45 protein-coding genes, 1 other RNA gene and 1 pseudogene (1 of these 47 cut by a window edge) are annotated in these 57,034 nt (G+C 72.0%); 16 read left to right on the top strand and 31 right to left on the bottom strand.

The features are described from left to right. The 9 genes from murD to MKL01_RS32250 form a co-directional block, all read right to left on the bottom strand. Positions 1–990, bottom strand: partial view of a UDP-N-acetylmuramoyl-L-alanine--D-glutamate ligase gene (gene murD, locus MKL01_RS32290; protein ID WP_243909253.1) — the 5' portion only. Its footprint begins 375 nt before the window's first position; the window shows 990 of its 1,365 coding nt (coding positions 1–990); its start codon is at positions 988–990; its stop codon lies beyond the left edge, outside the window. A 205-nt stretch (positions 991–1,195) separates the two neighbouring features. Continuing rightward, positions 1,196–2,281, bottom strand: coding sequence for a phospho-N-acetylmuramoyl-pentapeptide-transferase (gene mraY, locus MKL01_RS32285; protein WP_243909252.1), 1,086 nt, complete (start codon positions 2,279–2,281; stop codon positions 1,196–1,198). A gap of 88 nt (positions 2,282–2,369) precedes the next feature. Further along, the gene (locus MKL01_RS32280; protein ID WP_243909251.1) at positions 2,370–3,821 is read right to left on the bottom strand and encodes a UDP-N-acetylmuramoylalanyl-D-glutamyl-2,6-diaminopimelate--D-alanyl-D-alanine ligase; all 1,452 of its coding nucleotides are present in this window, start codon (positions 3,819–3,821) and stop codon (positions 2,370–2,372) included. Between the two features lie 18 nt (positions 3,822–3,839). Then, the gene (locus MKL01_RS32275; protein ID WP_243909250.1) at positions 3,840–5,300 is read right to left on the bottom strand and encodes a UDP-N-acetylmuramoyl-L-alanyl-D-glutamate--2,6-diaminopimelate ligase; all 1,461 of its coding nucleotides are present in this window, start codon (positions 5,298–5,300) and stop codon (positions 3,840–3,842) included. Positions 5,301–5,310: 10 nt separating this feature from the next. Next, positions 5,311–7,152, bottom strand: coding sequence for a peptidoglycan D,D-transpeptidase FtsI family protein (locus tag MKL01_RS32270; RefSeq protein ID WP_409566397.1), 1,842 nt, complete (start codon positions 7,150–7,152; stop codon positions 5,311–5,313). 69 nt (positions 7,153–7,221) lie between these two features. Continuing rightward, positions 7,222–7,635 (bottom strand): hypothetical protein, encoded by a 414-nt coding sequence (locus tag MKL01_RS32265; RefSeq protein WP_243909249.1) that lies wholly within the window; start codon positions 7,633–7,635, stop codon positions 7,222–7,224. After that, entirely contained in the window at positions 7,632–8,708 is a 1,077-nt protein-coding gene (gene rsmH, locus MKL01_RS32260) for a 16S rRNA (cytosine(1402)-N(4))-methyltransferase RsmH (RefSeq protein WP_243909248.1), read from the bottom strand. Before rsmH ends, MKL01_RS32265 begins: the two co-directional genes overlap by 4 nt. Before the next feature lie 415 nt (positions 8,709–9,123). Beyond that, positions 9,124–9,520, bottom strand: an RNA gene (gene rnpB / locus MKL01_RS32255) — RNase P RNA component class A. A 57-nt stretch (positions 9,521–9,577) separates the two neighbouring features. Continuing rightward, entirely contained in the window at positions 9,578–10,018 is a 441-nt protein-coding gene (locus MKL01_RS32250; RefSeq protein ID WP_243909247.1) for a VOC family protein, read from the bottom strand. Between the two features lie 483 nt (positions 10,019–10,501). Between MKL01_RS32250 and MKL01_RS32245 the strand changes: the two genes are divergently transcribed. Next, complete coding sequence (locus tag MKL01_RS32245; protein ID WP_243909246.1) at positions 10,502–11,683, top strand: hypothetical protein; 1,182 nt, start codon at positions 10,502–10,504, stop codon at positions 11,681–11,683. A 1,332-nt stretch (positions 11,684–13,015) separates the two neighbouring features. Beyond that, positions 13,016–13,254: pseudogene (locus MKL01_RS32235) on the top strand (IS5/IS1182 family transposase); the annotation flags it as partial. 112 nt (positions 13,255–13,366) lie between these two features. Here MKL01_RS32235 and MKL01_RS32230 read toward each other — a convergent pair. The 3 genes from MKL01_RS32230 to MKL01_RS32220 form a co-directional block, all read right to left on the bottom strand. Beyond that, complete coding sequence (locus tag MKL01_RS32230; RefSeq protein WP_243909245.1) at positions 13,367–14,125, bottom strand: SDR family oxidoreductase; 759 nt, start codon at positions 14,123–14,125, stop codon at positions 13,367–13,369. Positions 14,126–14,141: 16 nt separating this feature from the next. After that, entirely contained in the window at positions 14,142–15,356 is a 1,215-nt protein-coding gene (locus MKL01_RS32225) for an ABC transporter substrate-binding protein (RefSeq protein ID WP_243909244.1), read from the bottom strand. A gap of 166 nt (positions 15,357–15,522) precedes the next feature. Then, positions 15,523–16,701 (bottom strand): patatin-like phospholipase family protein, encoded by a 1,179-nt coding sequence (locus MKL01_RS32220; protein WP_243909243.1) that lies wholly within the window; start codon positions 16,699–16,701, stop codon positions 15,523–15,525. A 249-nt stretch (positions 16,702–16,950) separates the two neighbouring features. Here MKL01_RS32220 and MKL01_RS32215 point away from each other — a divergent pair, with 249 nt between their 5' ends. After that, complete coding sequence (locus MKL01_RS32215) at positions 16,951–17,196, top strand: hypothetical protein (RefSeq protein ID WP_243909242.1); 246 nt, start codon at positions 16,951–16,953, stop codon at positions 17,194–17,196. Between the two features lie 65 nt (positions 17,197–17,261). Here MKL01_RS32215 and MKL01_RS32210 read toward each other — a convergent pair whose 3' ends face one another. Next, positions 17,262–17,513, bottom strand: a complete 252-nt coding sequence (locus MKL01_RS32210) for a hypothetical protein (protein ID WP_243909241.1) — start codon at positions 17,511–17,513, stop codon at positions 17,262–17,264. A gap of 263 nt (positions 17,514–17,776) precedes the next feature. On the opposite strand from MKL01_RS32210, the gene MKL01_RS32205 reads away from it, so the two are divergent. After that, positions 17,777–18,364, top strand: coding sequence for a hypothetical protein (locus MKL01_RS32205; protein ID WP_243909240.1), 588 nt, complete (start codon positions 17,777–17,779; stop codon positions 18,362–18,364). Between the two features lie 57 nt (positions 18,365–18,421). On the opposite strand, the gene arsH is transcribed toward MKL01_RS32205, so the two are convergent. Next, the gene (arsH, locus tag MKL01_RS32200; RefSeq protein WP_313901503.1) at positions 18,422–19,180 is read right to left on the bottom strand and encodes an arsenical resistance protein ArsH; all 759 of its coding nucleotides are present in this window, start codon (positions 19,178–19,180) and stop codon (positions 18,422–18,424) included. A gap of 50 nt (positions 19,181–19,230) precedes the next feature. Between arsH and MKL01_RS32195 the strand changes: the two genes are divergently transcribed. The 5 genes from MKL01_RS32195 (at position 19,231) to MKL01_RS32175 (ending at position 26,602) form a co-directional block, all read left to right on the top strand. Continuing rightward, entirely contained in the window at positions 19,231–19,590 is a 360-nt protein-coding gene (locus MKL01_RS32195; protein ID WP_243909239.1) for an ArsR/SmtB family transcription factor, read from the top strand. Beyond that, complete coding sequence (gene arsC / locus MKL01_RS32190) at positions 19,583–20,023, top strand: arsenate reductase (glutaredoxin) (protein WP_243909238.1); 441 nt, start codon at positions 19,583–19,585, stop codon at positions 20,021–20,023. Before MKL01_RS32195 ends, arsC begins: the two co-directional genes overlap by 8 nt. Before the next feature lie 154 nt (positions 20,024–20,177). Continuing rightward, complete coding sequence (locus MKL01_RS32185) at positions 20,178–21,383, top strand: MFS transporter (protein ID WP_243909464.1); 1,206 nt, start codon at positions 20,178–20,180, stop codon at positions 21,381–21,383. A 75-nt stretch (positions 21,384–21,458) separates the two neighbouring features. Further along, positions 21,459–24,080: an aminopeptidase N gene (gene pepN, locus MKL01_RS32180; protein ID WP_243909237.1), complete on the top strand. Its 2,622-nt coding sequence runs from the start codon at positions 21,459–21,461 to the stop codon at positions 24,078–24,080. Positions 24,081–24,256: 176 nt separating this feature from the next. After that, positions 24,257–26,602 (top strand): PAS domain-containing sensor histidine kinase, encoded by a 2,346-nt coding sequence (locus tag MKL01_RS32175; RefSeq protein ID WP_243909236.1) that lies wholly within the window; start codon positions 24,257–24,259, stop codon positions 26,600–26,602. A gap of 70 nt (positions 26,603–26,672) precedes the next feature. Here the strand turns inward: MKL01_RS32175 and MKL01_RS32170 are convergent, their stop codons facing one another. Beyond that, complete coding sequence (locus MKL01_RS32170; RefSeq protein WP_243909235.1) at positions 26,673–26,927, bottom strand: hypothetical protein; 255 nt, start codon at positions 26,925–26,927, stop codon at positions 26,673–26,675. 158 nt (positions 26,928–27,085) lie between these two features. On the opposite strand from MKL01_RS32170, the gene MKL01_RS32165 reads away from it, so the two are divergent. After that, on the top strand, positions 27,086–27,370 hold the full coding sequence (locus tag MKL01_RS32165; protein ID WP_243909234.1) for a hypothetical protein: 285 nt from the start codon (positions 27,086–27,088) through the stop codon (positions 27,368–27,370). 19 nt (positions 27,371–27,389) lie between these two features. Here the strand turns inward: MKL01_RS32165 and MKL01_RS32160 are convergent, their stop codons facing one another. The 4 genes from MKL01_RS32160 to MKL01_RS32145 are packed head-to-tail and all read right to left on the bottom strand — an operon-like array spanning position 27,390 to position 31,898. Continuing rightward, positions 27,390–28,532, bottom strand: a complete 1,143-nt coding sequence (locus MKL01_RS32160) for a GNAT family N-acetyltransferase (RefSeq protein ID WP_243909233.1) — start codon at positions 28,530–28,532, stop codon at positions 27,390–27,392. Further along, the gene (locus MKL01_RS32155; RefSeq protein WP_243909232.1) at positions 28,529–29,869 is read right to left on the bottom strand and encodes a lipopolysaccharide biosynthesis protein; all 1,341 of its coding nucleotides are present in this window, start codon (positions 29,867–29,869) and stop codon (positions 28,529–28,531) included. The genes MKL01_RS32160 and MKL01_RS32155 overlap by 4 nt, the downstream gene beginning before the upstream one ends. Positions 29,870–29,925: 56 nt before the next feature. Further along, positions 29,926–30,804, bottom strand: a complete 879-nt coding sequence (locus MKL01_RS32150; protein ID WP_409566394.1) for an SGNH/GDSL hydrolase family protein — start codon at positions 30,802–30,804, stop codon at positions 29,926–29,928. Beyond that, complete coding sequence (locus MKL01_RS32145) at positions 30,801–31,898, bottom strand: OpgC family protein (protein ID WP_243909231.1); 1,098 nt, start codon at positions 31,896–31,898, stop codon at positions 30,801–30,803. The genes MKL01_RS32150 and MKL01_RS32145 overlap by 4 nt, the downstream gene beginning before the upstream one ends. 310 nt (positions 31,899–32,208) lie before the next feature. Here MKL01_RS32145 and MKL01_RS32140 point away from each other — a divergent pair, with 310 nt between their 5' ends. Beyond that, positions 32,209–32,475, top strand: a complete 267-nt coding sequence (locus tag MKL01_RS32140; RefSeq protein ID WP_243909230.1) for a hypothetical protein — start codon at positions 32,209–32,211, stop codon at positions 32,473–32,475. Positions 32,476–32,592: 117 nt separating this feature from the next. Here the strand turns inward: MKL01_RS32140 and rfbA are convergent, their stop codons facing one another. The 4 genes from rfbA to rfbC all read right to left on the bottom strand — a co-directional run bounded on the left by rfbA (position 32,593) and on the right by rfbC (position 36,200). After that, positions 32,593–33,492, bottom strand: a complete 900-nt coding sequence (rfbA, locus tag MKL01_RS32135; RefSeq protein ID WP_243909229.1) for a glucose-1-phosphate thymidylyltransferase RfbA — start codon at positions 33,490–33,492, stop codon at positions 32,593–32,595. Then, positions 33,489–34,394, bottom strand: coding sequence for a dTDP-4-dehydrorhamnose reductase (rfbD, locus tag MKL01_RS32130; RefSeq protein WP_243909228.1), 906 nt, complete (start codon positions 34,392–34,394; stop codon positions 33,489–33,491). The genes rfbA and rfbD overlap by 4 nt, the downstream gene beginning before the upstream one ends. Beyond that, positions 34,394–35,443 (bottom strand): dTDP-glucose 4,6-dehydratase, encoded by a 1,050-nt coding sequence (gene rfbB / locus MKL01_RS32125; protein WP_243909227.1) that lies wholly within the window; start codon positions 35,441–35,443, stop codon positions 34,394–34,396. The genes rfbD and rfbB overlap by 1 nt, the downstream gene beginning before the upstream one ends. Before the next feature lie 205 nt (positions 35,444–35,648). After that, positions 35,649–36,200, bottom strand: coding sequence for a dTDP-4-dehydrorhamnose 3,5-epimerase (gene rfbC / locus MKL01_RS32120; RefSeq protein ID WP_243909226.1), 552 nt, complete (start codon positions 36,198–36,200; stop codon positions 35,649–35,651). A 175-nt stretch (positions 36,201–36,375) separates the two neighbouring features. On the opposite strand from rfbC, the gene MKL01_RS32115 reads away from it, so the two are divergent. Beyond that, positions 36,376–37,287 (top strand): DUF6925 family protein, encoded by a 912-nt coding sequence (locus MKL01_RS32115; RefSeq protein WP_243909225.1) that lies wholly within the window; start codon positions 36,376–36,378, stop codon positions 37,285–37,287. An 8-nt stretch (positions 37,288–37,295) separates the two neighbouring features. On the opposite strand, the gene MKL01_RS32110 is transcribed toward MKL01_RS32115, so the two are convergent. The 5 genes from MKL01_RS32110 to queE form a co-directional block, all read right to left on the bottom strand. Then, complete coding sequence (locus tag MKL01_RS32110) at positions 37,296–40,832, bottom strand: tubulin-like doman-containing protein (RefSeq protein WP_243909224.1); 3,537 nt, start codon at positions 40,830–40,832, stop codon at positions 37,296–37,298. Positions 40,833–40,835: 3 nt separating this feature from the next. Then, complete coding sequence (locus MKL01_RS32105; RefSeq protein WP_243909223.1) at positions 40,836–41,318, bottom strand: hypothetical protein; 483 nt, start codon at positions 41,316–41,318, stop codon at positions 40,836–40,838. Further along, positions 41,315–42,844 carry a hypothetical protein gene (locus MKL01_RS32100; protein ID WP_243909222.1) on the bottom strand — a complete coding sequence of 510 codons (1,530 nt, stop codon included), beginning with the start codon at positions 42,842–42,844 and terminating at the stop codon, positions 41,315–41,317. Before MKL01_RS32100 ends, MKL01_RS32105 begins: the two co-directional genes overlap by 4 nt. Then, positions 42,841–44,208, bottom strand: a complete 1,368-nt coding sequence (locus MKL01_RS32095) for a hypothetical protein (RefSeq protein ID WP_243909221.1) — start codon at positions 44,206–44,208, stop codon at positions 42,841–42,843. The genes MKL01_RS32100 and MKL01_RS32095 overlap by 4 nt, the downstream gene beginning before the upstream one ends. Positions 44,209–44,317: 109 nt before the next feature. Next, positions 44,318–44,950, bottom strand: coding sequence for a 7-carboxy-7-deazaguanine synthase (queE, locus tag MKL01_RS32090; RefSeq protein ID WP_243909462.1), 633 nt, complete (start codon positions 44,948–44,950; stop codon positions 44,318–44,320). A 357-nt stretch (positions 44,951–45,307) separates the two neighbouring features. Here queE and MKL01_RS32085 point away from each other — a divergent pair, with 357 nt between their 5' ends. The 4 genes from MKL01_RS32085 to nth all read left to right on the top strand — a co-directional run bounded on the left by MKL01_RS32085 (position 45,308) and on the right by nth (position 49,705). Next, positions 45,308–46,777, top strand: coding sequence for a D-alanyl-D-alanine carboxypeptidase family protein (locus MKL01_RS32085; protein ID WP_243909220.1), 1,470 nt, complete (start codon positions 45,308–45,310; stop codon positions 46,775–46,777). A 62-nt stretch (positions 46,778–46,839) separates the two neighbouring features. Further along, complete coding sequence (locus tag MKL01_RS32080) at positions 46,840–47,949, top strand: CobW family GTP-binding protein (protein ID WP_243909219.1); 1,110 nt, start codon at positions 46,840–46,842, stop codon at positions 47,947–47,949. 143 nt (positions 47,950–48,092) lie between these two features. Beyond that, on the top strand, positions 48,093–48,929 hold the full coding sequence (locus tag MKL01_RS32075) for a GNAT family N-acetyltransferase (RefSeq protein ID WP_243909218.1): 837 nt from the start codon (positions 48,093–48,095) through the stop codon (positions 48,927–48,929). A 62-nt stretch (positions 48,930–48,991) separates the two neighbouring features. Continuing rightward, the gene (nth, locus tag MKL01_RS32070) at positions 48,992–49,705 is read left to right on the top strand and encodes an endonuclease III domain-containing protein (protein WP_243909217.1); all 714 of its coding nucleotides are present in this window, start codon (positions 48,992–48,994) and stop codon (positions 49,703–49,705) included. A 6-nt stretch (positions 49,706–49,711) separates the two neighbouring features. Here nth and MKL01_RS32065 read toward each other — a convergent pair whose 3' ends face one another. From MKL01_RS32065 to MKL01_RS32055, 3 genes are all read right to left on the bottom strand, one after another. After that, positions 49,712–50,029, bottom strand: a complete 318-nt coding sequence (locus MKL01_RS32065) for an HPr family phosphocarrier protein (protein ID WP_243909216.1) — start codon at positions 50,027–50,029, stop codon at positions 49,712–49,714. A gap of 144 nt (positions 50,030–50,173) precedes the next feature. Beyond that, positions 50,174–54,472: a translocation/assembly module TamB domain-containing protein gene (locus MKL01_RS32060; RefSeq protein WP_409566393.1), complete on the bottom strand. Its 4,299-nt coding sequence runs from the start codon at positions 54,470–54,472 to the stop codon at positions 50,174–50,176. 54 nt (positions 54,473–54,526) lie between these two features. Continuing rightward, on the bottom strand, positions 54,527–56,467 hold the full coding sequence (locus MKL01_RS32055) for an autotransporter assembly complex protein TamA (RefSeq protein ID WP_243909460.1): 1,941 nt from the start codon (positions 56,465–56,467) through the stop codon (positions 54,527–54,529). Positions 56,468–57,034: the final 567 nt, after the last annotated feature.

Here is a 57,034-nt window from a genome sequence, read left to right as displayed (position 1 = left end):
GACGAACAGCACGTTGCCGCGCCGCCCGACCTCCTCCATCCGGTGCGGCAGGCCGGGGAACGCGGTCAGTCCGGCCTGGATCTGCTCGCTCGAGAGCCCCAGCGCCCGGGCCACCGCCACGGCAACGGCCGCGTTCTGCCAGTTGTGGGCGCCCCGCAGCGAACCGATGCCGTTGACGTCGGCGAGCGCCGACCCGTCCGTGTCGCGGACGATCCCGTCGCGCACCGTCAGCGCTTCGGTGCAGAGCACGTCGCCGTGGGGCACGTGCACGCGCACGAGGTCGGTGCCGCGCCGGTCGGCGATGGCCCGGCTCGGCGCATCGTCGACGCCGACCACCGCGAGGGCCGCTCCGCTGATCAGGCGCTCCTTGATGGACGCGTACTGCTCCATGGTGCCGTGACGGTCGAGATGGTCCGGCGTGATGTTCATCAGCACGCCGACGCTCGGATCGAGGCCGGGCGTCAGGTCGATCTGGAACGACGACATCTCGATCACGTGGACGCGCTCGGCGGAGGGCGGCTGCAGGGACAGGATCGCGGTTCCGATATTGCCGCCCATCTCGACGTCGCGGCCCGCCTGGGCGAGGACGTGGGCGATCAGCGCCGTGGTGGTCGACTTGCCGTTGGTGCCGGTGATGGCCACGAACGGCGCCTCCGGTGCCAGCGCCCGGCGCTCCCGGCAGAACAGCTCGATGTCGCCGATGATGGCGACGCCCGCGTCCCGGGCGAGCCGGACGCTCCAGTGCGGCTCGGGATGGGTCAGGGGCACGCCCGGACTGAGGACGAGGGCGGCGAACCCGGACCAGTCGGCAGCGCGCAGGTCCTGCGTCTCGATTCCCGCTTCCTGCGCCCGGGCGCGGCTGTCGGCGTTGTCGTCCCAGGCGCGAACGCCGGCCCCGCCGGCCCGCAGCGCCAGCGCCGTGGCGAGGCCGGAGCCGCCGAGACCGAACAGCGCGACGGACTTGTCCTTGAAGACGGTGACGGGTGTCATGCAGAGCTCTGGATGCGAAAGGAACGGTCGCTCCTCCCATCCACACCCTCATCCTGAGGTGACCGCGATGCGGGCCTCGAAGGAGCCCTCCAGCCGGCCGCGCGATCCCTGGAGGGCTCCTTCGAGGCCTCCGCTACGCTCCGGCACCTCAGGATGAGGGCCTGGGTGGGATCGGCCTTCGTACGCGGACACGTAGCACAGATTTTCAGCGGAGTTTCAGTGTCGCGAGCCCCGCGAGCGCCAGGATCACCGCGATGATCCAGAAGCGGATGACCACCTGCGGTTCCTTCCAGCCCTTCTGCTCGAAATGGTGGTGGATCGGCGCCATGCGGAAGACGCGCTTGCCGGTGAGCTTGAACGAGGCGACCTGGATGATCACCGACATCATCTCCAGGACGAACAGGCCGCCGACGATCGCCAGGACGATCTCGTGCTTCGTCGCCACCGCGATCGAGCCGAGCAGGCCGCCGAGCGCCAGCGAACCGGTATCGCCCATGAAGATCTGGGCCGGCGGCGCGTTGAACCAGAGGAAGCCGAGCCCGGCCCCGATCACCGCGCCGCAGACGACCGCGAGCTCGCCGGTGTCGCGGACGTAGTTCACCTGCAGATAGCTCGCGGTGAAGGAGTTGCCGACCAGATAGGCGATGAACCCGAAGGTTCCGCAGGCGATCATCACCGGGACGATGGCCAGCCCGTCGAGCCCGTCGGTCATGTTCACCGCGTTGCCCGCGCCGACGATCACGAAGGCCCCGAACAGGGGATAGAACCAGCCGAGGTTCAGCAGCGCGTCCTTGAACACCGGGAAGGCGAGCTGGTTCTGGAGCGTGGTCGGCGAATAGACCGCGATGGTCACGCAGGCCGCCATCGCGATCACCGCCTCCAGGGTGAGGCGGAACTTGCCCGAGAAGCCCTTGTGCGACTGCTTGGTGACCTTGAGGTAGTCGTCGTAGAAGCCGATCGCCCCGAAGCCGAGGGTGACGGTCAGCGTCACCCAGACGTAGTGGTTGCGCGGGTTGGCCCACAGCAGGATCGCCACCACGGCGCCCGCCAGGATCATCAGGCCGCCCATGGTGGGCGTGCCGCGCTTGGTCAGCAGGTGGGTCTGCGGCCCGTCCTCGCGGATCGGCTGGCCCTTGCCCTGCCGCAGCCGCAGCAGCGAGATGATCCAGGGACCGAACCAGAACACGAACAGGCCCGCCGTGAACAGCGCGCCGCCGGTGCGGAAGGTGATGTAGCGGAACACGTTGAGCGGCGTGAAGGTGCCGCTCAGTTCCGAGAGAAGATACAGCATCCGGGCGTTCGGCCCCTCTGTTCAGGCACAGGTTTCAGGGCCGGCATCGACCGTCGGAGAACGCGCGGGCGTGCCGGTCACGGGGCGGTCAGGGGGCGGTCGCGAGGGCGCGCCGCGTCGGGTCGATCGCGTAGCGGGCTTTCAGCGCCTCGACAATCCGGCCCATGCGGCTGCCGTTCGAGCCCTTGACCATCACGGCGTCGCCGGATCGCAGGGTCCGGGCGAGCGGCTCGATCAGGTCGGCGGCAGTGTCGGCCACGCCGCCGCGGCGGCTCACCGGCAGGGCCTCGAACAGGTGGCGCGTCAGGGGGCCGGCCGCGAAGACCAGGTCGATCCGCGCGGCCTCGATGGCCTCGGCGAGGCCGCGATGCATCTCGGCCGCGGCGGCGCCGAGTTCGAGCATGTCGCCCAAAACCGCGATGCGCCGCCCCCGCGGACCGGTCTCGATGCCGGCGAGCGTCGCCAGGGCCGCGCGCACCGAGGCGGGGTTGGCGTTGTAGCTCTCGTCGATCAGGTAGGCGATGCCGCCGCCGATCTCCAGGGCGGTGCGCTCGCCGCGCCCGACCGGCGGCGTCAGGCCGCCGAGCGAGAGGGCGGCCTGGGCGAGGTCGGCGCCGAGCGCGTGGATCACCGCCAGGACGCCCAGGGAGTTCAGGGCGGCATGCCGGCCCGCCGTGCCGAGCTTGTAGGTCACGGGCTGACCCATCACGAGGGCGTCGACCACCGACAGGTCGGGGCGCAGCACGATCCTCTGGGCGCGCACGTCCGCCTGCGGATGCTCGCCGAAGCTGACCACCCGACCCGCCCGGGACGCCTGCGCGTGGGCGACCAGACGGTCGAAATGCTGGGCGTCGCGGTTGATGATCGCCACGCCGCCGGCCCGGATCCCGGAGAAGATCTCGCCCTTGGCGTCCGCGATGGCGGCGAGCGAGGCGAAATGCTCGATGTGGACCGGCTCGACCGTGGTGATCAGCGCGACGTCGGGCCGGACCTGGGCGGCGAGCGGTACGATCTCGGCCGCGTGGTTCATGCCGATCTCGAACACGCCGTAGCGGGTGGATCCGGGCATCCGCGCCAGGGTCAGCGGCACGCCCCACTGGTTGTTGTAGGAGGCGGCCGAGGCGTGGGCCTCGCCCTGTCCGGACAGGACGTGGCGCAGGGCCTCCTTGGTTCCCGTCTTGCCGACCGAGCCGGTCACCGCCACGACCTGGGCGCTCGTCCGGGCGCGGGCGGCCGCGCCGAGGCGGACCATCGCCGTCAGCACGGGGTCGGGACCCGATGCCGGCGCGGCCAGGACGGGGCCGTGCTCCGCCAGACCTGCGGCGCGGTCCTCCGCCACCACCGCGGCCCCGGCCCCGCGGCCGAGAGCGTCGGCGACGAAGTCATGGCCGTCGCGGGCCTCGCCGCGGATCGCGAAGAACAGGTCGCCCGGTTGAAGCGTGCGGGTGTCGATCGAGGCGCCGCCGATCGGGCGCTCCGCGCCGATCAGGCGCCCGCCCGTGGCGGCCTCGATCTCCCCGCGGGTCCAGAGTGCGGTCATGGTTGGCCCCTGTCTCCGTCAGACCGCTGTCTCGGTGATCGCGGCGCGCAGGACCGCGTGGTCCGAGAACGGCAGCGTGCGATCCCCCACGATCTGGCCGGTTTCATGACCCTTGCCGGCGACGACCAGCACGTCGCCGGGTCCGAGGCGCCGCACGGCCGCGCGGATCGCCTCGGCGCGGTCGCCGATCTCCTCCGCATCCGGGGCCGCGTCCAGGATCGCCTGGCGGATGGCGGCGGGCTCCTCGGTCCGGGGGTTGTCGTCCGTGACGACGACGGCGTCGGCCAGCCGCTGCGCGATCGCCCCCATCAGCGGCCGCTTGCCGCGGTCGCGGTCGCCGCCGCAGCCGAAGACGACGGTCAGCCGGCCCGTCGCGAACGGCCGCAGCGCGGTCAGCACGCTCTCCAGCGCCTCGGGCTTGTGGGCGTAGTCGACGAGGCAGAGGCCGCCCCGCACCTCGCCGATCCGCTCCATGCGGCCGGGCACGCCGGTGAGATGGTCGAGGGCGGCGAAGACGCCGTCGGGATCCGCGGCACCGGGAGGGGTCGCGAGGGCGAGGCCCGCGGCGACGAGGGCATTCTCGACCTGGAACTCGCCCACGAGCGGCAGCCGCAGCTCCCGGGTGCGGTCCTCGAAGACGAGCCGCACGGCCTGCGCGAAACCCTCCGTCCGGACGGAGTCGACCCGCAGATCCCGGCCGGCGCGTCCCACGGTGCGGACCGGCCGCCCGGCCCCTTCGGCCGCGGCGATCACCCGGTCCGCATAGGCGCCGTCGGCGTTGACGACCGCCGGGCAGCCGGGCGGCAGCAGATCGGTGAAAAGCCTAAGCTTGGCCGCGAGATACTCCTCGATGCTCGCGTGATAGTCGAGGTGGTCGCGGCCGAGGTTGGTGAAGCCCGCCGCGGAGATCCGCACGCCGTCGAGGCGGCGCTGCTCGATCCCGTGGGAGGACGCCTCCATGGCGAGCTCCGTGACGCCCTCGGCGGCGAGCCGCGCCAGGGTCTCGTGCAGCGTCACCGGATCGGGGGTGGTCAGAGAGCCGTACTGCGCGCCGCGGTTGCTGACGATGCCGACGGTGCCGAGGCTCGCGGCGTCCCGGCCGAGACGCGCCAGGATCTGGCGCACGAAGTCGGCCACCGAACTCTTGCCGGCGGTGCCGGTGACCGCCACCACGGTCTCGGGCTGGCGGCCGGCGAGGCGCGCGGCGGCGAGTGCCAGGGCCCGGCGCGCATCCGCGACCGCGATCCAGGCCACCGCGTCCGGCAGGTCGGCCGGCCGCGTCCCCTCCCCGGCCACCGCCACGGCGCCCCGCTGCGCCGCCTGCGCGGCGAACCGGCGCCCGTCGGCCTTCGTGCCCGGCACGGCGACGAACACGGTGCCGGTGGCGACCTGGCGGCTGTCGGCCGTGAGGTCCGAGACCAGCCGGTCCGCGGCCGGGCCGGCGGCTTCGGGGAAGAGATCGGCGAGCCGGGCGCTCATCGATCCGCCCTCACGGGCCGCCGAGCTGGTTGACGTGGTAGGCGTTGAGCTTGACCATCTGGGGGAACGGCCTCTCCGGCGGCTCGAATTGCGGCGGCAGCCCGAGGATCGGCGCGACGCGCTCGATCACCTTGCCGGTGACCACGCCGGCATTCCAGGCCGCGGTGGCGTAGCCGCCGGATTCCGGCAGGCCCTGCGGCTCGTCCATGATCGTGACGAACAGGTATTTCGGGTCGTTCATCGGCGCCGCCGCCATGAAGGTCGTGAACAGGCGGTTGTGGATGTACCGGCCGCCGATCACCTTCTCGGCCGTGCCGGTCTTTCCGCCCACGAAGTAATACGGGATCGCGGCCTTCTTGGCCGAGCCCTCGGACGCGTTGAGGCGCATGATGTAGCGCATCGCCTCGGAGGTCTGGGCCGACAGGACGTGCGTGGACCGCGCCTTGTCGTCGGGGTTCGCCTTCAGGAAGGTCGGCGTGATCAGGTCGCCGCCGTTGGCGATCGCCGCCACCGCGGACGCGGCCTGGATCGGCGCCACCGCGATGCCGTGGCCGAACGCGATGGTGATCGTGTTGATCTCCGTCCAGCGCGACGGGACGATCGGGGCCGCGCTCTCGGGCAGTTCGGTGCGCAGGCGGTCGAGCAGGCCCATCCGCTTCAGGAACGCCTTGTGGCCGGGCACGCCGACTCCGAGCGCCATCTTGGCCGAGCCGATGTTCGAGGAATGCGTGAACACCTCCGGCATGGTGATGACCCGGTTGGTGCCGTGATACTCGTGGATCTTCTGGCGGCCCCAGTTCAGCACGCCGCCCCGGGTGTCGAAGGTCGAGTTGACGTTGTACTTGCCGGAATCCAGCGCCATGGCGAGGGTCATCGCCTTGAAGGTCGAGCCCATCTCGTAGACGCCGACATTCATCCGGTTGATCCGGTCGGGCGAGAGCGCGTCCTTCGGGTCGTTCGGGTCGAAGTCCGGCATCGAGACCAGGGCGATGACCTCGCCGGTCTTCACGTCGAGGATCATCGAGGCGCCGGCCTTGGCCTTGAAGTGGTCGATGCCCCAGGCCAGCTCGTCGCGCACCGCGAACTGGGCGCGCAGGTCGATGGACAGCTGCACCGGCTTGAGGTCGGCCTGCTTGCTCACGAGGCCGAAGCTGTTGAGCGCCTGAAGGCCGGTGGAATCGATGTACTTCTCGATCCCGGCGATGCCGACGCCGTCGAGGTTGGTGGCACCCAGGATGTGGGCGGCGGCGGTGCCGTTCGGGTAGACCCGCTTGTGGTCGGGCAGGAAGCCGATGCCGGGGATGCCGAGGCGATGGACCTCGGCCTGCTGCTTCGGGGTCAGCTCGCGCTTCACCCAGACGAAGCCCGCACCGCTCCGGCCCTTGCGCGAGGACAGCTTGGCGCGCAGCTCCGAGGCGTTGAGTTCCGGCAGGACGGCGGTGAGCAGCTCGACCGCCTCGTCCTTGTCGTAGATGTTGCCGGGCTCGGCGAAGACCGAGACCGTGCGGATGTCGGTGGCCAGGATCTCGCCGTTGCGGTCGACGATGTCGGGCCGGAACGCCGTGGAGGAGGCCGCCGCGACCCGGTGCTCCTGGCTGGGCGGATCGCCGAAGATCGCCATCATCAGGAGCTTGGCCGAGATCGTCCCGAACACCGCGACGAAGACCAGCCCGACCAGGGCGACGCGCATGTGCGAGCGCTCGATGGCGAGGCGGAACATGCTGCGCAGGAACGCCTTGGCGCGATCGGCGCGGGGAAGCGGCGCCGGCTCCTCATCGGCCACGATGCGCGGCGCGCCGGCGATGTGGGCGCGCGCGGCCGCTTCGAGGATCGCGGCCTCGTGTTCGGACACGTCGGTTTCAGCCGCCTGCGCGTCGGCTGCCGCGTCTCGGATGTGGTCGGCGTCTTCGGACACGGGAGACTACCTCGAAGCGCTCGTCGGGGTGCGGGTCGTGGTGACGGTGCGGGTGACGGAGCCGGTGGTGCGCGGCTCGATCGTCCCCTTGTCCTTGGGCGTCGCGGTCGCGGCGAGCAGGCGGCCGATCTCGTCGCCGCGCTCGGGCCGCGCCGGCAGGTCCGAGAGGCGGGCCAGGTGGCCGGTGCCGATCGGCTCCAGGGCGAGGTGTTTGTCGACGGCCGCCTGGAGGCGGTCCGGGCGGGTGAGGAGCTGCCATTCGGCGCGGAGCACGGCGATCGCCTGCCGCTCCGTGTGCAAAGCCGTCTGCAGCTTGGAGACCTGCGCGCCCTGGTAGAGCGTGTCGTACTTGATCGAGTATGCGTAGATCGCCGAGGCGACGAGCCCGACCACTGCCAGCAGGTTCAGGAGACGGATCATCGGCGATGGCCTCCGCGGGCGGCGTCCGGCAGGCTCGCCAGGGCGGTCAGCGCCGTAAGCGGCTCCGGCACGTCGGACTCGGTGCGCTGCGCGGCCCGGAGCTTGGCCGAGCGGGCGCGCGGGTTGCGTGCGATCTCGGCCTCGCCGGGCAGGAGCGGGCCCTTGGTCAGGAGATCGAAGCTGCTGACGGTCCGCGCCGGCGCGCCCGGCAGGTGCCGCGAGCTCTGCGCGGCGCGTCCGCTGCGGGCGGCGAAGAATTGCTTGACGATCCGGTCCTCGAGGGAGTGGAACGTCACCACCGCGAGCCGTCCGCCGGGCCTGAGCACGCGCTCGGCCGCGTGAAGTGCCCGGACCAGCTCGCCCAGCTCGTCGTTGACCGCGATCCGCAATCCCTGGAACGTCCGCGTCGCCGGATGGATGTGGCTCCCGGGCTCGACGCGCACGACCCCGGCGACGAGCTCGGCGAGCTGCGCGGTGGTCTCGATCCGGCCCCGGCGGCGGGCTTCGTGGATCGCCCGCGCCACGGCGCGCGAGCGCCGCTCCTCGCCGTAATGGTAGAGGATGTCGGCGAGCGCGGCCTCGTCCGCCTCGTTCACCAGATCCGCCGCGCTGGGCCCGTCCGCACCCATGCGCATGTCGAGGGGACCGTCGTTGCGGAACGAGAAGCCCCGCTCCGGAACGTCGAGCTGCATCGACGAGACGCCGATATCCAGGACCACCCGGTCCACCTGCGGCGCGTCGGCCTCGGCCAGAAGGGTATCGAGCGCGCCGAAGCGCCCCGGCAGGAGGCGCAGGCGCCCCTGGAATTCCGCGACCAGTGGCCGCCCCGCCGCGATGGCGCCGGGATCGCGGTCGATCGCCACCACCTGTAGGGCCGGGTCCCGCGTCAGCAGCGCCCGCGTGTAGCCGCCCGCCCCGAACGTCCCGTCGACCGCGAGGCCGCCTTCGGTCGCGAGCGTGTTGAGCACCTCGTCCAGCAGGACGGGCACGTGCGGCTGGGCCGACGCCCCGGCCTCGGCGCAGGCGCCCCGTGCGGGCGTGGGGACCTCGGACGATGCGCTGCGCCGGATCATCGGCGCCTCGCCGCGTAGGCGGGATCGGTGGCGGATTGTCGGCGCGCGCCGGAAGCCCGGTCGCGGATGCGGCTGGTGCGTCTCATGATGCCCTGGGCCGGGCCGCGCGAGCGCGGCGCGCGTGACGGGAACGGCACCGGATGCGCAGCGCGCCGAACGCCGCGCACGGACGGGACCTGCGCTGACGCAGGTTGCGCCCGGCGATCCGATACACGCCGTTGACGGGAGGATGCCGGGTATCATGGGCCTCGGAGGATCGTCAACGCACGCGCCGGGCGCTGCGGTGCGGACCGATCTGAACCCGCCAAGGTTAACCGGAGGTTTTTACGGCGCGCGAAATCCGGCGCGCCCGGGCCCTCGGGCGCGACCGGCACCGGGCATAAGGCGCTGCCGGCACGCGCGTTTTCGGAGGTGGTGGATCAGCCGGCCTGTAAGCCGGGTTCTGTAGGGCCGGCGCGCGAGCGCGCCGACGTGGCGGCCATTCCTCTGGGACGGTCGTTGCCGACCGCCTCGAGCAACCAACCCGGGCGACTGGCCTGGAGAGCGGGCCTGCCCTTCTCGCGAAGGGCGCGCCGCCCCTATTCGGTCTTGCTCCCGGTGGGGTTTGCCGTGCCGTCCGCGTTGCCGCGTCCGCGGTGCGCTCTTACCGCACCCTTTCACCCTGACCCCGGACGCATCCGGGGCGGTCTGCTCTCTGTGGCACTGTCCCTGGGGTCGCCCCCGCCGGAGGTTATCCGGCACCGTCTCTCCATGGAGCCCGGACTTTCCTCCCCGGGCGCCGAAGCGACCGGAGCGGCCGCCCGGCCGGCTGATCCGCGGGCAGATGCGCCCGCGCCGCCGTCCGGGTCAAGCGCCCGATCCCCGGCCGGTCACCAGGTGCCGGTGTTCTCCATGGAGGTCCAGGGCTCCTGCGGCTCCTTCGCGCCGCCCTTCTGCAGGATCTCGATGGAGATCCCGTCCGGGGACTTCACGAACGCCATGTAGCCGTCGCGCGGCGGACGGTTGATGGTCACGCCCTTCTCCTGAAGGCGCGTGCAGAAGGCGTAGATGTCGTCGACCTGATAGGCGAGATGCCCGAAGTTGCGACCGCCCGAGTAGGTTTCCGGATCCCAGTTGTAGGTGAGTTCGATCAGCGGCGAACGCGTCTCCCGGGCGCGCTCCGCATCCCCGGGGGCGGCCAGGAAGACGAGGGTGAAGCGGCCCTTCTCATTCTCGACGCGGCGGACCTCGATGAGGCCGAACGTATCGACGTAGAAGGCGAGCGCGCGGTCGAGGTCGGCCACGCGGACCATGGTGTGGAGAAATTCCATGATGGCGCTATCCCATTGACATCATCAGGGTTTTGCGAGCCCTGGCAAGAAACAGAGACGGATTCGGTTGCAGGGCGTCCGCCTGCAACAGCCGATTGATCGCCGCGTTAGCTAGCGCCGAACGGCCTGGCGTGTAGGCCGCTTGTGAACTCCTATCGGCCCGATGCCCTTGTTGAGGCTCCGGCATCTTCTCAGGCTCCCGCATTCGACGGTTAGGTGGGCGGATTGGCGATGGTTCTGGGGGGCTGACCGTGTAAGTCTTTGATGTAGAACGGCTCTGCGCAAAGGTGGATGATTGGGTTCGACGAAAAAAGCTGAGCAGTATCGCTGTTATGCCCTTATCCCGCACATGACCTGACCGTCCGCCCGGGTGATCCCGGCCCGTCGCGCGGTGACTGACGCCCGTCAGGGCGCAACCGACAAAAGCCCGCTCAGGTGGGTGAGCCCTGACCCGCACGGGCTCGACCCGCCACGGTTAATGCGATGATGCGCGCGGACATCCCCGGATTGCAGGAGTTCAAGGCGCTCGCGACGGCGCGGGGCGGCGTATTCGTGTCGCTCTATCTGCCGACTTCGCCCCTGCACCCCGACGCCAACCGCATCGCCTTCAAGGATCTCGCCAAGGACGCCATCGCGCAGATGCGCGATGGTGCCGTCTCGGAACGCGTGATCGACTCCTTCGAACGACAGTTCGGAGCCCTGTCGGGCCGTATTCAGGAGAGCCTGGACGACAACAAGCACCGGCTCAACAGCGCGGATCCGCTCGAACAGGTCGAAGAGTTCTGGAAATCGCAGGCGCATGGCCTCGGAGTGCTCGCTCGGTCGGAGACGAATTCCTTGCAGACCTACCGCCTGCCGATCCGGCCGCTCCCCCTCGCCGAGGTCGCCGACCGGTTCCACCTCGCCCCGCTGATCCGCACGATCACGTCGCCCCTGGAAATCTTCGTTCTCGCAATCTCGGCAGGGGGAGCCCGACTTCTCCACGTGGTCGTCAACATGCCGCCCGCGCGAGTCCCCGTTGCCCACCTCTCTGACGATCCCGCGGAGACCCTCGACCGGCCTTCGATCCACGTGAAGGCCCCGCGCCGCCGTCTTCAGAATCGCGAGGGCCAGAAGATCTTGGAAGCGGAATATGCGCGAACGGTGCACGACGCGGTCCGCGAAGCCCTCGCCGGTCGCTCGACGCCGATGGTGCTGGCCGCGGCCGAGCCCATGCTCAGCATCTACCGCGCGGTGAACACCTATCCGCATCTCATCGCGGAGGCCATCGAAGGCGCCCCGGACCACCGCAGCGACGCGCAGCTCGGCGACGCCGCGCTGCCCATACTCGACCGGCTGTACCGAAACGAGGTGACAGGCGTCCTCGCGCTCTATGATGCGCTGAAGCCCTATCGGGCCACCAGCGATGTCTCCCGGACGGCCCATGCGGCCACGGCGGCCGCCGTCGACCGGCTCGTCGTCGACCTCGATCGCGTGATCCCCGGCCTGGTCAGCGATGTTGACGGCAGCGTGACGTACTCCGTGTCCGACGACGCCGAAACGTATTCTGTTCTCGATGAAGTGGCCCGGCGTGCCCTCTGCACGGACGCCCGGGTCCTGTGCGCGAGGCGCGCGGAGCTGCCCGCGGGGTGCGCCTTGGCGGCGATCCTGCGGTACGCGTTCTGAGGAGCCACGGCGCGCAGTTCAACTGCCGTCAATAGCCGCTGCGACCAATCAATCTCTGAACGCCAATACGCCTGCCGGTCCGGTCGTGCCTGGGAAAACAGCTGACAGCGCTTCAAATCCCAGTTTGAGAGCGGACACCAGTTCGGGAGGCGTCAATGATCCATCCGCGGCACCCACCGCAAGCGTCCGCCTGAACACAGCCACGGTTGGCCAGCCAGATGCCGTAGGTACGGCTATGATCCGCAAGAAGATCATCAAGTTTCGCCCCTACACCGCGCCGGATGAACTCCTTGAACACCGGATCCTGAGACGTGCGGTCTATTTCGCGATAAAAAACGCGATTACTGTCAGATAGTTTTTGTGAATGAATGCAGGGCGTCAAGCAGGATCACAGCAAGCCCGCCTCCTGAGAATGGCGGCTGTGATCCGACGGGGTGAATGGCAGCAGTGAACAGGCGTCGGCTGAGGGCGTTGGTCACCATCGTCACTCGCGAGAAGTGATCGAGGAACGCCGGAGAAAGTCCTCATGCCGAAAACCGCTTTGATTGCGGCAGCAGGCTTGCTGTCGATGGGAACCGCCACATGGGCCGCCGAAACCTCTGAGGCCGCCGGCCCATCTGGAAACACACCCCGTATGCAGGGATCCCCAAATGCTGCGGGGTTCGGGAAGGCCGAAACCACAGGCACCGCCGGTTCTCAAACACCAGACAACACGGCAAGCCAGGACGGAAAGATGAAGGGCCCTCCGAACGCGGCTGGGTTCAAGAAGGATACCTCTGGCCCCGCCTCGGGACGTTAGACTTCTCCGGCAGGGCGGTAGGTTGCTGACCGCCCTGCCTCTCTCATTCCTATTTTTAATTATTAAAATATCGACCGCGGAGTGGTGCCCTCGGCGAGAGATCCGTTATATTCGAATGCTGTATTAGCATTGTCCTTATTCGACACTCATTGTCTCTGATATTTCAAGTTTCGGATGGCATTGCATAGTGAGTGCCGATTCGCGCTATCGTTGCTTCAAGATCACGCCGCTTTTAGGCGTAAATTCATGGATGGAAGCGTAGGACCACAACGCAATGGTGAGGCGGCTAACGGCCATCATGGTGGCTGACGTCGTGGTTGCAGCCGGATGATGGGCGCTGATGAAACGGGAACAGTCCGGCCCTCAAGGCCCTTCGACGAGACGTGATCGACCCTGCGATCAAGGCAGCTCAAGGCCGGATCGTGACGACCATGGGCGATGGCCTGCTAGGGTGTGAACCGAACCAAGCTGTTGCGATGTTTGCCAGTTTGTGATTCCCGGCGGCCGTTTGCAGCCCGGAGATGGCGATGGCGGACCTGTCCTGGCTCTCGGATGAGCAGTGGGCGGTGACCGAGCCGTTCATCTCGGGCAAGCGCGGTCGCAAGCGACGCATCCGCCACGACAAGCGGCGCTTTCGTGAACGCTCGCGCATCGAGGCGACAACCAACCGCCGCAAAGACTTTTGCCGCGTCGCCACCCGATACGACAAGCTCGCCCGCAACTATATGCCTCAGCCGTCGCCCTCGCCGCCGTCATCGCTTTCTGGTGCTGATCGAGTCCCGATGCTAGTGCCGGACGGTTCGGCGAGTAGGCCGAACGCGCTTTTGCGGCTGCCGATCGGCGGGACCCGAACGCCCGATAGGCCCCGCGCTTCCCGCGACCCGTCAGAGCTTCACGCCCTCGAGATAGCCGCGGTTCCAAGTGGGGCTGATGAGGATCTCGTTGATGCACACGGACGCCGGCAGGCGGGCGACGAACAGGATCGTCTCGGCGAGATCCTCCGATTGCAGCATCCGCCCCTTGTCCTCCGGCGTCACCGGAACCGGTCGCTTGTCGAGGAGCGGCGTCGCGACCTCTCCGGGGCAGATGCAGCACGATCGGATCCCGTATCCGCATTCCTCCTGGTTCAGACTTTCCGAGAGCGCCACCAGCCCGTGCTTGGCCGCCGAATAGGCGGGTCCCGTCAGCTTGGAGACGTAGCGGCCCGCCCAGGACGAGACCTGGATGATCAGGCCGCCACCCTGCGCGCGCATCGCCGGCAGGACGGCCCGCGACGCGTAGAAGGGGCCGTTGAGGTTCACCCCGACCACGGCGTCGATGCCCGCCGGCGTGACCGCGCTCCAGCCGCGCTCGGGCACGTTGAGACCGGCCGAGTTCACCAGCAGGTCGCAGCGCTTGTAGGCGGCCTCGACCGCCTCCCAGGCCCGCTGCACGTCGTCGGCGACGCTCATGTCGGCCGGGGCGACCAGCGCGTCCCCGCCCGCGCCGCGGATCAGGTCGGCCGTCCGTTCGAGGGCGTCCCGTCCCCGTCCCGTGAGCGCCAGCCGCATCCCGGCCCGCGCCAGCGCCACCGCGGCCGCCTGTCCGATGCCGGACCCGGCCCCCGTCACCCAGGCGACCTGTCCGTCGAGAGCGCGCAGCATGGCGATCGATCCGTCTCTATGGTTTGCCGACGAGCGGGCATCCCCCCTCGCCGAGGGGGCGGAAGGCCTGATCGGCCGGGATGGTGTCAAGGAGCTTGTAGAGGTCCCACGCGCCCTTCGACTCGGACGGCGCCTTCACCTCGAACAGAAACATCGGGTGCACCTTCCGTCCGTCGGCTCGGACGAGGCCCTTGCCGAACAGCGGGTCGTCGGTCGGGTTGGCCTTCATCCAGGCCATCGTGGCCGTCGGATCGGTCGACTTCGTCGCCGCCACCGCCTTCAGATAGTGCAGGAGGCCGGCATACACGCCCGCATGGTTCATCGTCGGCATGCTGTCGCCGTTGCGCTTGTAGAAGCGTTCGGAGAACGCCCGCGTCTCGGGATTGAGGTCCCAGTAGAACGATTCCGTGAGAACCAGCCCCTGTGCGGTCTGAAGGCCGATCGCGTGGACGTCCACCGCGTAGATCAGCAGGGCGGCGAGCTTCTGGCCGCTCTCGGTGAGCCCGAACTCGTGCGCCTGCTTGACCGCGTTGATCGTGTCGCCGCCCGCATTGGCCAAGCCCACCACCTTCGCGCCCGAGGCCTGGGCCTGCAGCAGGAACGAGGAGAAGTCGGTTGCGGGGAACGGGACGCGGGCCGCGCCCAGGACCCGCCCGCCGCCCTTCTCCACCACCGCGGTCGCCTCGCTCTGCAGCGACAGGCCGAACGCGTAGTCGGCGGTGAGGAAATACCATGCGTCGCCGCCGCGCTTGAGCATGGCGCCGGCCGTGCCGTGCGCCAGCGCGTAGGTGTCGTAGGTCCACTGGATCGTGTTCGGCGAGCATTGCTTGCCGGTCAGCTCCGTGGTCCCGGCCCCGGAGTCGATGAAGATCTTGTTCTTCTCGCGCGTGACCTGGCTCACCGCCAGCGCCACCGAGGAGGTCGGCACGTCGAGGATCGCGTCGACGCCGTCGCGGTCGTACCATTGCCGGGCGATCGCCGCGCCGATGTCGGGCTTGTTCTGATGGTCGGCCGCGACGACCTCCACCTGCACGTCCCGGTTCGTCTTGGCGAAATCCTCGACCGCCATCTGAGCGGCCACGACCGAACCCTTGCCGCCGGTATCGGCGTAGACGCCGGACATGTCGTTGAGGACGCCGACCTTCACGTGGATCGGTTGGGCGGACGCCGGCCACGCCAGGGCGGTGAGGCTGATCGCGGCCGAGAGCAGGCCGCACCGGATCAACGCCATGGCGGACGGTCCTCCAAGATTGGTATTCGTTGACGCCAGGAGGGCACGCCCTGCCGTTCAGCGTCAAGCGCCGACCCGCGGTCCGATCCCGATCCGGCCTCGCGCGTAACGGGCGCGACCCGCGGCGGGCCGGTCGGCGACGGCACGCTTCGGTCGGACACGCGGGTCACGTCGTCATGAGGCGTGAGCGGAAGGCCGTACGGCCCGCGGTCTCCCGAGTCGGCGTGAAGGCGCACGCGAGGCGTGCCGTCGCCAGTTCGTAGCCGTAGGCCCGCCGCTGCTCCACGGTGCCGGCCGAGAAATCGCGCAGGCCGTTCTCGTCGTCGAAACGGGTCTCGCCGGAGGGGCCGCGGTCCTGGAAATCGACTTCGAGGACCTCGACCAGCTTCAGCCGGGCGAACTGCGCGATCCGCTCCCTGAGGGCCCCAGGGATCTCCCCGCCGCCGGCTTCGAGGCGGGTGGCGAGGTCGTCGATCGTCGCGAGCATCGCGTTGACCTGTTTGGCCGCATCCCGGTCCTGGCGCAGCCGGTTGCCGAAGCTCAGCTCGTGCACCCGGTCCAGAACCGCGCCCATATTGGCCGGCACGCGCGCCCGCAGGGGATAGAGGTTCATCACGACCAGCAGACGGATCGTGGCGGGATCGGCCGACAGGGCGTCGATGGCGTCGCCGAGCGGCGTGTTGTCCACGAGACCACCGTCCCAGTATCGGCGCCCCCCGATCTCCGTCCAGGGGAATTGCGGTGCGAGGCTGCCGCTCGCCAGCACGTGCTCCGGACCGATCGTGACCGCCGGATCCGACGCGTCGGGCTCTGCGCCCGCGCTGGGCGGAGGGCGGCCGGCCGCGTTCCGGAAGCGGGTCAGCGCGCCCGACTCGAGATCGACCGCCGTGACGACGAACGCCGTTCCGCTCGCGTTGAGCGCGCCGAAGTCGACATGCGTCCGCAGGGTCCGCAGAAGCGGGCTGGTATCGTAGAGGGACGTCCAGGCGGGGAGGTTCCAGACGTCTGCCCGGGGGACGTAGAACCCGGGCAGGCCGAAAAACGCGAGGTCCCGCGCCATCGTCGGCGGCGTGAACGGCGGCGCGTGCAGCGTCAGGTCGGCCCACAGGCCGCTCAGGCGCCGCTGCGCGTCCGCCAGCGAGGTCGATCCGACCACGCAGGCGGCGTTGATGGCGCCGACGGACACCCCGGTGACCCCGCGCAGCTCGACCGCGAGCCCGTCCGACCGTGCCTTCGCGATGAGGTCGAGCAGGGCCGTCACGGCACCCCATTCGTAGGCGCCGAGCGCACCGCCCCCCTGGAGCACGAGGCCGATCTCGATCCTGCGCGAGCCCGGTTCCGCCATGTGCCCACCGCCGCCGCCATCCGAAGCCGAATCGCTCCGGTGAGACGGTATACGCCGCGCGGGCCGGCTGCGGTGCACGAGGCCGCGATCAGCGTCCGAACGCAGTCCTCCGACGCGCGTCTTCGCGCCCGTGCGCGCCGGCGCCACGCCGGCTTGCATCCGAGGGCGAGATTAGATTAGTTCCAATCTATTGTGACAGACCAGGAACGCGCGCGGGAATGGCGCTCTCTGACCCCGGGGCAGCAGGCGATGCTGCGCCGGTTGTCCCGGGACGGATCGCTGCGCTCCCTGGCGCCCTGGGAGATGCGCACGGTGAGGTCGCTGCTGGAGCGCGGCCTCGTCAGGCCGCGCCGCCGCGGGCGCGCCGACGTGGGGCTGTGGTTCCTGAGCGCGAAGGGCGGCCGGATCCTGCCGGACCCAGAGGCGGCGGACGCGCCCGCCGCCCCCGCGCGTCGCGGTCGCGCGCGCGGACTGAGCGACCGCGTCGCGTCCTGACCGGCCGCTTCCGTCGAGGGCGGCGGAGGACCGCCTGGGCTCCGCCGCCGCCCGGTCCCGGACGATCAGCCCTTCTTGCCCTGCTTGAAGCTCTGGATGGCTGCCTGGCATCCCGGGGACAGCTTCGACATGTTCTTCTCGAAACAGGCCTGCGTTTCGGGGCCGTCCTCGGGGGGAAGGTCGCCGCAGAAGGTCGTGAAGTCTCCGGTGCATTGCTGCTGGAGCGCAGCCTTGTCGTCGGCGCTCATCGGGGCCGCGAACGCGGTGGCGGTGGACGCTGCCACGAGGGCGACGGACGTGAGAAACCGTATCGGCATGATGTGCTCCGGGGCGTTCGGTCAGCCCGGAGGCAAAGCCCCAGCGATCGAAAAGGGTTGCATACGATTCCCGCGCCCGCGGCACCGGGCATCGCGGCCCGTCTCGCCGCCGGGCGTTCCGCACCCGGGACCCGCGGCGGGTCTCGATCCGACGGGCGCGGCGGTCCGGGCGACGGGCCGCCCGCCCGCGGCGCTGCACCCGCCCCGCGGGAACGAAATCGCCAAGCTTTGCATTGAGGGCGGCATTTCAGGGGACACCCCGCGTGAGATCACCGCTCCTCGCCCTGCTCGGACTGGCGCTTCTGGCCGGGACGCCGCCCGTCCTGGCACAGAGCGCCGGCGGCGACGGGGCTTTCACCACCCTCCCGGCCGACGAGCCCCGCCCCGGACCGCCTCCGCCGCTGCCGGAGCTGTCGGAGCCGAACGGCCGCGCCGGCGAGTCCCTGAACGAACCCGGTGTGCAGTCCGGCATCCCCCGGGCGCTCCGCGGATCGGGCTCCGTGGCGGGCGGCCCGGCCAACACCCTCAACCCCGGCGGACGCGCCGAAGCTCCGGCGCCGCCGAAGGGCGACCTCGGCCAGGTCATCGCCGGCGCGGCGCTGTTCCACGGCAATTACTGCGGCAAGGGACAGCGCGGCGAGGGCCTGCCGCCGATCGATGCCCTGGACGCGGCCTGCATGCACCACGATGCCTGCTACGATACGGCCGGCTACAGCTCCTGCGCCTGCGACGCGGCGCTCCGGCGCGAGGCGTCGGCGGTGGGGGACAATCCGGACGTGTCGCTGGAGGTCCGACGCCGCGCCCTCAGCGTCATCGAGGCGACCGCCGCGATGGCCTGCCGCGCGCCCTGACCCGGACGATCCCGGGCCGGTCCCGCGGCGACGGGCGTCTCGCCGGCCCCGATCCCGTCAGCGCGACGCGGCGATATCGGCGTCGACGGCCCGCAGGCGCTCCGGCATGCGCTCCCTGCGCTCGCTGTACCGGTCGACCAGATAGGCGGCCCGCTCGCGGGTCAGCAGCGTGAACTTCATCAGTTCCTCGCACACGTCGACCACCCGCTCGTAGAGCGGACCCGGCTTCATGCGGCCGGCCTCGTCGAACTCCCGGTAGGCCATGGGCACCGAGGACTGGTTGGGGATGGTGATCATCCGCATCCAGCGGCCGAGCAGGCGCAGGGCATTGACCGCGTTGAAGCTCTGCGAACCGCCGGAGACCTGCATCACCGCCAGGGTGCGCCCCTGTGTGGGGCGGACGCTGCCCTCGCTGAGCGGCAGCCAGTCGATCTGGCTCTTCATCACGCCGGTGAGGTTGCCGTGCCGCTCCGGCGAGACCCAGACCTGACCCTCGGACCAGAGCGAGAGCGCGCGCAATTCCTGCACCTTCGGGTGGTCGGCGGTGGTGTCGTCGGGCAGCGGCAAGCCGTGCGCGTCGTAGATCCGGACCTCGCCGCCCATGGCTTCGAGCAGGCGGCCCGCCTCCCGGGCGAGGAACCGGCTGAACGAGCGCTCCCGCAGGGACCCGTAGAGGATCAGGAAGCGCGGCGCATGCGTGAACGGCTGCGCGACCTGGAGCTGCGCCGCACTCGGCACCACGAAATGCGGCGCGCTGAGCTGGGGTAGGCCATCGTCGAACAGGGGGCGGGTCGAGGCCGGCTCGGGCTTGTCCACGGGAACTCTTTCTCGTATGTTTGTACGATGGTTTGAATGTTGAAATGAAAATGGATGAACCGCAAGCCCTCGCGGCCTTCGTGGCGCTGGGTCAGGAGCACCGCCTGCGGGCGCTCCGGGCGCTGGTGACGGCGGGCCCCGACGGCATGGCCTCCGGCGCCCTCGCCGGCGCGATCGGGGTCTCCGCCTCGACCATCTCCTTTCACCTGAAGGAGCTGCAGCAGGCCGGCCTGATCCAGTCCCGCCGCGAGGGACGATCGATCCTCTACAGCGTCGCCTACCCGGTCCTGTCCGGGTTGATCGCCTTCCTGATGCGGGATTGCTGTCAGGGCCGCCCCGAGGTCTGCGCTCCGGCGCTGGCCGCCCTGTCGAACCCCCGCATCCCGGCCAACACGGTGGACCATGCCTGATCGCGCCTTCGACGTGGTGATCTACCACAACCCGGATTGCGGCACGTCGCGCAACACCCTGGCGATGATCCGCAATGCCGGCATCGAGCCGCATGTCGTCGAGTACCTGAAGACCCCGCCGGCGCGGGCGCTGCTCAGGCAGCTTCTCGAGCGGGCCGGACTGACGGTGCGCGCTGCGCTGCGCCAGGCCGGCACGCCCTACGACGCGCTGGGCCTGAGCGATCCGGCGCTGACCGACGACGCGCTGCTCGACGCGGTCGCGGCCCATCCGATCCTGCTGAACCGGCCGTTGGTGGTGAGCCCGATGGGCGTACGCCTGTGCCGCCCGTCGGAAGCCGTCCTCGACCTTCTTCCCGCCCAGCAGGGCGCGTTCGTCAAGGAGGACGGAGCGCAAGTCGTCGACGCGCACGGCCGGCGCGTCGGCACGGCCTGAACCGGGTCCGAGACCGTCCGCGCTTCCATGCCAGCGCTCGCCTCCCTCGCCGTCCCCCCAATCGTCGTCATCCGGCAACCGAGGGGGCCGGGATCCGGCGGGGGCGCGCCGGCCACGGGACGGATCCCGGGTGCGGCTCGCCGCGGGACTGACCATGTGCAGGGGCGGTGATCCGGTGACCGACCGGACGCGCCGCTGGCCGGTGATCTCGGCCCTCGGGGTGGTGCAGATCCTCACCTGGGGCTCGACCTATTATCTCCCGGCGGTGCTGGCCGAGCCGATCGCCCGCGACACCGGCTGGCCGCTCGCCTGGATCGTCGCCGGCCTGTCTGTCGGGCTGCTGACCGCGGCCGCGGCGTCGCCGCGGGTCGGGGCCGCGATCCCGACGCGCGGCGGCCGGCCGGTCCTGGCGCTCGCGGCCCTGCTGCTGGCCGCGGGCCTGGGGGTGCTTGCGCTCGCGACGGCCTTGCCGGTCTACTTCGCCGGCTGGCTCCTGCTGGGCCTCGGCATGAGCTGCGGCCTGTACGATCCCGCCTATGCGACGCTGGGGCGGCTCTACGGGGCCGATGCCCGCGCCGCGATCACCCACCTGACGCTTCTGGGCGGCTTCGCCAGCACCGTGTGCTGGCCGCTGTCGGCCTTCCTGGTGGCGCAGGTCGGATGGCGGGGAACATGCCTCGCCTACGCCGTCCTGCACCTCGCGGCGACGCTTCCCCTCGTCCTCCGCTTCATCCCGTCGGTGCCGCCCGCGGAGCCTGCGGCGGGCGGGCCGGCTCACGCCGCGGCGGCTCCGGCACCGTGGCAGCACCGAGCCGTCCTGTTGATGATGGGCGTTCTGGTGCTCGGGGGCGCCACGATGGCGCTGGTCTCGGTCCACCTGATCACGCTGCTGCAGGACCGCGGCGTCGCCGTCGCGGCAGCGGTCGCGTATGGCGGCCTGATCGGGCCGTCCCAGGTCGGCGCGCGCCTGGTCGAAATGGCCGGCAGGGGACGGTATCACCCGCTCTGGACGCTGACGGCCGCCTTCGTCCTGGTGGGGCTCGGCCTGCTGCTGCTCGCCGCCCATCTGCCGGGCATCGCCCTCGCCCTGGTCCTGTATGGCGCCGGCAACGGGATCTACTCGATCGCCCGGGGGACCGTGCCCCTGGCCCTGTTCGGTCCGGAGCACTACGCCGGGCTGATCGGCCGGCTGGCCCGACCCGGGCTCGTCGCCCAGGCCCTGGCGCCCCCGCTCGGTGCGTTCCTGCTCACGCGTTTCGGGGCGGATGCCCTCTGGGCCATGCTGGCAGCGCTCGCCGCGCTCAATCTCGGACTGATCGGCGGCCTGTGGCGGCAGAAGCGCGGCCTCCGCACCGGGTGAGCGCCGTCAACCGCGTTGCGCCGGGCGCCACGAGGGACCAGAACAGGCCCGATCCGCACCCGGAGAGAGAGCCGCATGCGCACAGAGACGCCGCCGCTGATCCGACTCGAGGAATACCGGCCGAGCGACTACCTGATCGACCGCGTCGATCTCGACATCCGCCTCGACCCGCACGCGACGCGCATCGACGCGACGCTCGCCCTGCGCCCCAACCCGGCCGGCGAAGCGGGGGCGCCGCTGAACCTCGACGGCGACGAGCTGCGGCTGGTCTCGGTCGCCCTCGACGGCGCGCCGCTGGCGGCCGGCGCCTACGCGGCGTCGCCGTCCGGGCTGAGCCTGATCGACCCGCCGCGACGGCCCTTCGTCCTGCGCATCGTCACCGAGGCCGACCCGACCGCCAACACCAAGCTGATGGGCCTCTACCGGTCGAGCGGGGTCTACTGCACCCAGTGCGAGGCCGACGGATTTCGGCGGATCACCTACTTCCTCGATCGCCCGGACGTCATGGCGGTCTACACCACCCGCCTCGAAGCGGACCGGGACGAATCCCCGGTGCTGCTCGGCAACGGCAACCTCGTGGATTCCGGCCCCGCGGGCGCCGGCCGCCACTTCGCGATCTGGCACGATCCGCACCCGAAGCCCGCCTACCTGTTCGCCCTGGTGGGCGGCCGTCTGGGGAAGGTCGAGACCCGGTTCACCACGATGGAGGGCCGCGGCGTGACCTGCGCGGTCTATGTCGAGCCCGGCAAGGAATCCCGCGCCGACTACGCCCTCGACGCCGTGATCCGCTCCATGGCCTGGGACGAGACGGCGTTCGGGCGGCCCTACGACCTCGACGTCTTCAACGTCGTCGCGGTGTCCGACTTCAACATGGGCGCCATGGAGAACAAGGGCCTCAACATCTTCAACGACAAATACGTGCTGGCGAGCCCCGAGACCGCGACCGACGGGGATTACGCCGCCATCGAGGCGATCATCGCGCACGAGTATTTCCACAACTGGTCGGGCAACCGCGTCACCTGCCGCGACTGGTTCCAGCTCTGCCTGAAGGAGGGCCTGACGGTCTTCCGCGACCAGGAATTCTCCGCCGACATGCGCTCCCGGCCGGTGCACCGGATCGCCGAGGTCCGCTCGCTGCGGGCGCGGCAATTCCCCGAGGATGCCGGGCCGCTGCGGCACCCGGTGCGGCCCCGGGCCTACGCGGAGATCAACAACTTCTACACGGCCACCGTCTACGACAAGGGCGCCGAGATCGTCCGGATGCTGCGCACGCTGATCGGTCCCGAGGCCTTCCGCGCCGGCATGGACCGCTACTTCGCCGACAATGACGGCCGGGCCGCCACGGTCGAGGATTTCCTGGCCGCCTTCGCGACGGTCACCGGGCGCGACCTCACGGCCTTCGCCCGCTGGTACGAGCGGCCCGGCACGCCGCGGCTGACCGCCACCCTGGCGTACGACCGGGCTGCCGCCCGCTGCCGGCTGCATCTCGTCCAGACGCTGCCGGGCGAGGCCGGGCAGGACGCGCCGCCGCTGGTGATCCCGGTGGCGCTCGGCCTCGTGGGCGCCGCGGGGCCTCTCGCCGGCGCCACCTGCCCGGACGTGCGGGACGGGGTCTACGTTCTCGACCGCGCCGAGGCCGAGATCGTGTTCGAGTCCGTTGCCGAGGAACCGGTGCCGTCGCTGCTGCGCGATTTCTCGGCCCCGGTGCGGCTCGACCTCGCGCTCACCGACGCGCAGCGCATGCGGCTCCTGGCGCACGACAGCGACCCGTTCAACCGCTGGCAGGCGGCGCAGGATGTGGCCCTGCGCCTGATCCTCGATCCCGATCCCGACCGGGCCGAGGCCTTCGCGCAGGCGCTCGGCCGGTTCCTCGACGCCGAGGCCCTGGGGGATCCGGCCTTTGCAGCCCTGGTCCTGGCCCTGCCGAGCGAGGGCGAGGCCGCCGACGCTCTGCCCAGGGACGTCGATCCCGACGCGATCCACCAGGCCCGGTCCGCGCTGCGGGCGCATCTCGGGCGGGCGCTCCGACCGTGCCTCGAACGGCTCGACGCGGCCCTCGCGCCCGCCGCCGGCGCAACCTACAGCCCCGACGCGGCCTCCGCCGGCCGCCGGTCGCTGCGCAACGCGGCGCTGGACCTGATCGCCGCGGGGGATCCCGAACTGGGCGCCGCGCGCGCCGGCGAGCGCCTCGACAATGCCACCAACATGACCGACCGCCTCGCCGCCCTCGCCACGCTGGCGCTGATCCCCGGGGAGAGGCGGGAGGCCGCGCTGGCGGGCTTCGCCGCGCGCTACGCCGACGAGCCCCTGGTCCTCGACAAGTGGTTCGCCATCCAGGCCCAGATCCCCGAGCCCGGCACGCTGGAGCGAATCACCACGCTGCAGGGACACCCGGCCTTCACCATGACCAACCCGAATCGGGTGCGCGCGCTGATCGGAAGCTTCGCCTTCGGCAACCCGACCCAGTTCGCCCGACGCGACGGCGCGGGATTTTCGCGGGTGGCCGACGCGGTGGCGTTGCTCGATTCGTCCAACCCACAGGTTGCCGCGCGGCTGCTGACGGCCTTCGGATCGTGGCGCCGGCTGGAAAAGTCGCGTGCCGCAAAAGCTGTCGAAATCCTTAATCGGATCAACGCGATCCCGGGGCTTTCCCGGGACTCGGCCGACATCCTGGCCCGGAGCCTCGGAGACGGCTAAGCACTTGAACTTACGGTAGAAACTGATTCTCTAACGGAGTTGTCACACCGGGCTTTCGTCAATCCCCCACGGTAAAAAAGCCGTGGACAAGCTGGCCTCCGAGGTGGTTGTATTCAATCAGATTCGGGGGCCGCGGCGCCCTACCGGATCGCAGATCCCACGGGTGAGGTTCGGCCATGCCGGAGGCGGGTTCCGCTTCCTTCTCCGCGCGTGCGGATTCGACTCTCGCCATCTCCTGGCCGATGCGCGCGCGGGATCCCCGGCTCGGTCAAGCCGAGCGGTGGCTGCGCTTCGCCGTGCCGGGAACCCTCGCGATGTTCCTGGCCTGCCTGGTCGGCCTCGCCGCGCTGCACATCCAGGGGCAGCGTGCCGAGATCCTGGCCGGTGCCCGGGCCGAGCTGGAAGGCTTCGCGCGGCTGGCCGCCCGGGTGGTCGCTCCGACCGGTTCGGCGGGCTCGGACCTGCGCGCGCTGATGCCCGAGAGCGAGCGGCATCCCGGCCGGCGCCTCCTGCTGGTGCGGCAGGACGCCCGCATCGTCGCGGCCCATCCGCCTCTGCCCGCCGACCTGACCAACCTGGCGCAGGTTCTCGGCGACAGCGAGCCGCTTTCCGGGCTCGGCGAACGCGCCGGCGCCATGGCGTTCGACCTGCCGGGGGGCGAGCGGGTGCTCGCCGCCATGCACAGCCTGCCGGACGGCGGCGGGCAGGTGGCGGTGCTGCAGCCGGTCGAGCCGCTGCTGCGCGGATGGGCCGCCCGCACCCGCGACCAGATCGTCCTGATCGCCGCCGCCTGTCTCGTCATCGTCGGCGTCGGTCTCGCTTACGGGTTGCAGACCCGGCAGGCCGCCCGCGCCGACCGTGCCCGCGAGCAGATCCGCGGCCGTCTGGAGACGGCCCTGCGCCGGGGCGATTGCGGCCTGTGGGACTGGGACATCGCCCGGGGCCGGATCTACTGGTCCGACTCGATGTACGGCCTGCTCGGCTACCAGCGGCAGCACGAGTATCTGTCGTTCGGCGACGTCAACGGCCTGGTCCATCCCGACGACGGCGATCTCTACAGCCTCGCCCGCGGGCTCGCCGCCAACCAGACCTTCATCGACCACGCCTTCCGCATGCGCGGCGCCGACGGGGCGTATGTCTGGCTCCGCGCCCGGGCGGAAGTCGTGGCGGATTCCGCCGATGGCGGCCGCCACCTCGTCGGCATCGCCACCGACATCAGCGAGCAGCGGGCTCTCGAGGAGACCAACGCGGCCGCCGACATGCGCCTGCGCGACGCCGTCGAGGCGATCTCGGAGGCCTTCGTGCTCTGGGATACCGGCAACCGGCTGGTTCTGTGCAACTCGAAGTTCCGGCACCTCCACGCCCTGAGCCCGGAGGACGCGCAGGCCGGGCGCAGCTACACGGACGTGATGGGGCGCGGGGTGCTTCCCCAGATCCGGCGGGAATCACCCGAGACCGGCATGGCGCTGACCGGTCTGACGGCCCGCACCTTCGAGGCCGAGCTCGCGGACGGCCGCTGGCTCCAGATCAGCGAACGGCGCACGAAGGACGGCGGATACGTCTCGGTCGGCACCGACATCACCAGCCTGAAGCGCAATCAGGAGCAGCTCCTGGCCTCCGAGCGCGAATTGATCGAGACGGTGAAGGACCTCAAGCGCTCCCGCCGCACCCTCGAGCTTCAGACCCAGCAGCTCGCCGATCTCGCGGAGCGCTACCTGGATCAGAAGGCCGTCGCCGAGGCGGCGAACCAGGCCAAGTCCGAATTCCTCGCCAACATGAGCCACGAGCTGCGCACGCCGCTCAACGCCATCATCGGTTTCGCCGACGTGATGGAGAACGCGGTTCTCGGCCCGATCGGCACGCCCCGCTACACCGAATACTGCCGCGACATCCGCGAGAGCGGGTCGCACCTCCTCTCGATGATCGACGACATCCTCGACATGGCCCGGCTCGAAGCGCGCCGGGTGCGTTTGAGCCCCAGGGCGATCGGCGCGGAGGCCGCGATCTCCGACGCCCTGGTCCCCGTCGGGGCGGAGGCGCGCCAGAAGGGGATCGCCGTGAGCGTCGACGTGCCGGCCGGGCTGGACCTGCTGGCCGACCCGAGCGCGATGCATCAGATCCTCGTCAACCTCGTCGCGAACGCCGTGAAGTTCACGCCGGCCGGTGGCCGGGTGACGGTACGCGCCCGGCGCGCGGGGGCGAGCACGCATCTGTTCATCGAGGATAACGGCATCGGGATCCCGCGGACCGACGTGGCCCGGCTCGGCCGGCCCTTCACGCAGGTCGAGTCCCAGATGACGAGGAGCCACAAGGGTTCCGGGCTCGGCCTCGCGATCACGCGCTCGATGGTCGAACTCCACGGCGGGTCGCTGCGCATCCGGTCGGAGCAGTCGATCGGCACCATCGTCCTGGTGCGGCTGCCGGCCTCGTCCCCGGACCGGGCCGGTCCGGAGGCTTCCGCCGGCCGCGCGCCGTCGGCGCCCCGGGCCGGTCGGCGCCCGGCGCGGCCGGTGGCGGCGTAGCGGGGCTCTCCCTCCTCCCCGCCTCGTCGCTTTCTGTCGCCGGACCGGTATCCGCGCCGCCGGAGGGCGTTCAGCGCCGGGGGTCGAGCCCGTCGAGGCGGGCGGCCCGCCCCTGCTCCGCGTGCCAGCGCGCGTCGGCGACGGCCCGGGCCAGGATCCGTATGCGCCAGCGCCGGTAGAGCGCGAGGATCGGGTTTCCCCCGAGCCCCGCCTGATGCCGGCGCAGCCGCCGCAGCAGCTCCGGCAGCTGCGCGGCGGCCGCATCGCCGGTGGCGATCTCGATGGCCCGCACTTCGGCCCGGAGCCCGGCTTTCCAATCCTCCATGGCGCCCGCGCCTCCGCGATGGTGTTCCGATGACCGCGGCCCGGCCCGACGGCCGACATTTCCGCGGCATGGATGCACGCCCCGACAACCAACGGCCTTGATCCGGGTTTGCTTCTCAAACGATCCGTTCCGCGGCCCGGACGAGGAGATTACGACCGATGCACGCCAGGACAACCGTTCGCTTCGCCGTCGCGGCTCTCCTCGGACTCGCCGCCGCCCCGGCCCTCGCGCAGAGCACCGGCTACGTCACCGGCTTTCCCGGCAAGGATCCGGCCGGCGACGACGAGATCGGCTGGGGGCCGGCCTACCGCCCGGAGACCAGCTTCGCCCAGCCCGGCACCCCGCCGACGCCGGGCGAGATCGCCGGCCGTGCGTACCGCGCCCGGACCGGCCACGGGGTCTACGATCGGGTCGAGGGCGACGGCCCCTACCGCGCGCGCTAGGCCGCAGCGCGGCGCCGCCTCAGCGTCGCCGCAGCACCTGCTTCGCGGCGGTGCGCGCCTGCCGCTCCAACCGGGCGAGCCCGAGACGCCGCTCCAGGCTGAGCGCGTGCCGGCCGGGGGGGACCGCGATGATCTCGGCGACCGCCGTCCGGTCGCGGTAGAGGCTCTCCAGAGCCGAACCGTCCAGCGTCGCCGAGTCGAGCCGGGCGGCGAAGCCGGTCTCGTGGCAGGCACGCACGATCTCGGCTTCCAGCAGCAGGCCCGGGGCGTGGCTGCGCAGATCCTCGTCGTAGGCGGTCTTCAGCAGGGTCGCGGTGCCGCCGCCCACGAGGGCGAGGCTGATCGCGATCGGCCGACCGTCGAGGGTCAGGGCGTCCGCCCGGGCACTCACCGGGCCGGCGGCGTCCGCGAACAGGCCATGGGCGAGCGACGCGGTCTCGGGCCGGCAGGCCATGGCGGTCCCGGCCGATCCCTTCCAGCCGGCGCGCTCCAGGTCGAGGAAGGCCGCGACGAGGCGCTGCAGGTCCGCGCCGCCGGTGGCGCATGTGTGGGCGACCGTGCCGGCCTCCGCGAGCCGGCGGGCACGGCGACGCAGATCCTTGAACCGCGACCGGTTCGGATGCCCCGCCAGGAAGGCGTCGTGATCGGCGCGGCGGTCCACGACCGGGCGCTCGAACGCCGCCACGGTGCCGATCGACCAGCCCCGGGCGCGCATGAGCGCGAGCATCTCCGGGACCGCGCCCTCCTCGGTGGTGAGGAGCGGCCAGCGCCAGGGCCGGCCGCCCGAGGCGGTCTCCAGGCCGGCCACCAGGGCCAGGCTGTCGGAGGCGCGATCCGGCCCGTCGGCGACGAGGGGCGCGGACGCGGTCATGAACGGGGACAGGAACGGCCGCGCGACCCGGCCGCCGAGGCCGGTGAGGTCGTGGGACAGCGTGTAGGGCAGGAGCGCGGTGAGCCGGTCTCCCCGGCGGACGGTCACGAAGCGCAGGGCCTTCGGCAGGAGGCCGGCGGCGCGGTGCGCCTCCGTCACAAACCGCGAGAAATGGGGGTGCGGCGCGGCGGCGGACGCCGACAACGCGTCCCAGGCCGCCGGATCCGGCGCGCCGTTGCATGTGGCGGCCGGTCCGGACTGGGTGTGGCTCTGCGTCGGGGCCGGCCTCATCGCACCGCTCCCGCGGACCAGACGGGCGTCGGCAGCCCGTGCACGCGCCCGGCGACCCGGGCCAGGAGGGCGGCCCGGCCGACCGTCGCGAGGGCGACCGCCAGCGCCGCGCCGGGCGGCCCGAAGGCCGGGACGAGCGCGACGCACAGGCCCGCGGCGGCCACGAGCGACCCCGCGGTGATCCCGGCGCAGAGGCGTTCCCCGCCCAGCATGGTCAGCAGGTCTTCGCCCGGCCCGAACAGGCTCGCCAGGACGCTTCCGGCCACGAGGACGCACAGGATCGGCACGCTCGCGCCGAGCCCGGGACCGAACATCGCCAGGAGCAGCGGGCTCGCGGCGAGGATCGCGCCCCCGACCGCGACGGTCGCGGCCGCCGTCGTCCGGCCCTGGCGACGGACCAGCTCGGCCAGCAGGAAGCGGTTGGCCTGCGCCTGGGCCGCGCTGTAGCGCTGGAGCGTCGCGGCGCTGACGGCGAAGTGCACGAACACGACGAATTGCTGGATCCGCGTCGCCGCGAAATAGATCCCGACCTCGGCCGGGCTCACCAGGGCGCCGAGGACGATCACGTCGACGAAGGTGAAGCCGGCATTGGCGAGATCGATCGCGGCGATCGGCAGGCTGGTGCCGAGCCAGGCGCGCCACCGGTAGCGGTTCGGCCCGCGGGGCAGCGCCCGCCCGAGCCGCGCGACGAGCAGGGCGGCCTGCAGCGCGGTCGCGGCGGCGGCGGCGACCAGCATGCAGACCATCGCGACCTCGGCCCGCGGCGGCGCCCCGAACAGGACCGCCCCGACCATGCAGGCCATCATCAGGGTCTGACGGAGGAGGTAGGGCGGCGCGATCGCCAGCCCGACCCAGTTCTGGCTGCGCGCGACCCCTTCGAGATAATCCTGCAGCGCGAAGAGCGGCAGCACGCAGACCGCCACCGCGATGGGGGCCCGATAGGCCGGGGCGAACAGGTCCGGCTCCAGGGCGAGCAGCGCCGCGCCGAGCCCCGCGACGGCGAGCGCCGCCCCGCCGGTCATCAGCGCGCCGGCCCGGATGTAGCCGCGGGCGAGGTCGAGATCGCCCTGCGCCTGATCGCCCGGCACGAACCGGCAGGCTCCCTGCGAAAGCCCGAGCGTCAGGGTGTGGCCCAGCATGGCGGTCCAGACCCAGACCGAGGCGAACACGCCGTAGGCGTCCCAGCCCATCAGACGCGCCGCCAGGACCTGCGAGCCGTAGGCGAAGCCGGCCGAACCGACGCGGATCGCGAAGACCGTGATCGCCGCGCGCTGCGGACCGCCGCGCAGGGCGTGCAGGCGCCGGAGGGCGAGGGCCGGAAGAGCCGTGGCTGACACTACAGGCTCCGCGCCGGGCCCGAGGCGGGCGGGACGCCGACCTCTGGTTGTCGGGTCTAACCCGGGGCGCGTTGCGGGCCGGTTAAGGGCTGCGTGGCGGGACCGGCCTTCGGTTCCTCTGGCGTCTCGGTCCGTGTCAGCGAGGTGGCGATGGTCAGCGCCACGTGCTCGGCCATGCAGCGCAGGCCAAGATCGTTGAGGCGGAACTGACGCCCCAGCATGTGGCCTTCGCCCCGGTCGCTGCGGCTCGACAGGTAGTGCAGGGCCTCGTAGCGGCGCACCAGCGGCACCTGCTGCTGGATCGCGACCGTCCGGACGGCGTCGACGATCCGGTTGTAGTCCACGTCCGCGGCCATGCTGGCGGTGTAGATCGGGTCGACCAGGACCACGTCGATCCCGTGCGAGCGGATCCACGCGACGGCCTCGCTGAGGGCGCTCTCGAAGGCCTCGGCATCCACACGGGCGATGGCGTCGTGGGTGCCGACCTGCCAAACCACCAGTTCGGGCTCGGCCTCGACGACCATGGTGCGCAGGCGCTCGGCGGCGCCCGACGCGACCTCCCCCGGGAGGCCGCGATGGTCGATCACCACGTCGACCTTCGGCAGCGCGTGCTCCAGCGCCGCCTCCAGCTTGGCCGGATAGGAGGCCGAGGCGCCCGGTGCCGCGCTGCCGCCGATCGCCAGGATCTTGAGGGGCCGGCCCTCGGCGAGCGCCGCCCTGACGGCGCCGAGCTTGGCCGCCGTATAGAGCTGCGCGCCGGGGACGCGGCATTCCTGCGAGAGGCCGGGCTCGCTCGCGCCCGGATCGGCGGCCTGCTCCGCGGCGGCCGGCTGGGCGAGGACGGCGAGGAGCGGGGCCGCGAGGACGAGCCAGGCCCGGGCCCGCATGCGGACGCCCCCCCCGCAGGGCGGCGCATGGCGGCGTGCCGTGCTCACGCGCGGGACTTCGACGATCTGCTGCGGGTGCGCCATTCGACGAACCATGCGGTGAACCCGAGCCCGAACAGGCCCGAGCCGGCGACCAGCATATCGATCAGCAAGCCGCCGCCGGTCTGGAAACGCACGAGCTGCCCGATCAGACTCAGGATCGAGCCCATCGAGAAGACAGCCAGGGAGTTACGGCCTAGCTGCGACAAGTAGCCGACGATGCGGCCGATTCGCGGGGCCAGCAATGCGTAGAGCGGCGCGAACGCTAACAATACCCCCAGAAAATGCAGAAGTCGCGCCGGGGTCAGGTAGGTCTTCTCGAAGGTGAACAGCAGCCGCGGCTCCGGCACGACCATCGGATCCGGACGGATCTCCATCACGGACAGGACGATGCCGAGCAGGACGATGGCGATGCCCGCCGGGAACAGCCTCCGCGTCCAGCGGCGCAGGAAGCCGGAGCGCAGGTTCCAGCCCTGGAGCACGAAGCCCAGCACCAGCAGGACCTGCCAGCAGAGCGGATCGAAGAACCAGTCGCCCTCGCCGGGCCAGGACGGCAGGTTCCATTCGAACAGGAGGCTCGCGAGGTAGACGCTTCCGGACAGCGCCAGCGCCGCCAGCAGGCTGAAGCGCCCGACCAGCACGAACAGCGGCGCGATGCCGATCAGCAGCACGTAGAGGGGCAGGATGTTGAAGTAGCCGAGCTGATAGGTCAGCAGGGCCATCCCGCAGACGGACTGGATCGGGTCGGCGAAGAAATTGCCGGCGTTGTGCCATTCGAGGATGAGCGGGTTGTCGAGCAGCAAGGCCGCGCCCGCGATGAGCGCCAGTGCCAGCAGCATCACGGTGATCTGGGCCCGATAGACCTCGACGGTGCGGGCGAGGAGCCGCACCACGCTCTTCCCGGGCGGCTCCGGCATCCCGTCGCGGCCGCGCGTGGCGATGCCGATCGACCACCCCGCCAGGAACACGAACAGCTCGGCCGCGTCCGAGATGCCGTACTGCGAGAAGGTGTAGCGCTCGAAGGTGTTGCCCGGGATGTGATTGATGAAGATCGTGATCAGGGCGAAGCCGCGCCAGAAGTCGATCGCGTTGGGGTCCCGCATCGTCGCGGCGGCTCCGGGTTTCGACGCTTCAGGGGTCGGCGGCAGTGTCGCGGCCCCTGATACGGCGCCGCACCGGCGCTGCAAAGGCGAACAAAGGTGGAGATCGGGCCGGCGGTCGAACCGGATGGTCACACCCGCGTTAGTGGAGCGTCCCGGAGATCGGGTTCGGGACGGCGCGCCGCGTTCTCGGCCGACGCCGTCTCGGGACCTGAACCCGATCGCGTTGCGATCGGCCTGTGGGCGCCCCATCCGAAAGCCGGTGGCCATCTTTCGGGACGTTGCTGCAGGCCCGGTTTGGAGTTCCCGACAGATGACCCGCCCGATGAACGTTCTCGGCCTCGCGATCCTGCTGCCGGTCCTGGCGGCGGGCGCCGCCGCGGCGCAGTCTCAGACCGGCACCGGCGGCGGCCCCGCCTCGACCGCCACCGCGCCGAACGCCTCGTCGGTCGGGCGTGTCATGCCGCCGAGCCGCGGCGCGGGCGACGCGACGGCGGACGACCGGCGCGAGCGCACCCCGCAGGAGGCGCAGGACGACAAGCTCATGCGCGGAATCTGCATCGGCTGCAGCCCGAAATAGCGGGGCGACCGGCCGCAACGTTCCTCGCACCGCTGCGACGCGGGAAGAAGACCCGCGTCGCAGCGCCTCGTCGCGTCGGCTGCAGACACCGCCGGTCGCCCCGCCGGCGGAGGACGGCTACTTGCCCCGGCGCAGGCTGAGGTCGTCCTCGCTCTCGCGGGAGAGCCGCAGCAGATTCTGGCCGTAGGCGGTCTTGGCGAACATCTCGCCGCGGGCCACGAGCTGGTCGCGGCTGATGAAGCCCTGCAGGTAGGCGATCTCCTCCAGGCAGGCGACCTGAAGCCCCTGGCGATGCTGCAGGGTGCGGACGAACTCGCTGGCCTCCAGCAGGCTGTCATGGGTCCCGGTGTCGAGCCACGCGTAGCCGCGCGACATCCGCTCCACGTGCAGCTGCCCACGCTGCAGATAGGCCTCGTTGACGCTGGTGATCTCCAGCTCGCCCCGGGCCGAGGGCTTCACGTCGGCGGCGATGTCGAGCACCTGATTGTCGTAGAAGTACAGGCCGGTCACCGCCCAAGTGGATTCCGGGTTCTGCGGCTTCTCGACGATCTTGGTCGGCCGGCCGGACTTGTCGAGATTGACGACGCCGTAGGCCTGGGGGTTGTCCACGTGGTAGGCGAAGACCGTGGCGCCTTGCCGGCGCGCGGCTGCGCGCTCCAGCAGCTCGCCCATGCCGGCGCCGAAGAACAGGTTGTCGCCGAGGATTAGCGCCACGTCGTCGTCGCCCACGAAGGCGCGACCGATCACGAAGGCCTGGGCGAGGCCCTCCGGCCGCGGCTGCAGCGCGTAGGAGAACTTCAGGCCGAACTGCTCGCCGGTGCCGAACAGGCGCTTGTAATTGTCGAGGTGCTCCGGCGAGGAGATGATCAGGATCTCGCGGATGCCGGCCAGCATCAACACCGAGACCGGGTAGTAGATCATCGGCTTGTCGTAGACCGGCAGCAGCTGCTTGTTGATCGACAGCGTGGCCGGATGCAGGCGCGTGCCGGAGCCGCCGGCCAGAACGATGCCCTTCATGGGTGCAGAACTCCCTCTGAGACCGGCCCGACGAGCCGGTCCAGGATGTCGTCGAGCGCCGCCTGCCAGGGCCGCGGCGCGATGCCGTAGGCGGCCGTGAGGCTGTCGGTGGACAGGCGCGAATTGGCCGGCCGCCGGGCCGGGGTCGGATAGGCGGAGGTCGGGATGCCCGTCACCGGTACGGAGCGGCCGCCGCGCTTGGCCGCCCCTGCCATGATCGCCTCGGCGAAGCCGCACCACGTGGTGGCGCCGGCGTTCACGCAGTGGAACGTGCCGGTCGGCGCGCCCGCGTCTACGGCCATCCGCCGGGCGATCGTCGCCAGCGCGGCGGCGAGGTCGGCCGCGGAGGTCGGACAGCCGTGCTGATCGTTCACCACGGTCAGGCCGTCGCGCTCGCCGGCGAGCCGCAGCATCGTCTTGACGAAGTTGCTGCGGTGCGGGCTCACCACCCAGGCGGTCCGGACGATGGCGTGCCGCGGATTGGCCGTCCGCACCGCCAGTTCCCCGGCGGCCTTGCTGGCCCCGTAGACGCTCTGCGGGTCGATCGGCTCGTCGGGGGCGTAGGCCCCCTCCGGCTTCGTGCCGGCGAAGACGTAGTCGGTCGAGACGTGGACGAGCGGGATCTGTCGCTCCGCCGTGGCGGCCGCCAGGATCGCCGGAGCGAGCGCGTTGAGGCGCCACGCCGGGACAACCTCGGATTCAGCCTTGTCGACGGCCGTGTAGGCGGCGGTGTTGATCACCGCCCGGTAGTCCCGCGCGCCGAGCGCCGCCGCCACGGCGTCCGCGTCGGTGACGTCGAGTTCGGCCCGGCTCGGCGCGGTGACCGTCACGCCGTCCGGCCAGGCCAGCGCCTGCAACTCGGTGCCGACCTGGCCGGCGCCACCGAGGACGAGGATGTTCATCAGGCGTTGAGCCCCAGGCGCTCGCCCTTGTACCGGCCCTCGCGGATCGGGCGCCACCAGCCCTCGTTCTCGAGGTACCAGGCCACGGTCTGCTCCAGCGCCTGCTCGAAGGTCTTCTGCGGGCGCCAGCCGAGTTCGGTCTCGGCCTTGGTGCAGTCGATGGCGTAGCGCCGGTCGTGGCCCGGACGGTCGGCCACGAAGCTGATCAGCTGCTCGTGCGGGGCGTTCTGCGGGCGCAGCCGGTCGAAGGCCGCGCAGAGCGCCTTCACCACCGCGAGGTTGTTGCGCACCGCCCGGCCGCCGAGGAGGTAGGTCTCGCCCACCCGGCCGCGCTCCAGCACGGCGACCAGGCCCCTGGCGTGATCCTCCACGTGGATCCAGTCGCGCTCGTTCAGGCCGTCGCCGTAGACCGGCAGCTTCCGGCCCTCCAGGGCGTTGAGGATCATCAGCGGGATCAGCTTTTCGGGGAAGTGGCGCGGCCCGTAATTGTTCGAGCAGTTCGTCACCAGCACCGGCAGGCCGTAGGTCTCGTGCCAGGCGCGGGCGAGGTGGTCGGAGGCCGCCTTCGAGGCCGAGTAGGGCGAGCGCGGGTCGTAGCGGCTCTCCTCGGTGAAGAAGGCGCCCGGCGGCAGCGAGCCGTAGACCTCGTCGGTGGAGACGTGGAGGAACCGGAAGCCCTTCCTGTCGGCCTCGGCAAGGGCCTCGTAATGGCCGCGGGCGCCGTCCAGCATGGTCTGGGTGCCGATGACGTTGGTGCGCACGAAGGCACCCGGATCGGTGATCGAGCGGTCGACGTGGCTCTCGGCGGCCAGATGCATCACGGCCTGCGGGCGGAAATCGGCAAAGGCCTTCCGCACGGCGGCGTGGTCGCAGATGTCGGCTTCGACGAGGTGATGGCGCGGGTTGTCCGCCAGCGGCGCCAGGGAGACCGGGTTCGCCGCATAGGTCATCGCGTCGAGGGTGCAGACCTCGTGGCCGAGATCGTTGACGAGGTGCAGCACCAGCGCCGAGCCGATGAAGCCGCAGCCTCCGGTCACCAGGATGCGCATGGCGTGTCACCTCTTCGGAAAAGTCTAAACCTGAACGACGGGGCAGCGTAAGACTGGCCGGCGTGACGAAATTGCGGCCGGACCGCAAGGTTCGGAAGCGTGCCCTCGGCAGGTCCGGCCGGCGCGCGCCCCGGTCCTGCGGCGAAAACCTGCGGCCGTTCAAGGACCTGCGCGGACGACGCGTCGCCAGCCGGTGCGGGTCTGCTCAGAGGGCAGGTCCGAGTTCGGAGAGACGCGGAGCGCGGCGATCCTTGTCGGACAGGATCGCGGCCGCATCCGAGACAGGCCACGGGATCCCGATCTCGGGGTCGTTCCAGAGCAGCGCGCGGTCGTGTTCCGGGCTGTAGTACGCGTCGACCTTGTAGGCGACCATGACGTCGGGCGTCAGGGTACAGAAGCCGTGGGCGAAGCCCTGCGGGATGTAGAGCTGCTCGCCCGAGTCGGCGTCGAGCGTCGCCGTCACGAACTTGCCGAAGGTCGGCGAGCCGCTGCGGATGTCGACCGCCACGTCTAGGATCGACCCTTGGAGGACGCGGATCAGCTTGGATTGCGCCCGGGGCGCGATCTGGAAGTGGAGGCCGCGGATGGTGCCCTTCGGCGCCGAGAAGGACTGGTTGTCCTGGACGAACGTGGCCGTGATGCCGGCCCGCTCCATGGCGTCCAGGCGAAACGTCTCGGAGAACCATCCCCGTGCATCGCCGAAGCGCTTCGGGACGATGCGCTTCACGTCCGGGATCTCAGTCTCGATGACGTCCATGCCAGCGCCCTTCCCGCGGATCCCGTCGCGAGGCCCTGCGGACGCGTCCGCGTCGGTCGCGCCGAGCCGTGTGCCCGCTGCGCCGCATTCAACCTCGATGATCGACCCGCGACTTCCGGTCAATCGCCGGCCGTGTCAAGGCGTGGCGCCTGCGGGGGCGTTCTTGCGAGGGGCGATGACGGACGGGCCGCGGCGGTCCGTGGAGGCTCTGCTGCGCGCGCAGCTCGCCGATCCGGCCTGCACCTGGAGCCTCGGCGGCTACGGCGCCGCCGCGACCTTCGCCCGAGATCCCGACGAGCCGGTCGAACGGCTGGATTCGGGCGGGTCCGGGCTCGTCACAGGCCGCGGCGCGGTCAGGCTCGCCGTGCCGCCGGACCTGAGGCCGTTCGCCTACGAGACCGGCTTCACGGGCGGCTGGAGCCAGACGGTCGCGCTGTGCCTGCCCGCGTCCGCCTGCGCCATGGGCCGGCGCCGGGTGCTGACGGAACTGGGGGCCGACGCGGCGGCCGTGCGGCCGCAGGATCGTGCGGCACTCCTGTTCGATCTGGGGCTCGGTCTCGAAGCGGCGGATGCCTGCCTGCGGGTGGCCGACCCCGCGCTGATCGACCGCCTGCGGTCCGGGCTCGGCCGTTCGATCCTTTCGCCGGACAATCCGGCCGGACCGGCGCTCGCGGCTCCGGAGACGCACCGGGTCTTCGTGACCCGACTGGGGCGGATCGAGATCTTCGCGCCGGAGGCGGGGTGCGGCACCGGCGGTCCCGGGCCCCAGAGCCACGTGCTGCCGAAACTGCTGGCGCTCCGGCGGACGCACCCGGCGACCGCGCCGATCCCGCCGGGTCTGGTGCCGTGCGGCGGATTCCACCCGGCCCATCCGGTCAGGGATGGGGCTGGCCGGGCGATCCCGTTCGATGCGGCGCGCCACGCTGCGTTCGGGCGCCTCCTCGATGCCTGGGGCGACCCGGCGCTCGTTGCCCTGCGGCGGACGGTTCTGGCCGGCCGGGAGAGCGACCCCGCCCGGTCGGCCGGGCGCTTCGAACGCTCGGCAATCCGGGCCGCCCGGGCCCAGCTCCTGGCCCTGCGCGGTTGAGCCGTCCCTCATCGCGCCGGAGGCGGGGGCGGCGCGAGCAGCGGCGCGAGGTCCGGAAGCGCGGCGGCCGGCATCCAGGGGCCGCCGTGGGGATGGATCTGCGTCAGGGCGGTCACGATCCCGGACCGCGCCAGGGCGACCAGTTCGGCGAGCGACACCGGCCCTTCGACGGCGTCGCGATAGATGTGGAACTGTGCGGCGGCGGGGGGCGGCGGCGCCGGCATCCCGGCGGCGAGGCGCGTCAGCCCGTCCGTGGTGAAGGCGGCCGGGTCGACGGACCGCTTGTCCACGGCCCGGAAGGCGGGCGGGTCGGCGGTATCACGGTTGGCTTCCTCGGGCGGCACGTCGCCGAGGCTGCCCGGGATCGGCCGGGTCCAGGCGTCGATCCGGGCGAGGAACGCGTCGTGGAGCGCGTCGGCATCCCCGGGAAGGCCCCCGGCCTCCGCGGCCGAGCGCCGCCACCTCTGCGCCAAGGTCTGCGCCACCGCGTGGCCGATCCCGCCGACCCGCACCTCGGCGTCGAAATTCACCGCCTCCCGCCGGGGCGCGTAGGCGCGTTTGGCGGTCCACGCGAACAGGGCGGCCAGCGCCAGGACCTGGACGGGCGACAGCGACGCCTCGCGCTCGGCCAGCCGGAGGGCGATCGCGTCCCGCTGGGTCCGGTCGAACAGCTTGCGCCGCAGCGTGCGCTCGGAGCCGACGCTGCGCCAGTCGCCCGACTCGAACTCGAAGCGCCAGAGGCCCGTATCCGGCGACCGCGTCAGCAGGTTGAGGCAGACGCCGCGCAGGAACAGCGACAGGGTCTCGCGCAGTGCCTCGGTCTCCTCGGCCGAGGGCGCGACCGGGTCCGGAAAGCGCAGGAAGTCCTTGTGATTGTGCAGCGGGATCGCGTCCAGGCGATCGAGCTCCTGCGCGTAGGCGCTCCGCCAGTCGCCGCGGAGCGGTCCGAGCACGTCGAGGGGCACGCCGGAGAGTTCGCAGTAGCAGACGATGCGTCCGCGCTGACCGGATTCCAGGACGCTGATCTCGCCGGCGCCGAGCACCGGCGGGAGGCTCGCCCGCAGGATCGCGCCGAACTCGGCCTGGAACGCGTGCGCGCCCTCGATGGCCAGGACCGTCTTGAACTGGTCGCCGCTCGGGTTGAAGGCGTCGAACTGCGCGTTGATCCAGGGCATGCTGCGCAGCAGCATGAGCTCTAGGATCTCCCGCTGCCGGTCGGCCGGCAAGGCGCGCAGGGCCTCGAGGGCGGACGGGATGCGGGCGCGGCGGGGGCCGAGCCGGCGCCGGGCCATGGCCCGGACGGCCTCGACCAAGTCTCCGCGGCTCTCCTCCGACCGCAGGAGCGCGAAGAGGGCACGGGAGCCGCCATAGCCCTCGAACGCCTCCCGTGCCCAGGCGAGGCGGTCCGCCGGCGGGACGGACAGATCCGGCAGGTCGCCCGAGGGCAGGACAAGGAACGTGCCTCCGGAGGGCCGGTCGATGGCATTCCGGATCTCGGCGATGGCGAGCCGCAACGCGCGCATCAGCCGGTCCACGTCGTCGTGGCCCTGGTTCAGGGTGCCGAGCAGGCCGTCATGGCGGGCGAGGCCGGTCTCGGGATCCCGTCCGGTGCGGGTGCCGAGCCACGCCGACACCCGGCGCAGCAGCCCGGCGGCCTCGCGGGCGGCCAGGGACCGGATGCGCAGCACGCAGGACCCGCGCAGGTCGTCGCGGGCCTGCTCCAGGTAGCGCTCGGCGTCGCGCCGGCGCGAGATGATCAGGCCCGGGCGGACCTGTTCCAGGCGGCTGAGCGAGGCGGAGAAGTGCTCCGCCAGCATCTCGTCCGCGAGCCGGGCATAGGTGTCGGCCGCGGCGGTCAGGCGGGTAAGCGCCCCGCCATCGGCCTCGATCAGATCCTTCACGCCCTCGATCAGCGCGCGCACGAAGTCGAGGCCGCCGCGCTCCTGGTCGTCCAGGAGGCGGTAGAGCGCGGCGGGCAGCGTACCCTCCGGTTCCGCGAGCCAGGTCGCCTCCAGCTTCAGCCGCGCGTCCAGGACCTCCGCGCCGCGCGGTCCGTAGAGCGCGCCCGACCCTGTGCGGCCGAGGATGTCGTCGCGCAGGCGCTCGGCCTCTCTGCGCAGGTTCGGGGCCCAGTCGCGCGGGTTCGCCAGTTCGGTGCGGATCGCGTCGACCGCGTCGTCGGCGGCGAGGGCCACAGCCTCCTGGATGGAGGTGCCGTCCGAGCGCTGGAGGAGCGCCCCGACCAGCTCGAATTCGGCGATCCCCGGGGGCGCCGGACGGAGCACCCTCGGAAACGTCTCGTAGGCGGCGAAGCGCAGGTCGAGGCGGTCGGCGGCGAACCGATCGCGCTCCTCGATGGTGGGGATCCGGCGCTGGGCCCGGCCCCGGGCGACGCCGAAGAAGGCCTCCACCATGTCGAGGCCGGCCTCGGCGGCGGCGGCCTCGAATTCCAGGCTGCCCCGGGTGGCGAGCACGGCCTGCCCGAGGGCGGAATAGGTCAGCGCGTAGAGCGCCGTGCGGTCCGCCTGGATCGGGCTCGGCGGCGCCCATTTGCGCATCTTGTGCTGGGTCTGATTCACGCCGATCGAGCGCTTGCGGCCCGAGAATTCGGAATTGCCGAAATCCTCGAACAGGACGTCGGCGATCATGTCGTAGAGATTGCCCACCGCCCGGGTGCGCTGATCGGCGAGGTTCTGACTGTCGAACAGGTATACGTCGGTGAAGGGCCGCGCGACGCCGGGCGCCACCCGGTCGTAATCGCCCCAGCGCTCGACGTAGGGCGGCTGCGGGTTTCCGCGCATCACGTATTCGAGTTCGGACAGCGTCGCCGCGCCGTTGGCGAAGACGCGGTCCCGGTTGGCGCCGACATAGCCCGTGGGCAGCACGAGGAAGAGATCGACCGCACTTGGACGCTTCGGCGTCTCCAGGGAGGAGATCGCGTAGCCGGCGTCGATGATCGTTCCCGAACCGGTGCCGCCGGCGACCGAGGCCACCACGACGAAACGCAGATCGGTGGCGGTGTCGAGGCCGAGCGCACGCAGCTGCGCCTCGTTCGACACGTTGGCGAGGACGGACTCGGCCTTCGCCGCGAGACGGCCGATCACGTTGCGCGCCTCGTCAAAGAACAGCAGGCGCGCGATGGCGCGGATCTGTCCGGCGCCCTTGGAGGCGTCGATGCGCGAGAGATCGCGGGCGGGCAGCCACGCATCGATGTGCGGGTAGCTCCGCCGCTCAGCCTGATACCGGGCGAGGTTGACCGCCTTCTGCAGGGTCTCGCCCTCTCGGAACGCGACCTTGACGGCGAGCGGATCGGTGGCGACGGCGCGGTCGGCCTCGCGCGCCTCCAGGGTGTCGGTGTCGACGTACAGGAAGGCGGCGGCCGGGAACTGGTCGAGGGCGCCGATCCGCGCCCCGTTCCAGTCGGCCTGGAGGATGCGGCGGCGCAGGCGCAGAAGAACCTCCATGCCCGTACCGCCGAGCGCCACGAAAACGGTCGGACGGACCTTCAGCAGGCGCTCGCCGCCGGCTCTGCGCGCGTCGTCCATCGCTCAGCGCCTCCGTTCGGGTGCGCGCAGGAACAGCGACAGGGCGACCGCGAACAGGATGATGCAGAGGGCGAAGCCCGCGGTCAGCCCCGCCCAGGCCTGCCACAGCCGCCCGACCGTGGCGCCCACCAGGATGGTCGCCGTGCACATCAGGGCGGCGAACAGCATCCAGCTCGCCCCGTCCGCTGCGTCGAGGGTCGCGCGCCGATTGATCAGATGGACCCGCACCGCGTGCCGGACGAACAGGAAGACGATCGCCAGAACCAGGAGCGCCGCGGCCCCGAGCAGGAGCTCCGGGGTGGTCGACATCCGCTCAAGGCGGGAGAACGGGCTCGGCGCCGTCGTCCGCGCCGGAGCCGGCTCCATCGGCGGCGTCGCGCCCTGTGGGGTGGGCTGCGGGGCGGGGATCGTGAAGTCCTGCCCGCCCTGCATCTGGACCCGGATCGGGTCCTGACGGGCAGGGCCGTCGTCGCGGAGGCCGATCATGCGCCGGGTCCGGACGCCGCGATCCGCGTGACGCGGGGCTCGCCCCACAGGCGCGCCCGCACGAGCCAGCGGCTGCCGTCCGGCGCGCGCAGCACCTCGGGCCGGTACGGCCTCAGGCTCGCGCGCTTCGAGACCGCCCCGAGCCTCACCGTGTAGGTCCGGGCCCGCCGCATCGAGGCCGCGCACAGGCCGGCGGCCCCCGCCAGCGCGAGCCCCCCGCCGGAGGCCGCGACGAGGGGCCAGGGCGAGAACGCCGCCTCGATGCGGACCGGGAGGCTGACAGCCCCCTCCGACACGCCGCGATAGTCGCGGAACAGCCCCGGCAGGCGATCCTCCAGCGCGACAGGATCCGCGGCGACGGACCCCGTCGGCTGGTCCACCGCGAAGAGGCCGCTCCCGAAGATCGGCCGGACGCGGTCCAGGAAGGCCGGATCGAGGGCGAGCCGCAGGTCCGTCAGCCGGAGGGTGAGGAGGCCGTCCACGTGCCGGCTCCCGGCGAGCAGGCCGGCGATGCCGTCCGGGCGCGGGATCGGTGGCAGGGTCAGCGTGACGGTGAGCGGCGGGCTCTCGGCCTGCGGCGCCAGCTCGGCGATGGCGTCCGGCACGATCCGCGCCCGCGCGAGGGCCGTTCCGGGCTGCGCCTCGCTCCAGTCCAGCGCCAGCCTCGCCGCGGCGACCCGCTGCGGATAGAGCCCGTTGCGGAGATGGCCGGTGATATGCAGGACCGCCCCGCCGACGGCGTCGGCCCCGCGCACCACCAGGACGCCGTTCTCCAGTTCGGCCTCCAGACCGCCGCTGTCGAGCCGGTCGAAGCGCAGGGCGAGGGCCCCCGCCGGGACCGGCTTGAGGGTCACGGGCGGATGGCTGAACAGGGCGGAGAGGCCGGGCGCGGCGAGCACGGCGTCGAGCGCCCGCCCGCCGGCGGGGCCGTAGCCGATACCGTAGATGACGAAGCCCGTCTCCGAGAAGCTGCGCCCCTGGAGCGGCATCCGGACCGGATGGGCGACGATCCGGGTGAACGCCGGGGCGGCGCGCAGGGTCGCGTAGAAGGCGGCGGTGTTGCGCTCGACCTCGGCGCTGTTGCCCGGCGCGTTCTTGTTGTTGGTGATCATCCAGATCACGCCGTCGCGGCCGTGCAGGCCCGACCGGATCCCGCCGAGCAGCGCGCCGTTGAAATCGGCATCGGCATAGGCCCGGCCGCCCGCCTTGCGCGGCAGGTCGATCGCCGTGACGGCCGCCCGGATGCGGTCCGCCCGGTAGGGACCGTCGTACAGGATGCGCGGCGAGGTGCGGCCCGGGACCTGGCCGTCCTGATCGAAGGTCGCGATCGCGACCGCGCCGTCCCCTATCGCGGTGGCCGCCACCAGCGCCTCGATGAGCGGCCGGAACCGCGAGCCCTCGGCGGCGAGGAACGGCTCCATCCAGCCGGAATCCTGGATCAGGAAGAGTTGGCGTGGCGTCTCCGCGCGGGCAACACCGCCCGGGAGGACGAGCAGCGCCAGGATCGCTTGCAGCCAGACTCTCATGCCGGTCGCAGCCGCAGGGCGTGGCAGCGGCGCGCGGACCGGCTCCAGAGATAGAGGGTCCCGTCGTGCAGGAGCGCGCCCGCATCCTGGATGGCGGTGACGTCGAGGCTGACCGGCAGACGGCGCAGGCCGGCTCCGTGGGCGTGGTGGAGGACGTAGCCGGTCGCGGGCGTCATCAGCGCCGCCCCGCGCGCGAAATCGCCGCGCGGGACGTCGAGGTCGAGGGCCAGCAGCACGGTATCGCGCGGCATCGCCAGCAGCGGGACGAGAAGGCTCCCCGCGTGGATGCCGAGGCTCAGTGTCTCGACGGGCGGACGCCAGGGGGCGGCGAAGTATTCGGCGCCCCAATAGGCGACGGTCCCGGCCGCGAGGCGCGGCCCGTCCAGAGGCCGGAGGGTCGTGTCCGGCGACAGCGCGGCGACGTGATACCGGCCGGCCGCCAGGCCGAGCTGATGATGCGTATCGGCGTCGTCGCGCCATGGGACCTGCGCGGCAATCGGAACGAAGCCATCCGGCCAGGGCGTGCGGTAGATCTCGTCGGCACAGGCCCGCCAGGTGACGAATCCGTCGGGCCCGGTCCAGACCGCGTCGCCGAGGCGGTTCGTCCAGGGTCCGGAGAAGGGGCCCCCCGACGCGGTGATGCCGGTGTCGGACAGGGCGAGCACGTCCGAGCCGGCCGGGGCGCGGCACCCGATGAGCCGCCCATCCCGCTCGGCGAGGGCGAGCAGGTCGGCCCCGCGCCAGCAGGGTGCGGACAGGAAGCGCAGGCCCGGGAGCCGCGCCTCGACATGGGCGAGGCCCGGCCCGAGCTGCGGCAGCGTCACGGAAACCAGCGCGTCGACCGTGGTGTAGGCGAGCCCCTCCCGGCCCAGGGCGAGGGACGATCCCCCCGGACTCGCCGGGAGCCGTCCGAGCGTGGCGAAGGCCCGGCCGGTCCAGACCTCCAGGGCCCCCAGCGTGTCCTGAAACAGGTAGAGGGCGGCCGGACGGCCGGCCCGGAACAGCGTCGGCCGTCCGCTCGGGAGCGGCACCTCGACGGTGCTGTCGGCATCGAGATCGAGAAGGGCGGGATCGGGCAGGGGCACGCAGGCGCCCAGGCGCTCGCCGGTGTCCGGGGCGTGCGCGAAGGCGGCCGGGAACGCGTGGTCGCGCGAATCGCGGCGGATGCCGAGCTGCGCGATCCTGGCGTCGTCCGCGCCGATCAACCGCCCCGCGACCGCGGCCGCCACGGGGTGCCCGTCGTGGAGATGCCAGTCCTGGCGACCGCGGAGGTTGGTCAGCCGCGGGTCCGGCTCGATCGGCCAGATCCCGTCGGCGCCGAGGGGATCGACGATGTTCGGCCGGCTCCCGGAAGATCCATCCAAGCACAAGGGCGCAGATCCGCGGCTGGAATGCCGCGGTGATCGTCCCTCATTTTGACCCCGTTGGAAAGAGCGCCGGCGCGTTGCTGGCGCTCACCTGAAAGAAATCTTGTCAGGGGATGCCGATCATCTTGTGGGTCTGCAGAGACAGACGCCAGCGGGCGTCGCGCCGGCAATACGCGATCGCCGCCTGCGTGCTGGCGATCTGACCCGGCCCGTCCATGGGCTGGAGGAAGCGGTGGCGGAAGCCCAGGCCGACGAAATCCGCCGGATCCGCATCGTCCTGCGGGTAGACCAGCTTGAGCTCGTCGCCGGTGATCTGCGCGAGGGCGTTGCGTCCCTTCGGGCTCACGCAGATCCAGTCGATCCCGGGGGGCGCGGGCAACGTGCCGTTCGTCTCGATGGCGATCTCGAACGCCTCCGCGTGAACGGCCTCGATCAGGGGCGCGTCGAGCTGGAGGAGCGGCTCGCCGCCCGTGAACACGACGTAGCGGTTGTCCGGCCCCCCCGCCCAGGCCGCCGCGATGGCACCGGCGAGGGCGGCGGCGTCGGCGAAGCGTCCGCCGCCCTCCCCGTCCAGGCCCACGAAGTCGGTGTCGCAGAACCGGCAGGCCGCAGCCGCGCGGTCCGCCTCACGCCCGGACCACAGGTTGCACCCGGCGAAGCGGCAGAACACGGCCGCGCGCCCGGCCTGGGCGCCCTCGCCCTGCAGCGTGTGGAAGATCTCTTTGACCGCGTAAGCCACTGTCGTCCCAGCCACCCTCGTCGCCGGCCCGCGGCCGTTCCCGTCGGCGTTGCCATCGGGAACGGCCCGCCGCCCGTTCTGTGACGCGCTCCCGTGCGCCGAACCGGCGCCGGCCCCGGCCGGAAGAGCCCTGAGCCGCACATAAGGGGTGTGCGTTCCGTGGACCACTGACAACCGCGCCGCGCAGCCCCGCCGCGCGGGCTCGCCTTGCTCTTGCCACGGAAGCCCCGTTCATGCCGAGATGCTGCTCGGCGACCGAACCAGGCCGTCCGGGTCGTGCCGCGCTCCGGCCAGCCGGCCGGACGACCGGCGCCTCGCGGCGCCGACCCTGGCGATCCTCTGACGAGTCGGGCTCGAATGTCCTCTTCCCCCCTCCGGTGTCTCACCGTCGGCCTCGCGGCCCTGACGGGTCTCCTCGGACCGATCCTGGTCGGGGTCGGCGCGGCCAACGCCGTCACGGTGCCGATCCTGGTGGCGGACGTCGACTCGGGGAAGGTGATCTACGCGCAGGCGCCGACGGATCCCTGGTACCCCGCCTCCATCACCAAGCTGATGACCACCTACGTCGCCCTCGACCTCGTGCGTCAGGGCAAGGTCTCGCTCGATTCGATGATCACGATCTCGGCCGCCGCCGCCGCCGAGCCGCCCTCGAAGATGGGGTTCAAGCCGGGGACGCAGCTGACCCTCGACAACGCCCTCAAGATCATCATGGTCAAGTCGGCCAACGACATCGCCTACGCGATCGGCGAGTCCCTGGGCGGCTCGGTCGACAATTTCGCCGCCCTCATGAACGAGACCGCGCAGCGGATCGGCATGCGCGACAGCCACTGGTACAATCCGAACGGCCTGCCCGATCCGCGGCAATGGACCTCGGCCCGCGACATGGCGGTGCTGGCCCGGGCGCTGATCCGAGAGTTCCCGGATTCGCACGACCTGTTCTCGATCTCGGCGATCCAGTTCGGCCGCGCCGTGATGGCCAACCACAACGGCCTGCTCGGACGCTATCCCGGCACCGACGGGATGAAGACCGGCTTCATCTGCTCGGGCGGCTTCAACGTGGTGGCGACCGCCAGCCGCAACGGCCGCCGCATCGTCACCATCGTGATGGGCCAGCCGAGCCCGCGCGAGCGCGACGTGAAGGCCGCCGACCTGTTCGACTACGGCTTCTCCCAGGCGCCCGGCTGGACGAGCCCGACCCTCGACGCCCTTCCGGCTTCCGCCCTCGTCCAGCCGCCGGACATGCGGCCCTTCGTGTGCGGCGGCAAGAAGGCTCCGGCCATCGAGGACGGTCCCGGCGCGCTGAATGCCCCGGGCTCGGCGGCGCAGCTCATCGGCGGCGCCGCGGCGAACTCGCCCGCGCTGGCGCTCGCCGCCTTCTCCAGCCCGGCGCTGCGCGCCCGCAGCCTGCCGCCGCGGGCGCCGCTCCAGCCGATCGCCGTCTGGATCGGCCGCAACCCGGCCGAGGGCCAGCAGATCCTCGAGACGCAGGAGGCCGAGCAGAAGGCGGCCGCCGCCAACACCCGCGCCGCCAAGCTCGAAGCCGCCAAGGTCAGGCGCGCGGCGGCTCTGGAGGCAGCCAAGCAGGCCCGCGAGGCGCGGCTGGCGCACGCGCAGGCCGCGAAAGCGGCGGCCAATCCGGCCCCGAAGGTCGCCGCCAAGGCGGGTCATCCCCTCCCCCGATCCGCGAGCGCCTACACCGCCGTCGAGACGCCGACGATGCCGGAGGCCAAACCCGGCAGGGGCCTGGCGAAGCCCGCGCCCAAAACCGTCGCGCACAAGCCGGCAGCCAAGAAGCCGACGGCCAAGAAGGCCGCCGCCGAGGAATAACGGCGGCTCCGGAAGCCCCCGGCACGTTGCCGCGGGCCCCTGCGGACCCCACGTCGACGGCCATGATCCAGACCACCGCCCCCGCCCCGGATCCCCGCCGCCCGGAGCCGATCCCGCTCACGGTGCTCACCGGCTTCCTCGGCGCCGGCAAGACCACGCTGCTGAACCGGCTGCTGCGCGATCCGGCGCTCGCCGACACGGTGGTGATCGTCAACGAGTTCGGCGCCATCGGCCTCGACCACCTGCTGATCGAGACCGTCGACGAGGACATGATCCTGCTCGGGGCCGGATGCCTGTGCTGCACGGTGCGGGGCGACCTGATCGCGACCCTCGAGGACCTGCTGCGCAAGCGCGACAACGGCCGCATCCGGCCGTTCCGCCGGGTGGTGATCGAGACCACCGGCCTCGCCGACCCGGCGCCGATCCTGCACGCCCTGATCTACCATCCCTATCTCGTGCTGCGGTTCCGGCTCCAGGCCGTGGTGACGGTTGTGGACGCGGTGACGGGGGCCGCCACCCTGGACGCCCATCCGGAGGCCCTGCGCCAGGTCGCGGTCGCCGACCGGATCGTCCTGACCAAGACCGACCTCGCGGGCGACGCGACCGGGATCCGGAGGCGGCTCGCCGCGCTCAACCCGGCGGCGCCCATCGACAGGCCGGACGCCCCCGCGGAGGCGCTGCTCGGCGGCCTCTTCGGCCTCGACGGCAAGGGCGCCGACGTGCGGGCCTGGCTCGGCGACGCGGCGCTGGCGCGCGCCCAAGACCCCGATGTCGGTGAACGCGGGGCGGACGTGAACCGGCACGACGCGTCGATCGAGGCCATCTGCCTGACGAGCGAGACCCCCGTGCCCCGCCCGGCCTTCGAGATGTTCATGGACCTGCTGCGTTCGGGGCACGGGCCGAAGCTGCTGCGGCTCAAGGGGATCGTGGCGCTGGCCGACGATCCCGAGCGCCCCCTGGTGGTGCACGGGGTGCAGCACGTGTTCCACGCCCCCCTCACCCTGCCCGCTTGGCCCGATCCCGATCACACCTCGCGGCTCGTGCTGATCCTGCGGGACCTCGACCCGGCCTTCGTGCGCCGGCTCTGGGACGCCTTCCTGGGCCGGCCGCGCGTCGACGCGCCGGACGCCGCGGCCCTCTTCGACAATCCCCTCGCGATCCCGGGTCCCTGACAACGGGACGGCATCGTCCTTGAAGCCCTCCGTCCGAACGGCGCTTCGGGCGCGTCGAACCGTCCCGAAACGGGACGGATCGTCGACAGGCAGGACACGCGATGGTGCGACGCTTCAGCGTGATACAGGGCGGACTCTCCGGGATGACGGACACCGCGCACCGGTCGCGCGCCGATCCCGACGGGACCGGGGCGGCCGACGCGGGGGCCCATTGGCGGATCGACCTGCGTGCGCCCAATGCCGTGGACGCGGCGGCGGTGTCTGCATGGCGTGCCATGCTGATGAGACACGCCGTGCATGATCCGCTCCGCGATCCCGATCACCTGTTGCCGCTGGCCCAGCACCGGCCCGCCGGCCGCCGGGTCGCCGTGGCCTTCGCCTGGAGCCGGGACGCCGAGACCGGTCATGAGGCGCTGCGTGGCGTCGTGCCGCTGGCGATGCCGCATCCGGTCTGGGGCGGCCGCGCCCGTCCCTGGCAGCCCGCGGAGGCGGCGGCGAACGCCCTCATCGAGAACGCGGCGGCAATCGCCGTCGACCGCGCGCTGCGGGCCCGGCTGGCGGCGCTACGCCGCCCGATCCGCCTCGTGGGATCCATCGAGCCCGTGCGGACCCCGGCCTCGTCTCGCCCTGTCCTGGCGTCGGCCCGTGCGGAGCGGCCGCGGCCGATCCCGGCTCGGCACCTGCTCGGCATTCGCCCGCAGGGCTGGGAGGCACCCGCGTCCGACGTCCTCGCGATGACCGAGCCCGAGGCCGTGCGCGACGCCGTCGAGACCTTCCTGACCTTCGACGCCCGCACCGCCAGGCGGCCGATCATCGCCGATCCGTCGGAGGCGTCGCTGGTCCGGGTGGTGAGCCGCCTGTTCGGCCGCCGCGGCGCGCTGCGCGTCGAGTTCCTGCGCCGGGCCGGCGAGATCGTCGCCGGGACGCTCCACCTCGGTGCCGGCGGCGCCTCCGTACCGTGGCGGCGGGCGCGATCCTGATCGGTCAATCCGCCGCGCTGGCCCGGCCTGTCGGCGGCAGGGCGGGACCCTAGCTGGCGCTCATGGCGCGCGACACACTTCACGGACTCCACCGGGCCTCGCGCCGGCCGCCCGCCGCGAAGACGCCTCCGCCGCCCGGGCGGGCCGAGGCCGAGCGCGTCGAGGCCGTTCTCGCCCGTCTGGCGGAGGCCGATCCGGACCCGAAGGCCGGGTTCGACCGAACCGATCCGTTCCGGCTGCTCGTGACCGTTCTGCTCTCGGCCCAGTCGACCGGGCCGACCGTCTCCCGCGTCGCCGAGGCCCTCTTCGCGACGGCGAAGGATCCGGCCGGCATGCTGGCTCTGGGGGAGGCGCGCATCACCGAGATCGTCCGCCCGGTCGGGCTCGGACCCTCGAAGGCCCGCAACATCGTCAAGCTCTCGGCGGCCCTGATCTCGGCGTTCGGCGGTGCCGTGCCGGCCAGCTCGGCCGAGATGCGCCGCCTGCCGGGCATCGGCCGGAAGAGCGCCGAGGTGACGGCGAACTTCGCCTTCCACGAGCCGGTGATCGCCGTCGACACGCACGTGTTCCGGGTCTCGAACCGGATCCCGCTGGCGCCGGGCGCCACCGTCGATGCCGTCGCCGACGGGCTCGCGCACCAAGTGCCGGCGCGCTTCAAGGACGGCGCGCATGTCTGGCTGTTCCGGCACGGCCGCGACATCTGCACGGCCCGTAAGCCCGCCTGTCCGCGCTGCCCGGTCTCCGACCTCTGCCTCTGGCCCGGCAAGGCCGCCTGAGCGACGCTACTCGTCCTCGCCGAAGCGGTTGGCGAGCAGCGCCTCGATCGCGTTCAGGCAATCCTCGGCATCCGTGCCCACAGCGGTGACGGCGATGCGGGTACCCATGGCGGCGCCCAGCGTCAGCAGCCCCATGATCGAGCGTCCGCCCACCGTCTCGCCCGCGCGGGTCACCGCGACCGCGGCGTTGAAGCGCTCCACGGTCTGGACGAACTTCGCGGAAGCCCGGGCGTGCAGTCCGCGCCGGTTGATGATCGGCAGCATGCGCAGCAGGCCGCCCTCCGGCACCGGGGGATCGTCGTCCGTCTCGAAAAGTTCGTCCATCGCCCTTTAAGTGTCCCGCCCGATCTGCAGCTGTCAGGCTGCTTGAACTGAACCTAAACTATTGACCCGGCGTGTCTATGCTACAGGGCGTCTTGCTCGTCCAAGCATCCCTCTCGTCCAAGCATCCCTCGGCGGACCGGCAGCTTACCACTCGTACTCGGCGCCGACGCCCAGGCTGGTCCGGCCGTCGCTGCCGGCCTCGCCCTTCAGCTTGATCCGCCGGGTCACGTCGAAATCGACCCCCACCGCCGTGTCGGCCGGCTTGGCCCCGGCCTTCACGCCGACGCTGACGCGGTCCGAGATGTACCGCGAGGCGCCGAGCGCCGGCCCGCCGCTCGCCCCGGTCGACACGTCGAGGCTGTCGAGCCCGAGGCCCTTGCGTGCCTGCTCGAACACGTCCGGTCCCGCCGCGCCGCCGGAGAGCTGCGCCACCGCCTGCGCCAGCTGCAGGGCCTGGAACGGCGACAGCCCGCCCGCGGCCTTCTTGAACAGGAGGCGCGACAGGATCTCGTCCTGCGGCAGCACCGGATCGGAGGTCAGGGCGAATTGCGGCGCGTCGGCCGGACCGGACACGGCGACGCGGGCGGTCACGTCGCCGGCTTTGGTCTCGGCGGCGAAGTCGAGATCGGGCGTGGTCAGGCTCCCCGCGAAGGTGAGCCGGCCCCGGCTGAAATCGAGGCGCTGGCCAACGAGTTCGAGGCGCCCGCGGCGCAGCGCGAAGGCGCCGACGGCGTTCGGTGCCGCGGAGGTTCCGGTGACCCGGAGCGCCCCGCCGAGTTCCGCATCGATGCCGCGCCCGCGCACGAAGATTCGGCTCGGCGCCTCCACGGCGACATCGAGGGTGGCGTCGAACGGGACGGCCGGCTTCCTCGGCCGCCGCCCGGCGCTCGGGGCGGCCGCCCGGCCCGCCCGCTGGGCCAGCCGCGCCCGCACCTCCGGCGGCGTGTTGACGTGGCGCACGCCCGGCAGCGGGCGGATCGTGGCCGGAAGCCGGTCGGGAACCGCCACGTCGATCGACACCACGTCGATCCGGCCGGCGATCCGGGGCGTGCGCACCAGAGGGCCGGCGAGGGTGAGGTCGGCGCTCGTCACGGCTGTCATCAGGGGGCTGGAGACGAGTTCGGCCCGGTCGACGGTGACGTGGAAGCTGCCGGGAAAGTCCGGTGCCAGGGCCACGTGTCCCGTCACCGCGAGCCGACCGCCGTTGCGGGTCGCAGCGGTCAGGCGCTCGACCACGACGGTGTCGCCCCGCCCGGTCACCCGGCCCTCGATCCCGGTCAGGCGGATGCCGTTCAGCGGATCGGTGACGCTGCCGCCGGTCAGCAGCGCCGTGCCCTGCGCCCGCGGCGCCGCGAGGGTGCCGGTCACGCCGCCGTCGATGGCGACGCGCCCGGCCACGCTCTGGCCGCCCGCGCTCAGCATCGAGTTGGCGAGCGACGCGTCGAGGGTGCCCCGGGCGCGCAGATCGACGGCGCCGCCCGGCTCGACCGGGAGCGTGCCCCGCACCGTCAGGTCGATGCCCCGCCCGGCCGCGACGCGCCCGTCCAGACTGGCTTGCCCGTCCGACAGCGTTCCCTTCGCGCTGAGGTCCACGGGGGGCAGGCCGGCCTGCCGGGTCTGCGGCGCCACGAGCTTGGAGACCGTGAGCGCGTAACGGCCCTCCGGCCGCGCGGCCGACCCGTGCAGGTCCGCGTCGCCGTCCAGGGTGCCGGACAGGGCGAGATCGGGCACGGCGATCCGCGCGAGGGACAGGGGCAGCGCGCGGATCCCGACCCGGAGGTCCAGGTCCGGCCCCGTCCGGCCCGCCACGGTGATCCGGCCGGTGCCCGCCGTGATCGCCAGTCCGTCGATCACCGCGCCCCCGTCCCGGAGGGTGACGGTGGCGGGACCGCTCAGGGCGAAGCGGTCGCCCCCGCGGGCGGCCGACAGACGCTGGATCTCGACGCGCGTCTCCGCGGCCGGCACGACCCGGACCGCGCCGTCGAGGGCGAACCCGCGCGCCTTGGCGGTCAGCGTCACGTCGCTGCCGCCCGGGCTGCCGACGGCGGCGAGGCGGACCGCGTCGATCTGCTGGCCGGCGGCGAGCAGCCGGTCGGCGTCCAGGCGCCCGTCCAGGACCGGGTGAGCCCGGAGATCGCGGCCTTTCAGGTCCGCGTCCAGGCGGGTCAACGCGTAGGCGCCGTAGCGCAGGGCCGCCCCGGTCGCCCGGACGCTCACGTCCTGCCGACCGCCGTCGCGGGCGAGCACCAGGGTGGCGTCGAGACGTCCCGACATCGGCTCGGGGGCGAGCGGCGCGACGTCCTCCAGGCTTCCGGCGCGCACCGCGAGCGTTCCGGCGGAGAGCCAGGTCTCGGCGGCGACCGTGGCGTTGCCGGCGATCGCCACGGAGCCGAGATTGAGGTCGAGCCGGTCGAGCACCCAGTCCGCGCCCCGGCGCGCCCCGTGAGCGCCGCCGGTCAGCGCCTTGCCGGCGACGTCGCCGGAGACGAGCACGCTCCCGTCCGGGGCGAGCAGGGCATCCTTGAGCGCGGCCTGCACCCGCAGGTCCCGGACCGGCTTGCCGTCTGCCGTGGCGGCCGGCGCCGTCAGCGTCGCCGTCAGGTCGGGATGTTCCAGGGAGCCGGTGAGATGCGCGTCGAGACCGGCGCGGCCGGTCAGGCGGCCGTCGAGATCGGCGAGGCTCTTGAGCTCGAGGCGCCCAGCGACTTCGGCGGCGGCCGCGGTGGCCGTGCCCTGCAGGGTCGCGGTAAGGCCCGCACCCTCCAGGCGCACGCGGTCGAAGCCGTAGCCGTCGTAGGTCTGCGAGACCCGACCCTGCAGGGTGGGCGCGCGTCCGAGGACCCTGTCGGCGGCCGCGACCCCGGTGACCAGCCCGGCGGTGGTCACGGTGAGATCGGCCGCAACGGCCTTGCGGGCCGGATCGCCGTCGAGGCGGGCCTTCGCCTCCAGGCTGCCGGCGAGGCCGCGCCCGGCGAGGCCCGAGAACACCGCGAGGTCCGGCAAGGCCGCATCGAGGGTGCCGGTGAGCGTGTTCTGGCCGACGCGGCCGGCGTAGCGCGCCCGTGCCGTCTCGGAATCGAGGCGCAGTGCCGCGACGTCGATCACGCCGTCCGGGCCGGACGCCGCCCGGAGGGTGAACGCCGCCCGGCTCCCCAGGGCCCGGCGCAGGGCCGGATCGGCCAGCCGCAGGCCCTCGACCTTGCCGTCCGCCAGGATCGCGAAGCCTTGCGCCGAGGCGTCGCCCTGAGGCTCCACGCCGAGATGCGCCTCGACGCGCTCCAGCGCGGAATCCCGGCTGCGCAGGCCGGCCGCGTCGAGGCTGCCGCGGATCGTCGGCGCCGTCAGCGGACCCTTCAGGCTGCCGTCGAACGCGAGCTTGCCGATCTCGGCCTCGCCGGCGCGCGTCACCGCGCCGTCGTTGGGCAGGGCGCGGGCCTGGAGCGTCAGGTCGGCGACTCGGTCCTTGGTCAGGCTGCCGCCGGCCGCGAGCCGCGCCGTGCGCGAGGTCAGTTCCAGCCGGTCGATCCGGAAGGCGCCGCTATCCGCGAAGGCGAGGCCGCCGTCGAGCTTGGTCGTCCCGGCGAAGACCGACGCGGCGGGGCCGGGGGCGAGGCCCTCGATGCGCGCGGCGAGATCGAGGGCGAGCCGCCGCTCGGCCCCGATGCGGGAGATCTTCGCGGCGCCCTTGGCGCCGATCTCGGGCCCGGCGGTGAAGTCCAGCTTGGCGTTCCACGCGTCCAGCGTTCCCGTCCCGTCGAGGTCGAAGTCGATGGGCGGTGTGCCGGGGATGTTGGCGGCCTTCGACAGGAGCCCGCCCGCGGGCTCGATCAGATTGGCCTTCAGCTCCAGGCGGTCGCCCGTCGGGACGTAGAGGAGTGAGAGCAGGAAGCGCCCCGCCGCGTCGAGGCGCTGCGCCTTCGCCTGCAGGTCGAGCCCCTCGCTCGCCGCGCCGAGCCGCGCCCGCCCCTCCGCGGACAGCCGCGCGGGCTGCCCGGCGACCGGTTCGGCCAGCACCAGCTCGGTCAGCGTGAAGCCCTTGATCTCCACCTTGACGGGCAGGTCCGGCAGGAGCTTCCCGTCGGGCTTGGCCTCCGGTGGCGTCGGGCCGGGGATCGGCCGGCGCAGCACGTCCAGGCGCCCGATCTCGAGGCTGTCCACCTCCAGGCGCCCCGACAGCAGGGCGAGCCGGCGCCAGACGATGCGGGCTCTGTCGAGCTTCAGCCACACGCCGTCCCGGTCGCTCACGGCGACGTCGCGGATGGTGGCATCGGAGGACAGGGCTCCGTCCACCGCGCCGATGGCGACCCGCGACGCGGGGGTGGACAGCGCCCGGGACAGGAGGCTCCCCAGCACGGACTTGTCGCCCTCGTCGGCGCGCGTCGGCATCGCGTCGGCCGGCACCAGCATCGCGAGGCCGATCAGGACCAGCGCGCGGAGCGACATCTCCCGAGCGGAGGCCCGGCGGCGCGGTGCTGTCGGCCTTCGTGACACCAGCATTCAGAACGCCTGCCCCAGGCTGAGATAGAGGACGGCCGGACGCACGTGGCCGCCCTTGTAGGGGTCGAGCGGGAAGGCGAGATCCGCGCGGATCGGGCCGATACCGGTGTAATAGCGCAGCCCGATGCCCACCGATTTCCGGATCTTCTCGTCGAAATCCGGCAGCGCCGAGGCGAAGGCCGTGCCCGCGTCGAAGAACGGCACCACGCCGATCGTGTCGGTGACCTTGATCCGGGCCTCCAGCGACGCCTCCAGCAGGCTGCGGCCGCCGATCGGCAGGTTGAACGGACCGATCGGTCCCAGCGTCCGGTACGGGTAGCCGCGCACCGAGCCGCCGCCGCCGGCGAAGAACCGGAAATTGTCGGGGATCTCCCCGAGCGGCGCGCCGGAGACCGAGCCGAAGCCGATCCGCCCGGCCAGGATGGTGCGGGCTTCGTCGTCGAGGGCGTAATAGGTCGAGCCCTGCGCCTTGGCGACGACGATCCCGGGCGACGAGATCGCCCCGGGATAGGCGGCGAGCGACGCAATCGCCCGGAACCCCTTCGTCGGGTCGAGCAGGCTGTCGGTGGAATCGTAGGTCACCGAGGCCGGCACGCCGACCAGCCGGTAATTGACCGTGCCGAGCGCATCCTTCGAGCGTCCCGCCTGCGCGTCCAGGCCGATCTGCGCCGAGAACGTGTCGGAGAACCGGTGCCGGATCGCGGCCGAGACGCCGCCGCCATCCACCAGGTAGCTCTGCTGCACCTCGCGGGTGATGAAGGCGTTGGCCAGGAGATCGTTGCGGGTGCCGCCCAGCGCCGGCTGGACGTAGGTCGCCGACAGCCGGCCGCCGAGGCCGTTGGAGCCGATGCCGGCGATCTTGCGCTGGGTCGCGAACGGGTCGTTGCCCAACCCGAGATAGTAGATGTCCGCGTCGAGCCGGAAGGTCTCGCCGCCGCCGAACAGGTTGCGGTTGGCGTAGTAGGCGCGAACCCCCGGGCCGTCGACCGTGGAGTAGCGCGCCGAGATGCCGACGAGATTGCGCTCGCGCTCGCTGACCTCGACGAACAGGGGAAGGTTGCCGTCCGCGTCCAGCGCGGCGCCCTCGCGGACCCGCACACCGCCGATCCCCTCGATCCGCGCCACCGACCGGCGGATCGCCGCCACCGCCTGCGGCGAATACGGATCCCCCGGCTCGGCGTAGATGAACGACCGGATCGTCTCCGGGGCGATCCCGGACGCACCGCTCACCGCCACCGGCCCCAGGCCCGCCACCGGTCCGGGATCCACCGTGAAGGTGACGTCCATGACATGGGCGGTGTCGTCCACCACGGGATCGCGCGCCACGACCTTGGCGAAGGGATGTCCCTGGGCCCGAAACTCGTCGACGATCCGGGCCTCCCGGGCCAGCACCGTGGCCGAGCGCGCCGGAACGTCCGCATCGACCCGGACGATCCGCGGCGGCAGTTCGGATTCCGGGAACGGCCGACCCGCACGGTCCCGGACTGCGATCCGGCGCAGGGTGTAGAGCGGCCCGAGATCGACCGCGATCCGGACCGGCACCAGGCCGCGATTGCGCCACTGTTCCGCGGCCTGCACCGCCGCCGCGGCCCCGGCCTGCCCGGCCACCGGAACGGCGTCGATCCGGATCGACGCTGCCCCCTGGTAATAGCCGTAGCCCGACAGGACGTCGGCGAGCTTGGGCAGGTCGGTTTCGGCGCGGCGCAGGAGCCCCGCCCCGTCCGGCGGCGGTTCCTGGCGGAGGCGATGGAGGGTCGAGACGTCCTGGAGGGCGCGCAGCACGTCGGCATCGTCGGTGCCGGTGATGCGCACCGTATAGGGCAGCGCCGTCGGGCCCGGGGCCGGCGGTTCGGGCTCGGAGGCGAACAGGCCGAACAGATCGAAGGCGCGCGCCGGACCGGGAAGCGCGACCGCCGACACGGACACTGCGACGGCAAGCATCAGGCGCGGCAGCGCGTCGGGCAGGTTCGATCGACTCAGACGGGGGGACACGCGCAAGACGCGGTCTTCAGCTCCGTTCGCGTTCGGCCGCGCCGCTCACTCTAAGGTTCATCGATCTTCCCCCCTACGCCACTCAGCGTACCCCGGCGCACCTTAACGGTGTCGTGCGCCCAGGCCAACAGCGGGGCGGGGATGGGGCGGGGATGGGCCTTCTGCGCGCTGCCGATGGGCGACGCGTCGTGTCTCGCCCGGTGCTACGGATGCCTCGGGAACGGCGATCGCCGACGGGTCGATCGCCACGCGCACGTGCAGCGGCAGGTGCTGGGTCTGTGGAAGGAGCCGGTGCTACTCGCAGGCGTTGCGCCGGTCGGGTCATCACGATCCGCTTCGCGGGTCGGATCGGCGGCCCATCGGCGTGGTCTGCCGGGACGGTGGACGGGTGCGGGTTCAGCGGCAGCCATCCGGGCGCCGGAGCCGGCGGAGCATTGGGCCGCAGCGGGGCGCGGATCGCCGTGTCCGGACACGAAAAAGCCGGCCCGCGGGAGGCGGACCGGCTTTCAGGCGAGT

Origin of the sequence: Methylobacterium sp. J-070 (assembly GCF_022829385.1) — a bacterium.
Classification (GTDB): Bacteria; Pseudomonadota; Alphaproteobacteria; order Rhizobiales; family Beijerinckiaceae; genus Methylobacterium.
The sequence above is the reverse complement of the archived record's forward strand: the minus strand, read 5'-3'. Positions and strand labels throughout refer to the sequence as shown.

Bases quoted from the DNA above. Each gene is read 5' to 3' on its own strand.
- arsC (WP_243909238.1), top strand. From the start codon at position 19,583: ATGCCTGATCGCGCCTTCGACGTGGTGATCTACCACAACCCGGATTGC.
- MKL01_RS32100 (WP_243909222.1), bottom strand. From the start codon at position 42,844: ATGAGAGTCTGGCTGCAAGCGATCCTGGCGCTGCTCGTCCTCCCGGGC.
- MKL01_RS32175 (WP_243909236.1), top strand. From the start codon at position 24,257: ATGCCGGAGGCGGGTTCCGCTTCCTTCTCCGCGCGTGCGGATTCGACT.
- MKL01_RS32265 (WP_243909249.1), bottom strand. From the start codon at position 7,635: ATGATCCGTCTCCTGAACCTGCTGGCAGTGGTCGGGCTCGTCGCCTCG.
- pepN (WP_243909237.1), top strand. From the start codon at position 21,459: ATGCGCACAGAGACGCCGCCGCTGATCCGACTCGAGGAATACCGGCCG.
- MKL01_RS32115 (WP_243909225.1), top strand. From the start codon at position 36,376: ATGACGGACGGGCCGCGGCGGTCCGTGGAGGCTCTGCTGCGCGCGCAG.
- MKL01_RS32245 (WP_243909246.1), top strand. From the start codon at position 10,502: ATGATGCGCGCGGACATCCCCGGATTGCAGGAGTTCAAGGCGCTCGCG.
- MKL01_RS32165 (WP_243909234.1), top strand. From the start codon at position 27,086: ATGCACGCCAGGACAACCGTTCGCTTCGCCGTCGCGGCTCTCCTCGGA.
- MKL01_RS32055 (WP_243909460.1), bottom strand. From the start codon at position 56,467: ATGCTTGCCGTCGCAGTGTCCGTGTCGGCGGTCGCGCTTCCCGGTCCG.
- MKL01_RS32215 (WP_243909242.1), top strand. From the start codon at position 16,951: ATGCTGCGCCGGTTGTCCCGGGACGGATCGCTGCGCTCCCTGGCGCCC.
- MKL01_RS32170 (WP_243909235.1), bottom strand. From the start codon at position 26,927: ATGGAGGATTGGAAAGCCGGGCTCCGGGCCGAAGTGCGGGCCATCGAG.
- rsmH (WP_243909248.1), bottom strand. From the start codon at position 8,708: ATGATCCGGCGCAGCGCATCGTCCGAGGTCCCCACGCCCGCACGGGGC.
- rfbA (WP_243909229.1), bottom strand. From the start codon at position 33,492: ATGAAGGGCATCGTTCTGGCCGGCGGCTCCGGCACGCGCCTGCATCCG.
- MKL01_RS32230 (WP_243909245.1), bottom strand. From the start codon at position 14,125: ATGCTGCGCGCTCTCGACGGACAGGTCGCCTGGGTGACGGGGGCCGGG.
- MKL01_RS32110 (WP_243909224.1), bottom strand. From the start codon at position 40,832: ATGGACGACGCGCGCAGAGCCGGCGGCGAGCGCCTGCTGAAGGTCCGT.
- MKL01_RS32060 (WP_409566393.1), bottom strand. From the start codon at position 54,472: ATGTCGCTCCGCGCGCTGGTCCTGATCGGCCTCGCGATGCTGGTGCCG.
- MKL01_RS32145 (WP_243909231.1), bottom strand. From the start codon at position 31,898: ATGCGGGACCCCAACGCGATCGACTTCTGGCGCGGCTTCGCCCTGATC.
- nth (WP_243909217.1), top strand. From the start codon at position 48,992: ATGGCGCGCGACACACTTCACGGACTCCACCGGGCCTCGCGCCGGCCG.
- MKL01_RS32195 (WP_243909239.1), top strand. From the start codon at position 19,231: ATGGATGAACCGCAAGCCCTCGCGGCCTTCGTGGCGCTGGGTCAGGAG.
- MKL01_RS32080 (WP_243909219.1), top strand. From the start codon at position 46,840: ATGATCCAGACCACCGCCCCCGCCCCGGATCCCCGCCGCCCGGAGCCG.
- MKL01_RS32280 (WP_243909251.1), bottom strand. From the start codon at position 3,821: ATGACCGCACTCTGGACCCGCGGGGAGATCGAGGCCGCCACGGGCGGG.
- MKL01_RS32075 (WP_243909218.1), top strand. From the start codon at position 48,093: ATGACGGACACCGCGCACCGGTCGCGCGCCGATCCCGACGGGACCGGG.
- MKL01_RS32160 (WP_243909233.1), bottom strand. From the start codon at position 28,532: ATGAGGCCGGCCCCGACGCAGAGCCACACCCAGTCCGGACCGGCCGCC.
- MKL01_RS32140 (WP_243909230.1), top strand. From the start codon at position 32,209: ATGACCCGCCCGATGAACGTTCTCGGCCTCGCGATCCTGCTGCCGGTC.
- MKL01_RS32065 (WP_243909216.1), bottom strand. From the start codon at position 50,029: ATGGACGAACTTTTCGAGACGGACGACGATCCCCCGGTGCCGGAGGGC.
- MKL01_RS32185 (WP_243909464.1), top strand. From the start codon at position 20,178: ATGTGCAGGGGCGGTGATCCGGTGACCGACCGGACGCGCCGCTGGCCG.
- MKL01_RS32085 (WP_243909220.1), top strand. From the start codon at position 45,308: ATGTCCTCTTCCCCCCTCCGGTGTCTCACCGTCGGCCTCGCGGCCCTG.
- MKL01_RS32105 (WP_243909223.1), bottom strand. From the start codon at position 41,318: ATGATCGGCCTCCGCGACGACGGCCCTGCCCGTCAGGACCCGATCCGG.
- rfbC (WP_243909226.1), bottom strand. From the start codon at position 36,200: ATGGACGTCATCGAGACTGAGATCCCGGACGTGAAGCGCATCGTCCCG.
- mraY (WP_243909252.1), bottom strand. From the start codon at position 2,281: ATGCTGTATCTTCTCTCGGAACTGAGCGGCACCTTCACGCCGCTCAAC.
- rfbD (WP_243909228.1), bottom strand. From the start codon at position 34,394: ATGAACATCCTCGTCCTCGGTGGCGCCGGCCAGGTCGGCACCGAGTTG.
- MKL01_RS32275 (WP_243909250.1), bottom strand. From the start codon at position 5,300: ATGAGCGCCCGGCTCGCCGATCTCTTCCCCGAAGCCGCCGGCCCGGCC.
- MKL01_RS32250 (WP_243909247.1), bottom strand. From the start codon at position 10,018: ATGGAATTTCTCCACACCATGGTCCGCGTGGCCGACCTCGACCGCGCG.
- rfbB (WP_243909227.1), bottom strand. From the start codon at position 35,443: ATGCGCATCCTGGTGACCGGAGGCTGCGGCTTCATCGGCTCGGCGCTG.
- MKL01_RS32210 (WP_243909241.1), bottom strand. From the start codon at position 17,513: ATGCCGATACGGTTTCTCACGTCCGTCGCCCTCGTGGCAGCGTCCACC.
- MKL01_RS32220 (WP_243909243.1), bottom strand. From the start codon at position 16,701: ATGGCGGAACCGGGCTCGCGCAGGATCGAGATCGGCCTCGTGCTCCAG.
- MKL01_RS32225 (WP_243909244.1), bottom strand. From the start codon at position 15,356: ATGGCGTTGATCCGGTGCGGCCTGCTCTCGGCCGCGATCAGCCTCACC.